The following is a 55,908-nucleotide window of genomic DNA, read 5'->3' as shown; positions in this document are numbered from 1 at the left end:
ATATCGTCCCACGAACTACGTATGTGTTGCACGGCCGTGAGGCATTAAGCAAGAAAGGGCAGACTGTTTGGGAGGGTGGTCGTCGGTATACGGAATATTACCGAGTCGCCTGGCGAGTAATGATTGATCCTAAGAGCACCGAGCGATCTCTATTTGCAGCAATAATGCCGCCAGGTCCCTCGCATGTCGATGCTGTTGGCACGCTTGCGCTGCCGGATAATCGATCTACATCGCTTACTTGCGGCCTGTGGAATTCTCTTCCGTTGGATTACCTTCTGCGAATTACTGGTAGGTCGCACCTGCGAGTCTCCGAAGTCAACGCCATGCCTGCGGCTGACCCGGAACATCCGTTGGCGTCGGCATTGCTACTTCGCACCCTTAGGCTTAATTGCCTGACAGATGCCTATGCGGACCTCTGGGCGGAGGTCTTTAATGATGCTTGGGCGACTGAAGATTGGGCTGCAAAATGGCCGTCCCTAGTTCCGCTTTCAAACGGCACTTCCTACTGGAGCAGGAGCACTCCGCTGCGTGGGGAGAGGGAGCGGCGGGCCTGCCTCGTGGAGATGGATGCATTGGTTGCGGTGTGGCTAGGCATTGGGGTCGATGAACTAATTGCCATCTTGCAATCGCGGTATCCGATCCTAACTGCTCGGGAAGAAAATATGTGGTTCGACGCTGAAGGCCGTAAGATCGCCGCTGACCCCTATGCGTTCGGCAATGGTCAGGCGAAGGTGCACTACGAGCAGTTGATGGCTTACCTTGACAATCCGGCCCGGAATCCGGTGCCTGTGGGGTATGTAGCACCGTTTTACAAGGCAGATCGAGAAAAGGAGTATCGGCAGGCTCACGCCGTCTTCAGTAAGCGATTTCAAAGTGCGCTTGACGGAGGGTTGTAGTCGTCCTAGCGCTCTAATCGATCCAGGCCAACGGTAATTAATCAAAAGTAGGCGGCGGCAGGGAGCGCTTCTCTGTGATCGGTAGAACGCGCTCGGTATGACGTCGGATGGACTCAGGTCTTGGTTATGCGGAGGAACCTTGCCCAGGCGGCGGGCGAGAAGGTGAGGGCGGGCCCCGCCGGGTCCTTGCTGTCACGTACGAAGACGACGCCGGGCAGATTGTCGGCGACCTCGATGCAGTTGCCGCCGTTGTCGCCGCTGCGGGTGCTCTTGCGCCACCGTGCGCCGGTCAGATCAGCCATGATGAACTTCTCCGATGATCTTGTTGATCAGTTGCCTTGACTGCTGCTCATCATGGGCCAAGGACGTGAGACTTGCCCATACCTCTTCGTAGACAGCGACCTCGTCCTTGCGATCGAGGTAGAGCGCCCCGGTCAGGGACTCGCTGTAGATGACCGGAGGATCGGGCTCGACCCGGTTGCGGAGCGGGAAGTCCAGCATGACGAAGGGGCCGGCCACTGCGCCGAAGTGCAGGCCAGCGGTTAGTGGGAGCACCCGGATCGACACGTTGGGAAGCCTGCCCACGTGGAGCAGGTGGCGTAGCTGCTCGGTCATGGTGGACGAGCTGCCGACGATCCGGAGGAGAACCGCCTCGGAAAGGACGGCCTCGAACTTCGGTGCGGGTGGAAGACGGCGTTCCAGGAGCGCTTGACGCTGCAACCGCACCTCGACCAGGCGCTCGCGCTCCTCGCCCGACATTCTCGATCGGTGCTGGTAGACGCCCCAGGCGTAACCTCTGGTCTGAAGCAGCCCAGGTATCAGGGTGTCCTCGTACTCCCGGAGGCGTGACGCGGCGGACTCCAGGCCGACGTACAGCTCGAACCAGTCGGGGATGGCGTCGCCGTAGGAGTGCCACCAGCCCTTGGCCTTGGTCTCGGTGGCCAGGGCGGTGAGCGCGCCGGTCAGCTCGGGCGTCGCTCCGTACAGCTCGCACAGGGCCTTGACGTCGACGCCCCGGACGGCGCCGATGCCGGTCTCGATGCGCCACAGCTTCTGCCGGCTGCACTGCACGGCCTCCGCCGCGCCGTCGAGGGTCATCCTCGCCTCGGTGCGCAGCTCGCGTAGCGCCCGCCCGAGCTGTCGCCTCGGGACCGTCGATCCCATGTCGTCGGCCATCCGCCGCCCCTCTCCGCGTTGCATTTTGTTACATCCGGAAGCCGCCATCGCAACGTTAATCCCTTGCTATGACTATTCTTCGGGAAGCGTGCCCACAAAACGAGTACCGACGTCCGACCCTACAAGGCCACGTGGCACCAGTCACGCTCGTGCAATTCCCATGCCGGGGTCGTGAAAATGATCGACTTCCGAAAACCGCGAATGCGGATCGGTATATCTTCTGACAGTCATCGCGACCGGGTGCGGTGATGATTGTCGGATGCCGAAGTGCCGTGCGCGGTGCCAGGACAACACCCTCTGCAAGAACCGCGTGCGGATTCCTGGGCTGCGCTGCCACCGGCACATCGGGTTGCCGGAGGCCGGGCCACGGCATCCGAAGGAGCGGAAGGCGCGGGGGAGGGCTCGCGCGACCCGTCGGAGGCGGCGGGTCGCCGTCATGGGCGCCGTACCCGGTGGTGTGGGTGGTGGCGCCCGGGCGCGTCGGGAGCAGGAGCGTGTCCCGAAGGCCGCCGAGTTCTGCGCCTCGGTCCTCACCGACGGGTGGGTCGAGGTCGTGTCGGACCGCGCCACGGTGTACGTGACCGAGGAGACCTGGACGCGACTCTTCCGCCGGCGACGGCGGAGGCGGTGCACGCTGCTGGCGCGGATGGCCGGGGCGATCCTGGCGGGCAAGAAGAAGCTGCACGACCTGGTCGGAGCGATCGGGGCCTGGCTCGCCTCACTCCTGGGCGGCGACCGGGTCGTGCAGTCGCTCGCCCGCGAACTCGCGTCACGCATTCCGCTGCCACCCGACGCCAAGATGGTCGCGGCGGCCCGAGGGCTTCAGGTGACCGGGGTGCTCTTGTGCCTGGTCAACGGGGACGACCTGACGAGATGCCAGTGCTTCATCGACCTCGCGCTGGAGGAGACGAAGACTCAGGTCAAGAAGATCTTCGTCGCCGCGTTGGAGGACTGGACCGGTCTGGCGCAGTTTCCGGCCAAGCCCTCGGTGGTGGAGCGAGGCGCGTACGGGACGGCGGGCGGCTGACGGCGGTGCGTACCCGCTACGGCCACGACGGCGGGGGCGGGCCGAACGCGCGGCGACCGGCCTTCACCGCCAGGGTGGCCATGGCGGCGTTGGCGCCACCGCCGATCAGCGCGCCGATCCCGAACGGCGCCACCCGGCCGAGCACGATGATGCCCTGCTTCGTCCCGTACTTCGTGATGAAGTTCCTGCCCAGGATCTTGTTGATCTGCCGCAACGTCTCCAGCGGCACCTTGGCGACCACCTGACGCCCCCAGTGCTGCCCGGTGCGCTCGGCGACCTTCGTGATGGTGGCGGAGCCAGACCCGCCGAGCATGATGCCCATGACGATGGTGCGGCGGCGCTCGATCTCGTCGATGCCGACCCCGTGGACCTCGGCGATCGACATCGCGAAGAGCGCGCTCAGTTCGAGCGAGGAGAGCACCTCGCCGGCCGACAGCGCCAGCGCGATGCCCGTGCCGACGCCTGGTGCGGCCGCGGCCCCGCCAACGGCCGCGCCCGTTCCGGTCAACGCGCTGACGTACATCCGCTCCAGGTTGCGGATCACCTCTTCGGGTGTCGCCTCCGGATTCCGCTGGCGGGCCCGGGCGATGTTCTTGCGCACCAGCGGGCTCTGGACGGCGATCGCCTTGTCCAGGAGGTCGAGGACCCGCTGCCCGGGTACGGCTGCGTCCGGAACCGGTCCGTCGAGGGCATCCGAGGTCATGCCGGGAACTCCTTGGTCGAGGCGCGTGGGGGTGGGCGGTCCGAGCCGCGTCGCGCTCGGCCGCAGTGGGTCAGGCTATGCGGGCGCACCTGGTCGCCGAAAGATCAGAAGCGTCCGTCCATTCGGTACGAAAGGTCACCGGGTGACCACGTCGTGTTCATCCGGTCCCACCGATGGGACCTTGACACCAGTGGGCGATGTAGTCGGCTTCCGTCACACCGATCGCCGCAGCGCAGCCAGCCCGCAGGAGACCAGGATCGCGGCCAGCACCAGCCCGATCCGCAGCCACGGCACGTCCCGGGCCGGTCGTACGCCGATCGACACCGCGATCCCGAGCTGCGCGGCGATGACCAGACAGATCGCGACGCTAAGGAGTCGGTAGGCAGTGCCGAACTCCGGCCACCACATCACGGTCCCGAACAACGCCGGGACGAGCATCAGCAAGCTCAACAGGATCAGGGGCACGGCGAGTTTCCAGCGGAGCCACGCGCTCATGGGCGTCCAGCCCGGGTGTCGGCGCCGCATCGATTCGGCGTGACAGTTCCGTGACTGACCTGAATGGTTGGCGTTCTCAGGAACAACGGCACGACCCGAGTGGTGAAGGCACGACGCCGCACGCGAAGCAGGCGTCGGGACGGGGAGTCCGTACGGTGCGAAGAACTGGCGGGGGCGGGCTCGGCCGCAGGGAGTGCCGAGCGGATTCCACCTGCTTCCTGGTGGCCGTAGGCCAGCCGCGTGCCCTGATCTCCTGAGTCAGTTGCTTGATGCCGATGCCGGGTTGGCTTGCCTGAACGGCGCGGACCACGTCCGCCAAGGCGTGTCGCTCGCGGCTGGATGTGCCGGTCTTCGCCGGCTTTCGGGTGGCGGCAGGGGCAGAGACCACCTTGATGGTTCCTCGGGCCTTCGTCTTCGGTGGAGGGTTGGTAGGCGGGTGGATCACCGTGATGGTTCCGCCGTCCCTCGTCCTCGTCTTCGCAGGCTTCGGGTTCGCGCTCGGCGGGGTGGTCGCCGTAGTGGTCCCGCGTGACTGCACGCTCGGCCGGGCCGGATGCGCACGCAGCGCCTTGCGGACCTGCTCTTCGGAGACGTCGAGCCAGCCGCTCTGCCGGAGGTGGCGGACGAGCGTCTTGTCCTTGATGCCGGGCATCCGGCCCCGGAGTTCGCGGGCGGCATCCGCCAGACCGCGTTGGGTGGGCACCTTGCCTCGCATGCTGCCCCGCGAGGTGAGGGCGGAAGGGCGCGCAGGAGGGACAGCAGCCGCCCGCTCCGACGGCTTCAGCCGATCGAGCCAGGTGTCGGGGGTGCGGTCGGGTCGGTCGTCGTTCTCCCAGTCGCGCCGGAAGTCGGCCGAATCGCGGCCCTCCGCGTTCGAATACCAGTCGGCGATGGTGCGCCTCATGACCAAGGTGCCCTCCGATGACGTCGGGGTGGATCACTGTACGTGAGGCAGTCGACACTATGGCGGGCGCGCAACACTTGGAAGTCACCGATCGTCCTGGCTGGACATCGAACGGCCGATCCATCGATACGGCTACCTGGCTGATCCGCTCCAGCGGGCGATCGCGGTAAACCGTCGTCAACCTTCTCTGTCCGGTCGTCGGTTGTCCTGCGCAGCTGACGCCACCCTTGCGCGCAATCGTTCTGCCCGTGGATCGGGAAACCGAGTGAGGATTCTGGTCGCCTCGTCCCAGCAACGGTGTGCCTCCTCGGCATGACCGATGCCGGCCAGTGCCGTCGCGAGGTGATCCAGCGTCACCGCGAGTGGCCAGTCGTCGCCGAGCTGCCGATGGACCGCGGCGGCCCGTCGGTGGAAGGCGATCGCATCCTCGGGTTGGCCCAGCGCCCGGTACGCCTCACCGGCCTCGTCGAGCGCCATCGCCTCACGGCTCAGGTCACCCAGCCGACGCTGGATCGTGGCCGCCCGGTGTGCCGCCTCCAGGGCCGCCGCAGGGCTGCCGAGCGCACGCTGCACGCGGGAGTACTCGACCAGCCAGTGCGCCAGCCACAGCGGGCTTCCGCTTTCGGCGACGGCGAGCGCCGCCTCAATCGCAGTGAGTGCTTCGCCGGTGCGGCCGAGTTCCCGCAGCGCCATGCTGAGGAAGAACAGCGAATTGCCCTCCTGGCCTCGATCGTCGATGTCCCGCTGGACCGCGAGCGCCTGCTCCAGCAGCGACACCGCGTCGTCGAGGTCGCCCAGCTCGTACCGTGTCTCCCCGAGGTTGCTCAGTAGCAGCGCCCGCCAGCGGCGGTCGCCGCGGCGGTTGAAGATGTCGAGGCTCTCGCCGAAGTGGGTGAGCGCGTCGTCGAGCCGGCGGTGGCGAAGCGCCAGCAGCCCCAGGGCGTTGACCGACACCGCCGTGCCGTGTTCGTCGCCGATCTCCCGCCGGATCGACAGCGCCGCCCGGTGGGAATCCTCGGCCTCGGCCAGCCGGCGGGCCTGGAAGTAGGCCTTGCCGAGGCTTTCCAATGCCTCGGCCTCGGCGCGTCGGTCGCCCAACGTCCGGGCTGCGGCCAAGCCGATCCGCGCGGTGGTGAACCACCCGTCGAAGGCGTTGCGGTGCATGAAGACGCTGCGCAACAGCACCGCCAGGAGCCACGCGATCCGTGGCAGACCCGCATCGGCCGCCGCGCGGGTAACGGCGACGAGGTTGTTCTGCTCGGCGACGAGCCAAGCGTCCGCCTCCCCGGCGTCGGTGAACGCGAGCGGTGTGACGTCGGTCGGCGGCTCCAACTGCTCGGTGCGGTAGAACGGCAAGCTGCGGCCCAGCGCGGCGTCCGCCGTGTGCAGATGCCACGCGAGGACTCGGGCCAACGCCGCCTGCCGGCTCTCCTCGCTCTCCAGGTATCTCGCCTGATCGATCGCGTACGCGCGCAGCAGGTCGTGAAGCTGGTAGCGGCCGGGTGCGCCCTGCTCCAGCAGGTGAGCGCCCACGAGCGCATCGAGAGGCTGCCGGACCTGCGTCACCGGCACACCGGCCAGCGCGGCTGCGGCCGGTGCGCTGACATCCGGCCCGGGATGCAGCCCGAGCAGACGGAAGAGACGAGCCGCCGACGGGCTGAGCGCGCGGTAGGACCAGGCGAAGACGGTACGGACGGCGTCCGCCTCCTCGCCTTCCTCCGTGGTGAGGGCGTCCCACAGCGCCGACTCGTCCCGCAGGTCCTGGATCAGTTCGGCGAGCGGCATCAACGGCCGACTCGCGGCCCGTTCGGCGGCAATGCGCAGCGCCAACGGCAGGCGCGCGCACAAACGGGCGAGTTCGGCCAGCTCTTCCGGGTCGTCGCCGGCGCGATAGCCGGCGGTCACCTCGTGCAGCAGCTTGACCGCATCGCCATCGGACAACATCGGCAGCGTCAGTCGCCGGCCGCCGTCGCGACTGACGAGGCCGGACAGCTTGCTACGGCTCGTGACGATCACCAGGCAACTGCTCGTACCCGGCAGCAGCGGCCGTACCTGCCGGACCGTGGCGGCGTTGTCCAGCAGCACCAGCACTCGGCGGTCGGCCAGCCGGGAACGGTACAGCGCCGCCCGGTCATCCAGGTCGGCGGGTACGGCGGACGGCGGGATGCCGAGCGCCCGGAGGAAACGGTCGAGCACCTCCTCCGGTCGGCTCGGCTGCCCCGGGTCGTAGCCACGCAGATTCGCGTAGAGCTGCCCGTCAGGGAACCGCTCGCGTACGGCGTGCGCCCACCGCAACGCCAGCGCGGTCTTGCCGACGCCGGCGGTGCCGCAGATGACGGAGAGGCCGACATCGACAGCTTCGCCAGCGAGAAGCCGGTTCAGCGAGCCGAGTTCCTCGACCCGGTTGACGAAGCCACGGACGTCACCGGGCAGCTCGCGCGGCGGGATGTACACGGAAGAGGTGCCGCCGGGGTGGAAGTGCACCCCGCCGTAGACGTCACGGGCCTGCACGAGATCGGCGGGACCGGACGATGTGGACCGGTTGACGTGGTCCGGTCGCCGGTCGTCCTCATCCCTGCCGGCCATCGAGCTCAGTCCAGGTGCGGAGGCTTCAGTGGCGCCACCGCCAGCGCGAAGTATTCGTCCAACGGCTCACCGTCGGCATAGAGCGACTCGATGAACTGCTGACAAGCTGCCACCACCGCAGGGTCACGCCACCGACGGGCCGCTTCCAGCACGCCGTCGGCGTCGTAGATCGCCTCGTACATGACGTCGCCGCCCAAGGTGTACAGCTCCGGCAGCGGTCCGTCCGCCTCTGCGGCGGCGACCCGTTCCGCCCCCACCACCCGGGTCAGGCCGCCGTACTCATGGCGCAGCCGCAGCACGTGCAGCTCCCATTGCAGGTACGGAGTCAGCGGCTCCTCCGCCACTCGTACCCGCCGGGTGGTGAACCCGCTGTCGGCGATGCGCCGGTAGTAGTCCGCGAATTCCGGACGCCGCGCGTCGAGGATCCGCAGCGACTCCTCCCACCGGCCGGCGGCAAACGCCTGCCAGCCCTCGTCGAAGGGTTCCCTGAACGTCTGCTGCCGCTCCAGCTTCCAGAATCCCGGCGGACCGGTCTTCCAGAACTGTTGTTCGAAGTCGGCCCAGTAATCGTCGAGGACCAGCAGTTCGCCGGGATCTCCGCCGAGGAGTTCACGCATCCGGGATGTCCACCTTCGCCGCGATCATGGTTGATCGAGGGATGATGACAAGCCGCTCGCCGGGGTCGACGGAGACGCCGTCGGGCAACCGTTCCCGGTAGGCGTCAGTGAGATCCTGGCCGATCACCGCGAGATCCCCGTTGCTCAGCTCCCAGATGTCGGGGCAGCTGCCGTCGCCGGAGGTGTTGCCGAGTTCGTGCGACGACTTTCCCCAGCGGCGACTGAGCTGGGCGGACGGGTCAGCCTCCCACCGGCGTGCCTGCATGCCGACCTCCTGGACGCGTGTCTGATCGAACACAGATAGTAACATCGATGGATGGATGATCCGTTGATGCTCGCGGCGGCGACGACGCTGGTCGGGTGGACGGCCACCAATCTTGCCGAGGGCGCCCGGTCCGCCGTGAACGAGCTGACCGACTTCCTCCGACGTCGCTTCCTAGGCGAGGCGTCAACGCGCGAGCTGGTCGATGCGGCGTTGGACCGATCGTCTTCGGACTCGATCCGTCGTCTCGCTGCGCTCCTTGACCAGGAGGTGTTGCGGGACCCGGAGTTCGACACGGAGCTCCGGGCCCGCTTCGAACGGGTGCACGCCGTCGTCGCGGCCAGCCGGGGCGACGTGACGAACGTGGTCTCCGGCGACGTCAGCGGGTCGGTGGTGCAGGCGCGCGACGTCCACGGAGGCATCTCCTTCGGCGCGGGTCGGCCCTGAACTGTGTCCAGGGCCGGACCAACAGCCGCTATGCCGACAGGGGCTCTCCCGTCTCCTCGGACAGATGGGCCTGCTCGTAGAACCACTGAAGGTGTTCGACCAGCCCATCGACGGCGCTGCCATCCGCGAGGACGGTCAGAGGGAAGCCGGGGCGCAGCGTGAGCTTCGCGGCGGCGATGTTCACACCGGGCAGTTGATTGAGCCGTTGCCGCAACTCCTCCCGCAGCGCGATGTCGTCGAACGGTGACCGGTTGGCCAGGTGTTGGAAGACCACCTCAGCCTTACCGCTCGGGTAGAGAGTGAGAGGCCAGATGTCGCCCTCGCGGTGACCACGTTCCCGAGCCATGAGGAAGCAGGAGGTTACTGCTGCGCCGCCGTACAGAAGTGTTCCGCCCGCCTCTGTCCAGCGGTCAAGCAGGTTCAAAGTGGCCGCGGCGACCGCTGGGCTTTGCAGCAATCTGAGCTGCTCCGTGAATCGGTCGGAGCGGGACTGGCCCTCTCCGGGCCGTGGCCGGGGCAGACGCCTGGGCAGTTCGTCAGGAGCCAGGCCGGTCAGTTGTGCCAGTTCATCGAGGTCGATGCGCTGGGCCTGGTCAGCCCGGCCCTGCTGATCGAACGAAACCCCTTCAGCCTTCAGAGCCTCGACTGGGTCTTCCGTGCGCCCGTCGGGCCAGCGGAAACCGCCAGCCATCGTTCCCTCGACCTGCAACACCCGATGAGCATTGGGTACCGGAACGGTGCGCAAACGGTTGCCAACTGGTTGGGGAGCAGTGCCGATGAGGGCGGCCAGGTCGCCGTACGTGGTCCAAGATCCGGTGGGTAGAGCCGCGAGCGCCTTCTCCATGAGGTCCCAGCGCACCTCGGACTGATCGACTGCCTGGCTGGTAGGGCCGGGCCAATGCTCGATGATGCGTTCGGCCAGCGCGTCGGCGCGCGCGTGGATCTGCGGGCGCCCCCATCGTTCGCAGGCGATGATGTCCTGAGTGAGGCGCAGGCCGCTCTTGGCGAGCTGGACACGCTTGACCGCGAACGGGCTGTTCCCCAGTTCGACGTTGTAACCGGTCAGCGTCAGGTTGCCCAGGGTGTGCTTCAGGGCGTCATGCACCTCGGTGACGTTCTCGTGCGGCTCAAGGTCCGCGGCGAGCATGCGCTGCCATTCCGGGCTCGTACTCTGCGGCAGCACATGCTCGATCGTCAATTTACTCAGTGTGACCGGCTCTTTGCTGCCGTACGACTCCTCCAGCCAGCGCAGCACCAGCGTCCGCTGGGATGCCCGTCCGTTGGTATAGAACGGCAGCGACCGGACCGCATGGCGGACGTCGGCGTCCGTGGCGTAATACTTGCGGCCGGCCGACAGGTAGGCATGTACCGCCTGGTCCACCGGCAGTTTCTTGTCCATCTCGGTGACGATGGACAGCAGGTTGCGATTGATGTTCGCGGTAGCGCGGCCGATCAGCAGCCGTCGGACGAGGAAGCTCTCGACGTAACGCATCGCCGACGCAACCTGCGCGCTGGTCGCGGTGCCCAGGCTGCGCCGGTCTAGCAGGTGCAGCAGGACGGGGTAGACGGTGGTAGTGCCCCAGGCGTGTAGGCGTTCCAGGCGAAGCCGTACTTCTGGGTCCTGCTCCTTGTCCGGATGCAAAATGATCTCGAGAAGGGTGCCGAGGCGGGCGAACCGGCGAACTTCCGCCTCGATCTCGTCCTCGGTGGTCAATCGGTCGAGGCGTGCCTGCTGTCGTGCGTATGTGTCGCCCTGGGTAATGCGCGCGTCACGGTGCACCAGGTCCAGCCAGAACAATGTTTCCATCTCAGTCGAGCTGAGCCGCCTTTGCAGCGGGAGCCAGTGCGCGTCGTAGACGGTCTTGCTCCGGTCGGGTAGGCGCATGAAGAGGTAGTTGCGCAGCAGGTCGGCCTGTGTGAGCTTGAGGCCTGTGTTGTTCAGCGACTCGAAAATCCGGTAGACGTTGTCGTCCGCGTGAGCGACGACGGAGACCAGCGCCAACCCGAAGATCACGGCATCTTCCAGCCGCTGCACATCTGCCGCGACCTTCGGCTCCTTCAATCGGTCGCGGAAGAACTTGTACGCCGCGCCCACCGTACCCGCGCCCACTTGTGCGGAGGAGTCCACACACGCCAGGTACGCGTCGAGGTCGGCTTGGGTGGGCACCAGCTTCAATCGTCGGGTGGGCTTGTACTTGTTGATCAGATATTGATCTGTGAGGCGATCGTGGTGATCGTTGCTTTCGCTGGCGACGCGGTGGTCGCGAATCGCGCACAGCAGGATAGAGAGAGTTGTCAAACGCTGCTGACCGTCAACAACCAAGAACTCCCCGACGCCGGCGGGCCCGTTGTCCGGGCTGGGTGCCAGCACCAGTGAGCCGATGAAGTGGGTCGTCTTGGGATTCTCGCTCCGGTCCTCGACGAGCCGGACTATGTCCTCCCAAAGGCGTTCCAGGTTATGTTCTTGCCAGGAGTATGTGCGCTGGTAAAGAGGTACCTGGTATTGCTTCGTGCCTTCGAGTAGGCCCTGCAGGGTGGTCTCTTCCGCTGCAACCATCCGGCGCTGTCACCTCATTTGCTCCGGCTTGTGATCAACAGGATCACACCGGGTAGTTCGTCTCGGATCGTGGCAGCCTAGGTGATGATCGACGTCGAGCAGTGTCGCGAATCTGACTCACGCGTGGTTCACCCCATCCGGCAGGTCAGGGGCCGGTAAGGGGTGAAGTAGCATGCGTCGGTGATCCGCTCATGAGACCGACGATCGCCGCCGACACCCTGCGTCGGACCCTCACGCAATACCTGACCACCACCTTCGGCCTGACCGAGGACGACGTACGCCAAGGTCTGGAGGGTTTCCTCTCCCACCCGGAGCAGGGCATCTTCCGCGGGCCGTACCTGCGGATCCGCACCCCCTTCCGCCCGGCGGCGGGCGACTGGCGGGCGTGCCTCGACTGGGCGCCGGCCGACTTCGCCCCCTACCTGCACCAGGCGAAGGCGTTCGCCCGGCTGTCGACGCGGGGCAAGGCGGCCCAGCCGACCCTGATCACCACCGGCACCGGTTCCGGCAAGACCGAGTCGTTCCTGATCCCGGTGCTCGACCACTGCCGCCGGGAGCGGCAGCGGGGCCGGTCCGGGGTCAAGGCGATCCTGCTCTACCCGATGAATGCCCTGGCCACCGACCAGACGCAGCGCATCAACGACCTGCTCGCCGACCCGGCGCTGGCCGACGTCACTGCCGGCCTCTACATCGGTGACGTGGCGGCCATCGAGTACCGGCACGTGATGACAAAGCGGTCGGAGATGCGCCGGACGCCACCCGACATTCTGATCACCAACTACAAGATGTTGGACCTGCTCCTGCAACGCGGCGACGACTTGCCGCTCTGGGAGGACGCGGCGCCGGCGTACGTGGTGCTGGACGAGTTCCACACCTACGACGGCGCGCAGGGCACCGACGTGGCGATGCTGCTGCGCCGGCTCGGCGCCTCGCTCGGTCTCGCCGAGCCGGACCGCCCGCTGGGCGGCATCTGCCCGGTCGCCACCTCCGCCACCCTGGGCGAGGGTGGCGGTCGCGACGGCCGGACGGCCATCCGCGAGGTCGCCGAGCAGGTCTTCGGCGTCGCCTTCGACGCAGGGTCGCTGGTCGGGGAGGACCGCTACGAGCCCGGCGAATTCATGGCCCGCCAGGACTTCAGCCTGCCGCTGCCCAGTCCGGAGCAGCTCGCCGCCGTCGACGACCGGCACCCCGAAGCCATGATGGCCGAGGTCGCCGAGCTCGTGGTCGGCCAGCGCTGCGTCGACGACCCGCAACGCCTCGGCCGGCTGTTGCGCCAGCACCCGCTGACCAAGGCGGTGCTCGACTCGCTCCAGGCCCGCCCGTGCACGCTCGACGAGATCATCGACGTGCTGCCCCGCAAGAACGCCACCGGCTGGGGCAGCGCCATGAAGACCCGACCCGAGGTGACCGCCCGCGCGCTCGCCCGGTTCGTCGGTCTGCTCTCGCTGGCGCAGAACCCCGACGCGCCCGGTCGCCCGCTGCTCAACATCGAGACGCACCTGTGGGTGCGGTCGGTGTCCCGGCTGCTGCGCGGCACCTCCCACCAGCCCGCCTTCGGCTGGTACGGCGAACCGCCCCGGCAACTCGACCCCTACGTCCCCGACGCCGACGTGGTGGTCGCCGACAACCGCCATCCACGCCTGCCAGCCGTCTACTGCCGGCACTGCGGCCGGTCGGGGTGGATGGCCCTGTCACCGGAGAAGGACCCGCAGGAGCTGGAGACCGACCCGGACAAGATCTACCGGGCCAGCGTCGGCCGGGACAAGCGCCGGATCCGCGCGCTGATCGCCGCCACCGACGACGAGATCCAGCAGCGGACCGGCGGGCTGCTGGTGCTGGAGTACGGCCGCCGGGTCCGTCCCTTCGACGAGCACCGGGACCGGGTACGGTCCGACGACGCCGTCGTCGTGCTCGGCGACATCGTCGCCATCGACGCGGCGGAGAAGGACCGCTGCCCGTCCTGCTCGATGGACCACGGCATCCGATTCCTCGGCGCCGGACTGGCCACGCTCGCGTCGGTGGCCATCACCCAACTGTTCACCGGCGGCGAGCTCGACGAGCACGAGAAGAAGACGCTGCTCTTCAACGACTCGGTGCAGGACGCCGCGCACCGCGCCGGGTTCGTGGCCAACCGGTCGTACGCCTTCTCGCTGCGCTCACTGCTCGCCAGCCGCCTGCGGCCGGGGCAGCCGATCGGGTTGGACGACCTCTTCGTGGAGATGATCGAGAAGGCCGCCGAGCCGGAGATCCTCTCCACCGTCGTCCCGCCCGACCTGCACGATCGACCGGACGTCGACAGCCTGCTCGGCGGCGAACACCAGGGCAGCCGGGAAACCTGGTCGCTGATCAGCGAGCGGCTCGTCTTCGCCACGGTGATGGAGACCGGGCTGCGCTCCCGCCAGGGCCGCACCCTGGAGTTGACCCGCAGCGTCGCCGTCGAGGTCGGCCTCGACGACCCGGCGAAGGCCGCCGCGATCTGCCGCGACGTGCACCTGACCGGCCCTGGGCTCGGCGGCACGCCGCCGGACGACGCCCGCTACCTCGCCTTCCTGCGCGGCCTGCTGGAGCGACTCCGCACCCGAGGTGCGGTCTACCACGAGTGGCTCGTGCCCTACCTGCGGCGCGGCGGCACCCGGTGGCAGGTGTGGGGTGGCCGTCCCGCCGGCATGCCCGCCTTCCCGCGCGGCGTGTCGGCACCCGCCTTCCTGCTCACCACGTCGAAGTCCCGCTCCGAGTTCGACGCGATCAACGCCCGCGGCAACTGGTACCAGGACTGGACCTCCCGCTGCCTCGGCATGGACCACGGCGAGGCCGGCGTCTACCTGTCCCGGCTGCTGCCGGCCCTGGCCGCCGCCGACGTCGTCGCCGCCGGTGACACCGAGGACAACAACACGGTGTACGGGCTGATGCCCGGCCACCTACGGGTCACGCTGCTGGACGACGACGCTGCCGTGCGGGCCGGGGTCGGCTGCGACACCTGCCACTGGCAGCAGACCGAACACCCGGACCGAGTCGGTGAGTGGACCGGTCAGCCGTGTCGGCAGTACCGCTGCCGTGGCCGACTGCGACCCGTCCACGACGACACCGCGCCGGACGACTACTACCGGCGGCTCTACCTGGAGAGCCCGGTCTTCCGGGTGGTCACCGGTGAACACACCGGCATGCTCACCCGGGTCCAGCGGGAAACCGTGGAGCAGAAGTTCCGCGGCGGCAAGCGGTACACCGACCCGAACGTGCTCTCCTGCACCCCCACCCTGGAGATGGGCATCGACATCGGCGCGCTCTCCGCGGTGGTGCTCGCGTCGCTTCCGCACGGCCCGGCGAACTACGTGCAGCGGGCCGGTCGCGCCGGTCGTAAGAGCGGCAACGCGCTCGTGCTCACCCTGGTCGGCCGTAGCGAGCGGGACCGCTACTACCTGACCGAGCCGCGCGACATGATCGCCGGGCAGATCGTGCCGCCCGGCTGCTTCCTCTCCGCGGTGGAGATCCTGCGCCGGCAGTACCTCGCCCACCTGATCGACCTGGCCGCCCGTGGCCAGTTGCCGGGCGTGCTGCCGATGCCCCGGCGCGCGCACGTGCTGTTCGGCCCGAGCGGGTGGCTGACAAACCTGGTCGACGCCGGCCGCAGCGACGGGGTCCGGCTGGTCGAGGACTTCCTGGCGCTCTTCGGCGACCGGATCCTGCCGTCCGCGGTCGAGCAACTGCGGGAGTTCGCGGTCGACGGGATCGTCAACCGGGCCAAGGAGGCGGGTGAGACCTGGGAACTCCGACTGGCGGACCTGCGACGCCGCCTGCAGGAGATCAGCCGGGCTCGCGGCACGCTCGTGCCGAGCGACCCCGACCACGCCCGCGAGATCCGGATGCTGAAGGCGGAGGAAGGCGCGGTCCGCCGCCGGCTGCGGGAGGTCAGCGCCGCCGCCGCGCACGGCACGCTGGTCGAGTTCGGGCTGCTGCCGAACTACGCGCTCATCGACAGCCGCACCGACCTCGAAGCCACCCTGACCTGGGAGGAGCAGGTCGACGGCGACCGCCGTTTCCACAGCGAGCTGCGCGAGTACGCCCGCCCCGCCCGTCCCGCCCTGGTCGAGATCGCCCCTGGCAACAGCTACTACGTACGGGGTTACAAGCACGAGATCTCCGGGCTCGACGTCGGCCCGCCCGACCGGCCCACCTACGAGCAGTGGCGGGTCTGCGCCCAGTGCGGCTACGTGCGTACCCACCTGGCCAAGGAGGACACCAGCGCGTGCCCGCGCTGCGCGGACCGGGGCATCGCCGACCACGGCCGGCTGTTCCAGGTGCTCCAGCCGACCCGCGTCTACAGCCGGGACAAGCGCGACGACGCCCGGATCCGCGACGACAGCGACGACCGGGACCGCCGCTTCTACGCCACCACCGTCGCGGTCGACATCGACCCGGCGAAGGTCGGCTCGTCCTGGCGGCACGCGCACGACACGTTCGGCGTGGACTACAGCCGACACGCCATGATCCGGCACTTCAACCTGGGCGCTCAGCGCTACGACCGGGCCGTCGAACCCTTTGCGGGCGAGGAGGTGCGGATCAACCGGTTCCACACCTGCACGTCCTGCGGCGGCACCACGGTCGACGGCAGCCCGGTGATCGGCCAGCAACTCGCGGCGCAGGCCTCCGGCGCCACCGTCATTCAGGGCGCCGAACACCACCGGCCCTGGTGCCCGTACCGCCGGTCAGCGGCGGCACCGGACACGCACGTCGACCTGATCCTGGCGCACGAGCTGGAGACGGAGGCGCTGCGGATCCTGATCCCGGCGGCGACCGCGTTGGTGCAGGAGCGACTGTTGTCCTTCGCGGCCGCGATCCAGCTCGGTATCGCCGCCCAGTACGGCGGCGAGCCGGCCCACCTTCAGGCGATCTCGGCCACCATGCCGGACGGCCAGAGCGACGGCACCCGCAACTTCGTGGTCGTCTACGACACCCAGCCGCAGGGCACCGGCTACCTCCACCGCCTCGCCGAGCCGGAGGAGTTCCGGGCCGTCCTGCGTCTGGCCCGACAGCAGATCGCGGACTGCGACTGCCGCAACGAGGCCAAGCCGGTCTGCCACCGCTGCCTCCTGCGCTACGCCCGCAACGAGCACTTCGCGCTGCTGAGTCGGGACGAGGCGCTTGGCATGCTCGACAAGCTGCTCGACAACTGGGGCGTCGAGGAGGGCACCCGTACCGACGAGATCTCCCTGATCCACCAGGTGGAGAGCGAGCTGGAGCTCCAGTTCCTCACCAAGCTGCTGAAATTCGGCGAGACGCCGGGCTCCGGGCTGCGGATCGACCGGCGCCGGGACCACGACGGCGCCCGGATCGCCGATCTGCGGTTCGTCAGCGACGGCGGGCAGAGCATCACGCACTGGCAGATGAAGTTGCAGAACACCGTCCGGGGCACCCGACCCGACGTGCACTTCACGCGCCTCGACGCGCCGTCGCCGGAGGTGGCGGTCTACCTCGACGGTTTCAAATACCACGCCTCGCCGCAATACAACCGGCTCGCCGACGACGCCGAGAAGCGGGCCCGACTGCGCGCCCACGGCTACCTGGTCTTCGCCGCCACCTGGGACGACGTGAAGACCTGGGGCAGCGCCGACGGGCTCGGGCGGTGGACCCCGTACGGCGGCGTCAGCAAGCAGACCGCCCGGGAGCGGTACCGGCAGTTCCTGCCCGGCGCCGACCCGGACGAGCTGGAGACGACGATCTGGACCAACCCGGTCGAGCAGCTGATGCGGTTCCTCGCCGACCCCGACCTCGTCCGCTGGCAGCGCCGCGCGGAGGCGACGCTCGCCGGGCTGCTGAAGCAGGCCCGGGACAACAGCGCCACCGACTCCGGCGGGGTCGCGGCGCGCCTGATGGCGGCCCTGCGCGGCGACGCTCTGCCCGGACCGGGCTCGGCACGCCACATCATGGTGGCTCGGGCCCGGGACAACGCGGACTGCCCGGTGACGGTGCTGATGGACGGCCGCAGCAAGCCGTTGCCGACCTGGTCGGCGCTGGCCGTCGTGGACGATCTGCCCGCCGCGATGACCGACGCCGGCCACAAGGACCGCTGGGCGGCGTGGCTTGCCTGGGGCAACGTCATCCAGTTCCTCGGGAACGGTGGCGGGGACGCCGGCCAGCTCGCCGTCTCCGCACTGGACACCTTCGACCCGGCGTCCCTCGCGGTCACCGAGGGCACCGGGCTGATGCTCACCCAGCGTGCGCTGCCGTTGGACGAGGAGACCGCCACCTGGCTCGGTGTCGCCCCGCAGCCGGCGCCGACCGAGCCGGACCCGGTCGACGACCAGTCGCCGTGGCGCGACGTCCTGCGGTACCTGGATCCCGAGGAGAGCCGCCTGGAGCCCCTTGTGCAACAGCTCGCGCGGCACAACCTGCCCGCACCGGTCGTCGGCTACGAGCTGGGGGACCAGGCGTGGCCGGCGGAGCTGGCGTGGCCGGACCGGCGGGTCGCCATCGTGCTCACCGGCTCGCCCGACGACCCGGAGACCGAGGACCGCGACCGGGCGTACGCCGACGCGGGCTGGCACGCGCGGACCGCGCGGGAATGGTCCGCCGAGGAGCTGGCGGCGCAGCTCGCGGCGACGAGTGGGGGAGAAGACTGAGATGAACACCGGAGCGATGCTGCGCATCCTGGACCGCGCGGACAAGGAGGTCATGAAGCTCACCCGCGCCGACATCGGCGCGGTCTACGAGTTCATGCACAAGTTCCGCGACAACCCGGCCAACCCGGGTCTCAAGCTGAAGGCGCTCAACGGCGACTCCCGGCTGATGTCCGCCCGGGTCACCCGCGACTACCGGGCGCTCCTGCTCCACATCGCCGACCGGGACTACCTGCTCGTCGCGGTCAAGCACCGCAGCGAGGTGTACGACGACCTGTCCCGGTACGCGTACCGGATCAACCGGGTCACCGGTGGCATCGAGGTCGTCGACCTGGCGCCGGTCGGTGACAGCATCATCGGCCGGGTCGTACCGCCGGATCCCGAACCGGTGCCCGCGAGCAAGCCGCTCTTCGACGCCCACACCGACGCCCAGCTCCTCGACCTCGGCGTCTCCGAGCCGCTGCTGCCGCAGATCCGGGAACTCACCACCGAGGCCGACCTGCTGGAACTGCTGGACCGGGCGCCGCAGCTCACCACCGACGTGCTGTTCGCGCTCTTCGACGGCACGCCCTACGACGAGGTGCTCCAGCAGGTCACCGATCCGGTACGCGCCGACGAGCCGGTCGATCCGGAGGACTTCGAGGCGGCTGTGGAACGCCCCGCCACCCAGGTGACGTCCGACGACGAGGCGTTGCAGGCGATCATCGGGGAGGCCTTCGAGCGCTGGCAGATCTTCCTGCACCCCACCCAGCGCAAACTGGTCGAGCGGAAGTACAACGGTCCCGCCCGCGTCGGCGGCGGCCCCGGCACCGGCAAGACCATCGTCGCGCTGCACCGGGTCGCCCACCTCGCCCGGCAGCTTCCGCCCGGTGCGGACAAACCCATCCTGCTGACCACCTTCAACCGCAACCTCGCCGCCGATCTTCGTACCCGCCTGCTGGCGCTCGGCGGTCAGGACCTGGTGGCCCGCGTCGACATCGTCAACATCGATCGGCTGGCCAGCCGGGTCGTGACCGAGGCGAAGGCCGGCGCGAACCGCGGTGTCGTCAACGACAGCCGGGTCCCCGACCTGTGGGGCGAGTTCCTCCTGGAGACCGGCGAGTCGGGCTGGGACGCGGAATTCCTCGCCGCCGAGTGGACGCAGGTGATCCTCGGCCAGGTGCTGAACTCCCGCGCTGACTACTTCAAGGCACGCCGGCCCAACCGGGGCCGCAGCCTGACCCGGATGGAGCGGGATCAGATCTGGCAGCTGACGGAACGCTTCACCTCGTGGCTCGAAGACCGCGGCGTGTGGACCTGGCGCCAGGTGGCGCAGCGGGCGGCCCGGCTGGAGATGGACCGCGCGGCGGCCCCCGGGGAATCGTCCGGGGCCCTCCGCCGCCCGCGCTACCGCCACATCGTGGTGGACGAGGCGCAGGACCTCAGCGCCGCGCACTGGAAGATGCTGCGGGCCATGGTGCCCCCGGGCCCCGACGACCTCTTCCTGACCGGCGACACCCACCAGCGCATCTACGACAACCACGTGACGCTCGGCAGCCTCGGCGTCAACATCCGCGGCCGCTCGTCGCGCCTCACGCTGAGCTACCGCACCACCCGACAGATCCTCGCCGACGCCCTCCAGATCATGACCGGCGAGGTGTACGACGACCTGGACGGCGGCGAGGAGGACCTGGCCGGCTACCGTTCGCTCCTGCGCGGTGCGCCACCGGTGTTCCGTGGCGCGTCGACGTGGACCCAGGAGCGGGAGCTCATCGCCGAACAGGTGCGCGCCTGGGACAACCCGATCGATGGCTCGGTGGCCATCTGCGTCCCGACGAAGGAGTTGGCCGCCGAGGTGCTGAGCCGGCTGGAGGCCGACGGGTTGCCGGCGGTGGAGATCGGCCCGGACGGCCCGAAGCAGCCCGACGGCATCCACGTCGGCACCATGCACCGGTTCAAGGGCCTGGAATACCAGCGCATGATCATCGCTGCGGTCGGCGACGGACTCGTCCCCCGGCAGATGATCAGCCGGTACCGGGACACCGACCCGAAGCGCTACCAGCGGGAACGCCAGAAGGACCGGTCGCTCCTATTCGTCGCCGCCACCCGGCCGCGCGACGAGCTGGTCGTGTTCTGGCACGGCACGCCCAGCCCGTTCCTGACCAGCCGCCTCGTTCAACGACAGTGACAGTGACCGTGAGAGGAGACCACAGATGCAGGCGCGGGACCGCGTCGGCGATCGGTACGAGCTGACGTATCCGATCGGGCGCGGCGGGATGGGCCAGGTCTGGGCGGGCTACGACGAGCGCCTCGACCGTCCGGTGGCGGTCAAGTTCCTTCGGACCAAGGAGGTGCCGGAGACCGAGCGCGAGGTCGCGGTCAAGCGCTTTCGGCGGGAGGCGCGGGTGACCGCCCGCCTCGACCATCCCGGCGTGCCGGTCATCCATGACCTCGGTACGCACGACGACGACCTGTACATCGTCATGCAGCTTGTCCGCGGGTGCCAGCTCGCCGACCTGGTGGCGGAGCAGGAACGACTGTCGGTGACGGAGTCGGCGTCGATCGCCGCGCAGGTCTGCTCCGTACTGACCGACGCCCATGCCGCTTCCCTTGTGCACCGCGACCTGAAGCCGCAGAACCTCATGGTCACGCCGTCGGGCGTCGTCAAGGTTCTCGACTTCGGCGTGGCCGCGCTGATCGGGCCGGCCGAGCAGTCCCGCCTGACGGCCACCGGTCACACGCTCGGCACCCCCGCCTACATCGCGCCGGAACAGGCCTCCGGCGCGGCCGTCGGACCCGCCGCCGACCTGTACGCCCTCGGGTGCATTCTCTTCGAGATGCTCACCGGACGGCCGCCCTTCGAGGCCGGCAACTCACTGGAGATGCTCCACCGGCACATGCGGTCACCCGTCCCGATCGTGGTCGAGTACCGGTCGGACGTGCCCGACGACCTGGCCCACCTTCTGTTCTGCCTGCTGGCCAAGGACCCGTCGGACCGGCCCGCGTCCGCCGCCGAGGTCGAGCAACTCCTCGGGCACTTCGCCGGTGGCGGCAGCGTCGGGGCCGTGGGCGGACGGAAGGCCGACCCGTTGGCATCGACGATGGCGGACCTCTCGCCGCCACCACACCGGTCGGCGCGAACCCTGGCCGAGCTGCGGGCACAGGTCGAGGAACTGGCCGAACAGGAACGGTACGTGCAGGCGGCGGACATGGTGGAGCGTGCGCTCGCTGCCGGTGTCGAGACGGTCAATGGCGAACTCGTTCCGTTGCGGTTCGATCTCGCCAACCTCTACCTGCTGGCCGGTGACCTCCGGCGGGCTCGACGGGCCTTCGAGGAGCTCGCGCGGGACGTGAGCCAATCGGCCGACCATCAGGAACTCGCCGAAGAGTGCCGGAGGAATGCGATCGCATGTCAGGTCGATTTGGGTGAGGCGGCGGAACCGGTGAGTGAAGCGCGGGAGCAGTAGGTTCGCCGGCCGGCCGTCGGGCCGAGCGTCAGGTCCAGGCGCGGTCGAGAGCCAGGGCGAGCCGCTTCAACCACTGCTCGCCGGTGCCTACGACGCCCGGGCACTCGTCGGTGAAGTTGGTCCAGTCGACGTCCCAGCTCAGCACTGTCTCGGCGGTGAAGGCGTCGGCGTCGGCTCCCAGCTCCGGTCGCATCAGCCGGCGGACCAGGTCCAGCTCGACGCTGGTGTGCTCGGCGAGCAGGACGGCGTCGTAGAGATCCTTGCCCTGCGGATAGCTGTCGGTGGCCAGCCACATCAGCTTCCAGGCCAGCGCGAGGCCGGCGGGCGCGGCCAGCACCGGCGTGTCCACGCCGGGAAGCGTCAGCGTCTCCGGCGGGAGTGGGAGCTGTTCGCCGAAGACGACGTCGATCTGTACGTGACCCTCGGGCGCACCGGACGCGGTGAACGGGACGACGAGGCGACGGCCGTCGGCGCGCTCGTAGGTCCAGATGGCCGACTCGATGATCCGGTCCGCCTCCAAGCCTACGCCCGCAGCCGCCCGGATGGCGGCCTTGACGGCGTCGAGCAGCTCACGGGCGTCGCCGCTGTCGCTGGTGATGGTGTGCGGGACCACGACGAAGTCGAGGTCGCCGGGCGCGCGGGCACCCTCGCCGACCTGAGCCGCCATCGCGACACTGCCCCGAAGGACCAGATGCCCGCTCCAGGCCGCCCCGACCACAGCCGTCAGGACGTGGTTCATCGCCACACGTCGGGCGGTGGCCCAACGCCGGCCGGTGGCAGCGTCGAGAAACTCGGGCTCGCCCGCCCGGTACGCGTTCGGATACTGCTTGAGCGCCGGATCGAACGCCGCCCGCTGGTGGACGGGCGCGTCGGCGGGCAGCGGCTGGTAGGTCGGCGGGTAGTCCGGGGAGGCTGCCGGTGCCGACCTCATAGCGTTCTCGCGGTCCGCCAACCACGTGCTCACCTGATCCGAGGGTGCGTCCAGCCAACCCTGGTCGAGATGCGGGCCGCTGTCGGACACGACGTACTCCTGCTCCACCGCCGGGGGCTCGTGGCCCGCGGCCCGGAGGGTGTCGACGAGTTCGTCGAGGCGCTGCCGGGCGGTGGGCAGCCCGACCCCGTGGCAGCGCTGGTTGACGAACCGCTCCTGCGTACCGTCCGGCCGTTCCCGGCGGGCGTTGCGGGACAGCCGTGCGCCGAGCGGCGCGACCAGGTCGGAGAGCGCGACCAGGTCCGCCACCGTCGTGCCGGCCAGCAGCAGCTTGACGTGATGCTCGAAGTACCGGCCGTCCGGCTCGGCCGCCGCCTGCTCGTCCGACTGCGGCACCCCGACGCACCACGGCGCCGCCTCGATCTTCGTACGGCAGGCGTGGATGCCGGCCGCACCCAGCTCGTGCAGCCAACGCTGAGCCACGGCATGCTGCTCGGTGAGCGTGCCGCGCCCGGTCAGCGTGAGCATCGGTTGGGCGGCGTACATGCCACGGTCGAGCACGATGTGCACGAACTTGACCCCGTGTCGGGCGGCGAACGCGGACAGCTGCTCCGCCTGGTGGGCGTGGGCAGTGAGGTGAATCTCGAAGTCCCCCGACAATTCCTGCACCGGCGGAGTCTAGGACACGGGCCGCAGTGGGGACGCCGCGTTTTCACGCGAACACGATTGACCCGACGCTCAGACTGTCGGCATGGAGTTCCTGTGCTACCACCGTGATCGACCCGGCTCGATGACGCTGCGCGACGAGTTGCTCGAAGCGCACTGGTCCTACATGGATCGGTACGCGACGGAGATGATCGCCCGTGGGCCGACCCTCGCCGAGGACGACACCGCCACCGGCAGCCTGCACATCGTCGACCTGCCCGATCCCACCGCCGCCCGCGCGTTCGCCTTCGACGAGCCCAACTACCAGGCCGGCGTGTACCGCGACGTCCTGGTGCGCCGGTGGCGCAACACGCTGGGACGCACCATGTGGGAGTTTCCGGGAGGTCGGGTCGGCGGCAGCCGGTACCTGGTGCTCGGCCTCGGCGCCGGCGAGCCCGCCGATCTCGCCGTGCCGGCCGACCCGGGTGAGCTGATCGCGTACGGACCGCTGCTGTCCGACGATGCCTCGACCTGGCTGGGCACCGCGGCGTTGGTGCGGGCGGCGGACCAGGACCGGGCACGCGCCGTCCTGACCTCGGGCCGATACGCCGACATCGAGGTGCACGACTGGCAATTCGGCGGACGGGCATGATCGAGAACGTGAGCGGGTGGCCTCGGCCTCCTGATCAGCGACGCTCGTCCCGCACCGGACCCTTGAGGAAGGCGGACCACGTCTGTGGGGTGAAGATGAGACCGGGCCCGTTCGGGTCCTTCGAGTCGCGGACGGCGACGAGCCCAGGGAGGTTGGTGGAGACTTCGACGCAGTCGCCGCCGTTGTCGCCGCTGCGGGTGCTCTTGCGCCAGATGGCACCGGTCAGGTCAGTCATGCCGCATCTCCCTGGCGATCCGCTTGATCATGTCCCTCGATTCTGCCTCACCGAACGCGAGAGCAACCAGACCGTTCCAGGTGCTCTCATAGGCCGCCAGTTCGTCGGGCTTGTCGAGGTACAGCGCGCCGGTCAGCGATTCGCTGTAGACCACAGACGGCTCAGGTGCAGCTCGCCCGCCCTTGGCCGCCGGGAAGTCGAGGACGACGAAGGAGCCCGCAACCGCGCCCGGATGCGGGCCTGCCGCAAGCGGCACCACACGCACCGACACGTTCGGCAGCTGTGCGGCTTCGAGTAGGTAGTTGAGCTGGTTGGTCATGACCGCGGCACCGCCGACCGGCCGACGCAACACCGCTTCCGAGAGCACAGCCTCCAGACGCGGCGGCTTGGGGAGGCGCCGAGTGAGCAGGCTCTGCCGCTGCATCCGCACCTCGACGGCACGTTCCCGTTCTTCAACGCTCAAGCGGCTGCCCGGGTGGTACAGACCGAGCGCGTACCTGCGCGTCTGAAGCAGGCCGGGGATCAGTGATTCGTCGTAGCGGCGGAGGTTGGCGGCGGCGGATTCCAGGCCGACGTACAACTCGAACCAGCTCGGCACCGCGTCCCCGTACGCGTGCCACCACCCCTTCGACTTCGTCTCGGTGGCCAGCCCCTTCATCGCGTCGGTCAGCTCGTCGGACACCCCGTACAGCTCGCACATCGCCTTGACGTCGAGCACCCGGACGGCGCCCATGCCGCACTCGATGCGCCAGATCTTCTGCCGGCTGTATTCGAGCGCCTCGGCGGCGGCGTCGAGCGTGACGCCGGCCTCGGTGCGATATTGCCGCAGCAGCCGGCCGAGCTGCCGGCGCGGCACGGTCGATCCGATGTCTTCCGCCATCCGAGCACTCCCCGGTTCCGCCGTGCAACGCTGGGTGATGATGCTCTGAAACGTTTACCGGTTGCAGTAAAGAAAGTCAATGTACGTCGGGAGAAATGCGGTGTGGAACGTTGCAGGTGGCCGGTCGCGGGTCCCATCCTGGCCACCAGGAGCCGTGTCGTCGTACCGCTGATCGGAGCTGCGGCGGCAGGGCCGGGCACGGTCCGCACGTGCGCGGGGGCGCGCGGACCGCCCATCCACCTTGAGGGCTCGACAGGGAGGCCAGCGCATGGTCGTGGGCATTCGGAGTACGACGTGGGGGAGCGCCGCCGCGTACCCCAGCCACCTGCCGTGGCAGGCGCGTGAGCGCCGCCTCGAGCCGGCCAGGTCCGGAGAAGACCGGTGAACCGGCGGTACGTCATCCACCTGCCGATCGTCGCCGCCGACCTGCCCGCGGCACAGCGCATGGCCCGGGTGGTCGGCCGCTGGCTGCTCGTGCTGCCACGCGCCGAACCGGGTGGCACCACCGTCTCGGCCGAGGACGAGCAGAACGTACGCCACTGGGTCTTCTGTGACGCGCCGATGGCGAACGGCCGGCGCTGCCTGCTCGGCGCCGACCACGACGGACCCTGCTCCCGTCGCCTCCTGCCCGCCCGATGACCGCCGCAGTCCTCGCCGGGACCTTGCTCCCGCCTGCCCCTAGCCGGCGAGCGCGCCGAGGTCCCTGCCGTCGAGCAGGTTGACCAGATCGTCGTCGCGGGTCACCTGGTAGCCACGCCCGCGCAGCTCCGCCACCAGCTCGCCTTCACGGTCGAGCGAGATCTCCAGGTAGTCGCCGTCGTGCACGGTCAGCTCGCGCCGGCCGTACTTCTCCCGCAGGTCCTGCGGCAGCGCCTCGAACGCCCGGGTGGTGACCATCCGCGGCCACCGCCCGTCCACCACCGCACCCACCTCGGTCAGGTCGAAGGGCTCGTCGTCGTCCTCGTCGCCGTCGTTGTCGGCGGGGTTGTCCAGGTGGGTCATCGGGACCTGCCGGGCCTCGCCCCAGGTGCGGGCCGCGGCGAGCGCCCGGATCTCGGTGGCCTCCCCGGCCGCGGTGTCGGCGTCGACGAAGGCGAGACAGTCGTGATGCGTGGCGTGCCCGTAGACCAGGGGGTGCGTCGTCATGACGCCATCCTGCCCCAGCGGTACGACGACCAAGATCCGCCGGGGGCGGCTCGACCGAACGGTCGACCGCTAGGCTCGCGCTTCCCGGCCTCGCCACCTGGAGTAACGCCCATGTCCGACAGCGTCTTCGCGCAGTTCACCGCCGACGACGACCAGCTCGCCGTCGCGTTGCTCGTGCAGCCGGCGATCAACGCCGCCCTGGTCCGGCACCTCACGCTGACCAACTGGGCGACGAGCCGCTGGCGGACGTGACGCTCACGCTGGAGTTGCTCGGCCCGGACGGCGCCCTCACCGACCCGTGGACGCGGACCCTCACCCGACCGCTGCGGCCCGGCGCCGGCACCGGCTGGGACGACTTCCGGGACCTCACCCCGAGCGCGCGCTGCTTCACCGCACCGACGAGGCGTTCCCCGTCGACTACCTCCTCACCAGCGGACGGATCCGTTTCGACCAGGAGCGACGCCTCACTCTCGGCTGACGTTCCCGGCTCGCCCTGAGCAGCACGCCGGAAGAAGCCTCGCCCGGCCCCCGAGCATCGGCCGGTGAAACGTCATGGGTGTCGAAACAGGCCGGATACATCCAGGGCGTTCCACTCGGTCCCGCGTACGGACGTGGCACCGCCGCCATGGCGATCATCGACGTCTATCGCTACTATCCGGTACCGATGGATTACGGCGCGTTGATGTGTGCCGTCCGCAAGCCCTGGACGTTCGCAATCCGGCGCCGCCACGAACGTGATGCCGGCCTGAGGATCACGCCGTCTCGACGAAGGGGATCCGGATGACGGAGAGCGCGCGGACCACCGAGAGCCGGACCCTTCCGCCCGCGCGGCCGTACCCGTTCAGTGTGCCCGACCGCCTCGTCGTCGATCCGACCTATGGCGAGCTGCGCGAGAACGAGCCGATGACCCGGGTGAAGCTGCCCTACGGCGAGGAGGCGTGGCTCGCCACCCGGTACGACGACGTCCGGACGATCCTCGGCGACGTGCGGTTCGGCCGCGCCCCGGCCGTGCAACGCGACGAGCCCAGGCTCACCGCGCGCCAGCAGTCCAGCGGCATGCTGACCATGGACCCGCCCGATCACACCCGGCTGCGCCGGTTGGTGGCGAAGGCGTTCACGGCACGTCGGGTAGAGGCGCTGCGACCCCGAACCCAGGAGATCGCCGACTCGCTGGTCGACGCCATGGTCCGGCTCGGTCCGCCGGCCGACCTGGTGGAGCACGTCGCCACGCCGCTGCCGATCCAGGTGATCTGCGAGCTGCTCGGAGTCCCGTACGCCGACCGCGACCGCTTCCACACCTGGTCCGAGGCGATCGTCTCGACCACCTCCCTGCCGGTGGAAACGATCCAGGAGTACCTGAACAGTCTCTGGGGCTACATCGGTGACCTGGTCGCCGAGCGTCGCCGTGACCCGGGGATCGACGACCTGCTCGGCGCGTTGGTGCGGGCCCGCGACGAGAATCAGGATCGGCTCAGCGAGACCGAGCTGGTGGAGCTGGCCGGAGGGCTGCTCGCGGCCGGCCACGAGACCACGGTGACCCAGATCCCCAACTTCGTCTACGTCCTGCTGCACAATCCGGACCAGCTCGCTCGGCTGCGGGCCGACCCGTCGCTGGTGCCGGCCGCGGTCGAGGAACTGTTGCGGTACGTGCCGCTCGGCGTCGGATCCTCCTTCGCCCGGTACGCCAAGGAGGACGTCGAGGTCGGCGGGGTGCTGGTCCGGGCCGGCGAGCCGGTCCTCGGCTCACTGTCGTCGGCGAATCGGGACGGTACCGTCTTCGCCGACCCGGATCGGCTGGATCTCGACCGCGAGCAGAACCCGCACCTGGGCTTCGGGCACGGCGTGCACCACTGCGTCGGCGCGCAGCTGGCCCGGATGGAGTTGCAGGTCGCCGTCGCCACCCTCGTGACTCGCCTGCCCGGACTGCGGCTCGCCGTACCGGAAGCCGAGCTGGAGTGGAAGCGGGGCATGTTGGTGCGGGGCCTGCTCGGCATGCCGGTGGCCTGGTGAGTGCCGCCTGGCGGGTCGGGGTGGACTCGCGCCGCTGCATCGGCACGAGCATCTGCGCCGGTACCGCGCCCGAGCACTTCCGTCTGGTCGGCGGCCTGTCCACGCCGCTGGCCGACGTCGTCGCTCCGGCCGAGGTCATCCTCGACGCCGCCGACTCGTGCCCGGTGGAGGCGATCACCATCCGCGACGCCACCGACGGCCGGCTGATCGCGCCGCAGGAGTGACCCGGGATCGAGCCCGGCCGCGAACGTGTGTGGTCAGGGCGTTAGAGCACACGGCGCCGTAACCGCCACACCACCACACCGATCAGGACCGCCGCGACGGCGACGAACAGGGCCGCCTCGATGAGCTGGAACGTCCAGAACCGGTCGGCCGGGTGGTAGACCCCGAACTGCTGGATGCCCCGCGCGTGCAGGAACTGGTTGAGGTTGGTGCCGGCCCGGTCGGCGGCGTCCTCCAGCTCGTAGTACTCGGTCGAGCTCAGCCTGCGCCCGGTGGCGTCCGCGTAGCCGTGTTCGATCATCCAGTCGGCGACGCCGGGCACGGTCCGGTGCCCCGCCTGGTCCTTCGAGCCGCCGACCGGGACCGGCTCCATGGTGGTGAGCGGCGTGGCGTACGCGGGACGGGCCAGCAGCGCCACCGACATCCGGGCGGCGAGGAACGCCCCGAACGCGACGCCGAACGCGGGCAGGCTGCGCCGCAGGATCGCCCCGGCGGCGGTGGCGACGCCGAACGCGAACAGCGCGTACGCCACCGGAACGACTCCCTCCAGGTCGAAGGCGTCGTACTGGAACCGCCCTTCCCACGCGTCGAACGGCTGACGGAACCAGGTGAGGACCGCGGTGAACATCCCGGTGAGCGTGACGGTGACGCCGGCCAGTGCCGCGAGCTTGGCCGCCAGCCAGCGCATCCGCGGCACGGCCTGCGTCCAGGCGAGCTGCCAGGTGCCGTCCTCCAGTTCGCGCGCGAGCAGTGGCGCACCGAGGAACGCGCCGATGACGGCGGGGACCAGATAGAAGGCCGCCAGGAGGTTCTCGACGTACCCGTACTCCTCGTCGAGCCGGCGGAAGGCGGCCGCGCACGCCTCGTCGACACCGGCCTCTCCCGCGCACCGGGCGGGACCGCCGGGGAACAGGTCGTGGGCCTGCGTCCCGAGCACGAGCAGGGCGACGCCGAACACGCCGACGAGCAGACCCAGGACGCAGACCTCGGTCCGGTGCTGGCGCCAGATCACCCACGTCATGCCGCCACCCCCGACGGGACCGTGGCACTCGGCTCGGACGGCCGGCGCAGGTACGCCAGCACCAGGTCCTCCAGCCCGACCGGCCGGGCCTGCCAGCCGGGCGCGGCCGGGATCCCGCCGTCGCGTACCAGCAGGGTCGTGTGCCGGTCGCTGTGGACGGCCTCCACGACGGCGCCGGAGCGGTCGAGGTCGGTGGCCGTGCGCGGGCCGACGAGCAGCCGGTGCTCGGCGAGGAGGGTGTCGATGTCACCGGTGAGCGTGACCCGGCCCTGGTTGAGCACGACCAGGTGGTCGCAGACGCGCTCCAGCTCGTGTACGACGTGGGAGGAGAACAGGACGGTCACCCCGCCCTCGGCCACCGCGCCCATGAGGACCTGCAGGAACTCGCGCCGGGCCAGCGGGTCGAGGCTGGCCACCGGCTCGTCGAGGACGAGCAGGTCCGGCCGCTTCGCCAGGGCCAGCGCCAACGCGACCTGGGCCTGCTGCCCGCCGGAGAGCGTACCGGCCCTGCGGTCGAGCGGGATGCCCAGCTTCGCCAGCCGGCGCTCGGCCAGCCCCTGGTCGAACCGCAGGTTGCAGGCTCGGCCGAAGCGGAGCATCTCGGCGACGGTGAAGCGCTTGTACAGCGGGTGGTCCTGGGCCAGGAACCCGATCCGGGACAGCGTCTGCGGGGTGCTCGCGGTGACGTCGTGGCCGAGGACCTCCACCGTGCCGGTGCTCGGTGCCAGCAACCCGACGACCAGGCGCAGCAGCGTGGTCTTGCCCGCGCCGTTCGGCCCGACCAGGGCGATCACGGCGCCCGCCGGCAGGGCCAGGGTGCAGTCGCGCAGCGCCCAGCCCTTCCGGTACCGCTTGCCCACGCCGTCGGTGCGCAGCGCGATCTCGGTCCCTGTCACGCCACGTCCTCGTTCCTCGTCTGCTGGTGGACGGAGGTGAAGAGCGCATCGACCGCCTGTTCGTCGAGGCCGGCCGCGTAGGCGCGGCGCAGCCAGGTCGCCAGGCCGCGGCGAAGCGACGTGTACGTCGACGGCGACATCGCGGCCGACTGCTGTTCGTTGACGAACGTGCCCTGGCCGGGCCGGCCGGTGACCAGGTTCTCCTGCTCCATCTGCCGGTACGCCTTGGCGACGGTGTTCGGATTGATCGCCAGGTCCTCGACCACCTCGCGGATGAGCGGGAGGCGGTCGCCCGGTTGGAGGAAGCCCAGCAGCACCGCCTGGCGGACCTGCTGGACGAGTTGCAGGTACGGCGGCACGCCGGAGTGGGTGTCGAGCCGGAAGATGAACACGGTAGCCCCTCACTGCTTTACTAGGGTCATAGTAAAGCAGTGAGTTGGCGCGTCACCGCGGGGGCGGCAGCGCAGGCACGCGCCACGTAGGCTGGTGTCGGCCATCTCCCTGCCACCGGAGCGCGCCTTGACCCTCACGTACTACCTCTACCTGTCGCACCTCAAGCTCGGGCTCCTCGCGGCGCAGGTCGCCCCCTCCGCGCAGCACGAGACCGAACTGGCCGTGGATCTGAAGGTGGTCCGCTACAGCCGCAAGGCGGTCCGGCCGGAGCGCCACGACCTCGACAAGCTGGAGAAGGTGATCCGGCACCTCCAGGACGCCGACCAGATCGGCACCGCGTTCGAGCCGGGCCCCTACTTCCAGGCCTGCCTGCCGATGCGCTGGCAGGTGTTCCCCACCGCCGGCATCGTGGTCTTCGCGGGGACCCTCGACGACCAGGTCATCGTGCTGGGCGGCTCGGCGTCGCACGTGATCGGCGGCGGCGACGCCGAACCGCTCGGATCGGTCCCGCCGTACCTGTTCCGCAAGCTTCAGGAACTGCGCCCGGAGCCGGGCGAGTTCGACGACGAGCGCCTTCACGAGGCTCTGGCGCAGATCGGGGACGCGCTCCCGGGGCCGACGCAACCGGTCGAGTTCGTCGCCAAGCGGCTGGCCGAGAAGTCGGGACCGAACGGCGCGTTGCTGGGCAGCCCGATCTACGTGGCGCTCGCCGACTAGGGCCTCGGGGTGGACGCGGGGGACGTGATCCGGTGGCGGCCGGGGGAGACCGTCCTCGACACGTTCCGCATCGAGGAGGTGGTCGAGACCGGCGGCATGGGTTTCGTGTACCGCGCCCGTCACCTCGGGTGGCACGTCGACCTCGCCGTGAAGACGCCGCGACCCGACCTGGCCGCCGCGTCCGGCATCCTCGACCTGCTCGCCCAGGAGGCACAGGCCTGGACCGATCTCGACCCTCACCCGAACGTGGTCGGCTGCGCCTACGTGCGACGCGTCGGCGCGTACCCGGTGATCTTCTCCGAATGGGTCGCCGGCGGCGACCTGACCGCGGCGGTGCGGGAGGGTCGCTGCCGCGACCTCCCGGCGGCGCTCGACGTCGCGATCCAGACGCTGCGCGGCATCGGGCACGCCCACGCCGCGGGCCTGGTGCATCAGGACATCAAGCCCTCGAACATCATGTACGACGGCGAGACGGCCCGGGTGACCGACTTCGGCACGGCCAAGGCGAAGGCGCACGCCCCGCAGGATCCGCAGGGATCCGCCGAGACCGCGTACGCGACGCTTGGCGGATTCACGCCGCAGTACTGCTCTCCCGAGCAGGTCGATCCGGACGGCCGGATCGGTCGGGCCAGCGACCTGTGGTCCTGGGCGCTGACGGTGATCGAGGTGCTGCACGGGCGTCGGCTCTGGGAGTGGGGCCACGACGGCGCGGACGCGCTGGCGGCGCTGCGCGCCGATCTCCCGGCGGCGCTGCGTGACCTGCTGGCGGGCTGCCTCGCGCGTGATCCCCGGTCGCGGATCAACGACACCGCCGAGGCGGAGGCCGTCCTCACCGCCGTGTACGCGGACCGCACGGGCGGCCCCTACCCGCGCTCCCACCAGGTCCCCCCGTCGCTGAAGGCCGACGGCCTGTCCAACAAGGCGTTGTCGCTGTGGGACCTCGGCGAGCAACGCCGGGCGATCGAGTTGTTCGAGCAGGCGAAGGCGATCGATCCGCACAACGTCCGGGCGGTCTACAACCACGGGCTGACCAGGTGGGCCGACGGGCTCGTCACCGACGAGACCCTGCTGTCGGAGCTGCGCGCCACCGGCGACTCGTGGGAGGCCGACCACCTCGCCGCGATGGTCCACCTGGAACGCGGCGACGGCGTCCTCGCGGAAAGGCACCTGGCCGAGGCGGACCGGAAGCATCCGGACTCACCCGAGATCACCGCTGCCCGCGAGCGCTGTGCCCGGCTGGCGCCGAGGGGCACGCTCGAGACGTTCGGGCAGTTCTCCGGCGAGGTCGTGGCGATGGCCTGCGACCACGACGCGACGCACGTGGTGGTGGCCGAGGCGTCCGGCCGGGTGCGGATCTGGGACGCCTTCGCCGGCCGGGTGGTCGGCGAGCTCGCCGATTCGGGTCGGACCCCCGTCGACGTCGCGATCGACCACGCCCGGGCGCGGGTCCTCGTCTGCTACCAGGACACCGGGGTCGAGCGGTGGCGCCTCACCGACGGCACCGCCGAACTCGAAGGCCGGCTGGACGGCGGAACAGCCGTGGCGCTCAGCCCGGAGGGCGGCTTCGCGGCCGTGGGCACGACCGACGGTCGCGTCCTCGTCGTCCGCACCGACACGTGGGAGTCGGTCGCCGACATCCAACCCCACGAGGGTCGGGTCACCCGGGTGATCCTCGCCCGGGACGCCGAGGTGTGCGTCTCCGCCTCACTGGGCCGCCGCCCCGACGTCGATCGCCGGGTGGAGCAGTGGTGGCCCCTGCGGCGTACGCGGATGCGCGGCCTGCAGATGCCGTCCGACGGAATGGACGATGACGACCGGAGGATCGCCCTGGCGGCGGACGGGTCGATCGTCCTGCGGCTCGGCTTCCGGTCCATGATGACGGTGGACCTGCGGGTCTGGGACGAGCCGCGTCGGTGGGAGGTTCCCTGGCTCCTCGGATACGACCTGCTCGGCGTCTCGGGCCGGGCCGGCTGGGCCCTGCTCGACCCCGGGACCGGCGACCTCCAGGTCCTGGAGCTGGCCATCCGCCGCTGCGTCCGCACCTTCCCGAAGGACTGGAAGCGCGGGTCGCATCGTGACGCGACCGTGTTCAGCGGCGACTGCGGATACGCCGTCATCGCCGAACGCGACGGCTACCGTGGCCGGACCTCGCTGTCGCGCCTCCCGATGCCGCTGCCCGGACATCTCGCCCCCTGGGCGTACGCGCCGCCTCGCCCGGTCGGCACCCTCGCCTCCGAGGAGCGCGCGTTCGACCAGGTCATGGCGCGCATCGAAGGGATGATCGCGGCCGGAGAGAGCGCGCGCGCGACCGACGCGATCCGCGAGGCCAGGACCATTCCCGGCTTCGCGCGCCATCCGCGGCTGCGGCGGGCCTCCCGGGACGCGGGCCGCGGCCGGCGACGCACCGGACTGGCCGGCATCTGGGTGGAGCAGGAACTGTCCGACGTGATGCTCGCCCACGGGGCCTTCGACGTCAGCGACAACGGGCGACTGTTCGCCTTTCCCGCGAACGTCGACGAGGTGGAGATCTTCGACCTGGAGACGCTGGAGAAGGCGGGCTCGGTGGTCGCGAGGCGGAACCCCGCCCGCGGCCTGCACTTCGCCCGGGCCGGGCGCGACCTGGTCATCCGCTACGCGGACGGGTCGGTCGCGTGCCACGACACCGCGACGTTCGAGCCGCGTCTCAAGATCGCCGGCGCCCTGCCCCGCGACGAGGGGGAGACGACATTCGACATCTCCGGCGACCTGCTGACGGTCGGGTTCGGACACGGGCTGGCGACGGTGTGGTCGCTGGAGGATGCGGCCTGCGTCGCGAAGATCCGCACCGGTGCCGGGACGATCCATGGCGTCACGGCGGACGAGAGGTCCCGCTCGATCGCGGTGCACCTGGCGACGGGCGACACGACAGGCGTGGAGGTCCGGTCGATCGACACCGGGAAGGTGGTGCGGACCTTCCCCGACGTCCACTCGCACACGGAGATCCGCTTCGCCTCCGGCGTGCTGCTGCTGGCCGAGATGACCCGCCTCACCGCGTGGCGGCCGGAGCGCCGGCGCCCGCTGTACCGCCTCGACGGGGTCAAGCACAGCTCGTCGGCGGACCTGGCCTTCGCCGACTCGCGTCGCCTCGCCGTCCTCGCCGGGATGGCGGGCTTCGTGGTCTGGCACACCGCGACCGGAGAGGTGGCGTTCGACGGGCGGGCCCTCGCGGAGCCCGATCTCCGCCCCGGAACCGAGGAGGTGGCGGTCTCCTCCGACGGTCGATACGCCGTGGCGGGAGACGGCGGGGACGAGACCGTCGACGTCTGGGACCTCCGCGCCCGGCGCCGGATCCGATCGCTGCGCGGTCACCCCGTCCGGGTGAACGCGATCCGCGCCGACGCCTCGTTCCGCACCATCGTCACCGGGGACCACCAGGGCAACGTCCGGGTCTGGGGCCTCGACTGGGACCACGGGAGTGATCGATGACATCCAAGTCCGACCTGCGGGCGAAGTTCCTGGCCAACCGGGAGCAGGTACGGTCCTGGCTGGATGCCTGGGAGATCCCGGAGATCGTGTGGACCGACGAATTCAACGAGATCCCGGCGCCCTGGGTCGTGCATGAGCGGGACGGGAGCGGTTGGCTCAAGAACCACGCACCCTTCCTGGACGCGTACCACTGGATGTTCGTCGGCCGGCCGCTCACCCCCGGGGTTCGCAAGGTGCAGGCCCGGTGGCACTTCGGGGCGGGACACCGGTTCGAGAAACTCGAACTGACGATCACCAGCGTCTGCGATCCCGGATACCTGGCCGAGAAGCTGGCGCTGGCGGTTCACCACGGCAGGTTGAAGGGGTGGCGGCAGGAGGACGCGCAACCTCTCTACCAGTGGCTGGTCGAAGGCGTGAACACCAGGCCCCTCGACGACGCCGTACGGGGCAACAAACGGTTGGGATTCATCCTGCTGAGCTTCACCCGCTTCCCGACCGGCGACGGCGACGTGGCCGTGTCGCTGACCGCCGTCGAGACCGATCGCGCGCTGGACGGCTCGCTACTCGACGACAACGGGGTCTCCATTCCCCCCGCACCCTGATCCACTCGTATTCCGACGAGGTGCGCGGCCGCAGGTAGGGCCCGCCCAACGCCATCAACCGTTCCACGTGGCCGGTCCACTCCGGTCGTAACGGGCTGACGATCATCGCGCCTCCTCGTTCGAGCGACGTGTCGTCGCCCACCGGTCGTCGTGGCCACCAACTCGCGCGCAGGGTGAGGAGCCGCGTTCCTGACCGAAACGTTGATCCACTTCGAGCGTCTGGTTGGCTGGCCGGACCACGCCCGGGACCACAGGAGCAAACCGGAGGAGCTGAGCATGGTGCTGACGATTGCGGAGCGCATCATCCAGGAGTTGATCCGCACCCGGGCGCCGCTCGACGACGACGAACTCGCGCGACGGCTGGGCGTGCGGCCCCGGCAGACGATCAACCAGGCATGTCGCAGGTTGGAGCAGGACCGCCGACTGCGCCGGTACACCGGCACCAGCGGCAAGATCGTGAACGAGATCCGGACCGAGCCGGCGGACGCGATCGTCGCGCAGGAGATTCTGCCCGAGCCGGCGGCGGGGGACAGCGCCACGCAGCGGCGGGCCGAGGGAGTCATGCTCGCCCTGCTGGGTGAACGTCTGGGAAAGGCCCTGCGGCCCCGCAGGTTCCTTCTGCCCGACGGCGCGCGGGTCGAGGTCGACGGCGCCGACGAGGGCCTCACCGTCCTTGTCGAGGCATGGGCGCATCAGGGGCCACCCAAGCCCGCGCAGAAGAACAAGGTTCTCGCCGACGCGATGCGACTGCTGTTCGTCGCCTCGACGCTTCCCGCGCGGCCCCGGATGGTGCTCTGCCTGTCCGACGAGGAAGCGGCTCGGCACTTCACCACCGCCCGATCCTGGGCTGCCGGCGCACTCCGAACCTTCCACATCCAGGTCGAGGTGGTCGAACTGCCACCCGAGATGCGAAGCGAGATCCTGGCCGCCCAGCGGCGTCAGTACCGCTGAACCCCTCGGACGTCCGCTGTAGGTATGCGCTGCGTCCACATGCCCTGAGCAGAATGGCTCGCCCGATGCCGCCGGCGGCGGGCAGGCTTCCGTCATGACCAGGGGCTTTAGCGGTGAGGTGGCTACCTACTACGCCCGGCATCGGCGCGGCTATCCGCCCCAGGTGCTCGACGCGCTCGCCGCGGCGTTCCACCTCGACGCCGAGGACACCGTGATCGATCTCGGCTGCGGTACCGGCCAGCTGAGCATCCCGCTCGCCGCCCGGGTGGGCGCGGTCGTCGGCGTGGATCCGGAGCCGGACATGCTGGCCCTCGCCCGACGCGCCGGCGTGGACGCCGGGACGACGAACGCCGCCTGGGTCCTCGGCGGTGACCGCGACCTACCCGCTCTGTCCCGGCTGCTCGGCGCCCGAACGGTCGGCGCGTTGACCGTCGCCGTCGCCATCCACTTCATGGACCGCGACACCCTGTTCGAGGCCGTGCGGCCGTCGCTGCGTCCCGGTGGCGGCATCGCCGTGGTCACCAACGGTGCGCCGCTGTGGCTGCAGGAAACCGCATGGTCGGCGGCCCTGCGAGGATGCCTGGAACGGCTGTTCGGCCATCCCGTCAGGGCGAGCTGCCAGACCGACGAGGCGGGCCGGCGTCGCAACCAGGAGGCGCTGGTCCGGGCCGGCTACCGGTACGCGGAGACATCGGTGGCGTACGACGCCCCGCTCACCGTCGACGGCATGGTCGGGGGCGTCTTCTCCGCCATGTCGGCGGACCGGCTGCCCTCCGTGCGGCGGCGGGCCGAGTTCGCCGCGGAGGTTCGTGAGGCTCTCGGCGGGAGCGACGAGGTCACGGAACGGGTCCGGGTCTGGCTGCAGTACGGCGTCCGTGACGCGTAGCCGCGCACATCCCGGGTCGGACCTCCACTCCGGAGCAGGTGGTATCCGCCAAGGCCCCAAGAGGTGGCGGGTGGAACGTCATGGGTGTCAAAAAGGGCCGCAGACACCCATGGCGTTCCACTCACTCGGTTTCTGCGGTTGTGCGATCTTCGGGTCAGCTCGCGAAGAGCATTCTCTGCGGAAAGTCGCCAGCACTGCGCCACGAGTTGACGATCTTGGCGGTGATGGCGCTGGCGGCGGCATTGAAGTCGCCGTCCTCGACAGTCGCCTCCAGGGTCTGTCGATCGATGACGAGGATGCGATCGAACCTGTCCTCGAACCCGAACTCGTATCGCACCTTGTGGGCCGGAGCTTCAACCCGACGTGCGGCCACCATCATGCCCATGTGGCTATTCTCCGTACCTTGAGTAGTCCTCGAACGTCGGGCCGGGAATCGCATCCTCCCAGTTCGAGACCTGATTCGCGGCGAGGTGAGCTTCTCGGTAGTCCGCGTCCGGGTGGGTCCGGTAGTACCTGGACTCCGCCAGCTCGTGCTCCAACAGCTTGAAGTCCTCCGGTAGGGGATCACCTCGGCGCAGACGCAACCAAGCTTCGGCCATCGGCGCGCTCGGATCGTACCGTTGACGGAGGATCCCACCGGCGTAGTCGTCCATCGGATGCTCCTCGAAGAAGATATGTCGCCGAATCTGCTCGACCTCCGCTGGTGAGAAGCCTCGAGATCCATCCAGTCGGGGAACGTCAGTGAGGTTGGCTGCGATCGTTGCAGCATCGTCCTGCTGCCGAATCGCCGCATAGGCGTCCCTGGCCCAGCCCTCCTGACGTTCATAGTCGGACAGGTTGCGTGGGCGGCTCGTATGCCCGCCATGGCTCCCGTCGACCGGGTTGTGTGGAGTTCCGGGCGAGGAAGTGGTGAGGCGGCTCAGTGCCTGCTTCAGCTTCTCGATCAGGTCGCCGAGCCGCCGTACCTCCGGCATCAGCCGCCGCAGGCTCGCCAACAACCCCCGCAACATCCGCGCGATCCGCGCTGCCCACGACGCCACCGTCGTGGTGACCTGCTCCACCACCACCGGCGTGGCCAGCCCGGCGCTGGCGACCAGTTCCGCCGCGTACACGATCAGGCGGGAGACGCAGGCGGCGATGGCGTCGCGGACCAGCAGCCGGACGGCGGCGATCAGGCCGGCGGCGCCCTCGGTGATCGCGGCCATCGCCTCGGCGCCCTGCGCCAGTCCGGTGACGGCCTGCTGCTGCTCGTTGGCCCAGTTCCGGTATCCGGTGCCGGCGGCGCCGGTCCAGCCGGCGACCTCGGTGCGGACCGCGTGGGCCAGGTCGGCGGCGTCCTCGCGCAGCGACGCGGCGACGTTGCGCCAGGTCTGTGCGTGCGCGGTGATCTCGGCGGGGTGGCCGGCGAGCCAGTCGAGGGCCTCGCTGAGCGGTTCGACGTGCTCGACGAGCCAGGCGATGCCGTATTGCAGGAGGGCGCTGACCGGGTCGGACACGATGGCGAGCGCGTCCAGGCCGGCGCTGACCACGCCGAGGCCGCCGTCGATCCAGCTGCCGGTGCGGACGCCCTGGGCGATGAGTTCGATGTCCTCGCAGATCCAGATGCCCGCCCAGGCACTGGGCCCGGTGTCCGCCGCGCCGGCGACCAGGGGGTTGGCGGTCACCGCCGGTGCCGCACCTGGTCGAGCAGGTGCGCGGCGTGGGTGTCGGAGGCGCGGTAGCGCTCGGCGCCGGTGCGGACCTTGCCGGCGGTGTCCCGGATCGACGTGGCCGCGCTGCCGAGGCCGTCGACCAGGGTGCGCTGGAGGCCGTCGAGCAGCACCGGCACGATCTGGCAGAGCTGCCCGTACGCGTCGGCGCCTAGTCGGACGTGCTGGCCGGCCTGGCGGGCGGTGTCGATGCTGTCGGCGCGGCGGTCGAGGTGGGCGGCGTGGGCGGTCAGGTCGTCCGGGTCGACCCGGATGATCTCACCGGCCGGCATCCGGCGGGCTCTGGTCGGGGTCGAGCCGCCGGCGGTGGGCCTCGACGATCGCCCGGGCGGCCGGGTCGTCCGCGCCGAGCGTCTCGGCGGTCGCCTCGGTGAGCCGGCGCAGCAGGTCGGCGCGGGCGGCCCGGGTGGTGGTCAGGACCTGCCGGGCGGTGTGTGCGGCGGAGTGCTGCCGGGTGCGTTCGTCGAGCCGCAGGTCGGCCAGCAGGCCGGACGCGTCGACGGTCACCTCGACCAGGCCGTCGTCACTGCGTGCGGCGCCGGTCAGCGCCTGCGTGCGCGCGGACAGGGCCTTGGCCCGCGTGGCCTGCTCGGCGAGGCCCGACTCCCACTCGTCGAGCCGGCGTGCCGCCGCGTCCAGCGCGGCCTCGTCCGCCCACATGGCCACCCTCCCCTGAGGACATCGGTGACCCTGACGATATCAACCGGTCGCGCTGCGTACCGCCCCTCAGGTGGCGCCTGACGCGAGCCGGGTGATCGCCGCCACCGACCGGTCCACGTCCACCTCCGTCGTGGTCGCGTTCGACACCGAGATCCGCATCAGTCGCCGCCCACGCCACGTCGTGCCGCCCACCCAGCACGTCCCGTCGGCCTGGGCCGCGGCCACCACCCGGTCGGTGTCCGCGTCGTCGCCGAAGCCGACCAGCACCTGGTTGAGGACCACGTCGTTGACCACCTCGAACCCGGCCGCGGCCAACCCGTCGGCGAACCGGCGGGCCAGCGCGCAGCAGCGCTCGACCAGCGCGGCGACGCCGTCGCGGCCCAGCTCCCGCAGGCCGGCCCAGGCCGCGAAGCCACGGGCGCGGCGCGAGGACTCCGCGGTCAGGTCCGCGCCCGCCGGCACCCCACCGGAACCCACGAGGTACGCGGCCGCGTACGACATGGCCGCCGCGTGCGTGTCCGGCCGGGCGCAGAACGCGAACGCGGTGTCGTACGGCAGGTTCAGCCACTTGTGGCCGTCGCAGGCCCACGAGTCGGCCGCCTCGATGCCGTCCACCAGGTGTCGGGTGGTCGGGGCGGCGGCGGCCCACAGCCCGAACGCGCCGTCCACGTGCACCCAGCCGCCGTGCCGGTGCACCAGGTCGCACGCCGTACGCAGCTCGTCGGACGCGCCGGTGTTCACGTTGCCGGCCTGAAGGCAGACGATGGTCGGGCCGGGGCCGCGCTCGCGCAGCGCCGCCGCCAGCGCGGCCGGGTCGACCGCGCCCTGCGGGCCGGCGGGCACCTCCCGGACCGCGTCCGTGCCGAGGCCGAGCAGGCGCAGCGACCGGTCCACGGTGGCGTGCCGTTCGGCGCCGGCGAGCACCCGCACCGGCGGCGCGCCGAGCAGGCCGCGTCGTTCCACGTCCCAGCCGGCGTCGGCGAGCACCTGGTGCCGGGCCGCGGCGAGCCCGGCCGTGTTGGCCGCCTGGCCGCCGGTGACGAACCCGACCGACGCCGACGGCGGGATGCCGAGCAGCTCCTTGAGCCAGGTGCCGGCGGCCGCCCCGGCGGCCACCGCGGCCGGCGAGGTGACCGCGTTGAACGCGATCTGGTCCCAGCCGGCGGCGAGCATGTCGGCGGCGGTGGCAGCCGGCGAGGCGCCACCGACCACGAAGCCGAAGTAGCGCGGCCCCGCGGTGGCGACCAACCCCGGCCCGGCGGCGGCCACCAGCTCGGCGACCTGCTCGGGCGGGGTGGGCGCGGCCGGCAGCGGGACGGCGAACGCCCGGTTCAGCGCGGCCTGGTCGACCGGCACCCCGACCGGCCGTTCCGGCAGCGACCGCCGGTAGTCGGCCGCGTGGTCGGCGGCCTGGCGGAACAGCTCCCGCAGCTCGTCCATCGCCGCACCCTAGCCCGGCCGCGGCTGATCCGCGCGTCCCGGGACGCTGCGGGCCACGGGCGGGGTGCCGTCGGGCAACCGCGCGTCGGTGCCGGTCGCCGGGACGCAGGTCGGTGCTGGGTCGTGTGCCGTCCGCGCAAGGTGGAGCGCCGCGGTGTCGGGCCGCCGGTCACGCCGCTCCGAGCGCGGCGTCGAGCCGGTCGAGGTGCGCGGCGACCGGGCCGGCGGTGAGCATGCCGCTGCCGGCGCCGGCCAGCTCGCGCGCCGCCGGGGCGAGCGCGGACCGGGCCCGCCGCATCGCGGCCCGATCGCCGAGCGCCATCGCGGCCCGGCCGGTGAGCGTCCACAACGCCTCCAGCAGCAGGTCGCGCGGCGGCGTCGGGGTCCGGCGCAGCGCGGCGGCGGCGTCGGCGCGGCGGTCGGCGGCGAGCAGCACGAGCGGCCGGGCCCAGGGCGCGTACGGGCCCCAGTCGGTGTCGTCGGGGAAGTCGGCCGGGAGGTCGTGCCACACCCGCAGGCAGAGCAGCGCCAGCGGGAGCAGGCCCCGCTCGACGCCGGGCATGCCGCAGCCGGCCAGGCGGGTGGCGGCGGCCCGGTAGGCGGCCTCCGCCGTCGGGTAGGGCGCGCCGGTCGCCGCGGTGCGCATGGCCCGGTACCAGGTGGTGAACACGCCGGTGAGCGGGGACTCGTGCCGGGTGGCGAGCCGGTCCGCGGCGTCGGCGTGCGCGTCGGCGGCGGCGAGGTCGGCGAGCGCGCCGCGGGCCTGCATCCGGATCAGGCGGCCGAGGATCTCGACCGGGGCCAGGCCGTGCCGGGCGGCCAGGGTGACCAGCTCCGCGCCGGTCGCGTCCCGCTCGGCGGCCAGCCCGGCGCGGTGGAACGTCTGCATGAACACGCCGTTGAGCGCCTGGGCCAGCAGCGCCGGGTCGGCGAGGCGGCGGGCGATCGCCTCGGCCTGCCGGGCCGCCTCGGGTCCGCGTGCCGACGGCAGTCCGCGGGACTCGACCGCGACGGTGGCGAGCAGCCGGGCCCGGGTCGCCTCCGGCGCGTCCGGGCCCAGCCGGGCCAGCGCCCGCTCCGCCGCCGCCACCACTCGGGTCGCCTGCTCCGGGTCGTCCGACCGGGCCCAGATCGCGGGCACGTCGTACCCGCCGATCACCCGGGCGGTGAGGTCCGGGTCGCCGAGCTGCTCGGCCGCGTCGATGGCGGCGACCCGCTGGTCGCGGGCCGCCTCCAGGCCGTCCGGTCCGGTCACCGCGAGGCTGCGCAACAGCCCGACGGTGGACTCCAGCCGGGCCCGCGCCCCGGGCACCACGCTGCGTTCGTACGCGGCGGCGGCCTCCGCCCACACCCGCGCAGGCCCGGCCGGCTCCGGGTCGGCCTGGCATCTCAGGTCGGTTTCCAACCGGCGCAGCCGCGGGCCGGGGTCCAGGCCGAGCTGGTCGCGCAGCCGCTCGCGGGCCCGGCGCAGCACGGCCAGCGCGTCGGCCTGCCGCCCGGCGCGGTAGAGGGCCAGCGCCAGCAGCCGCCAGCCGTCCTCCCGCCACGGATGGTCCGCCACGTGGGCGTCCAGGTCGGGTACGGCGTCGGCGGCCCGCCCGAGCGCGAGCAGCGCCTCGGCGCGCCGTTCCACCGCGGTCAGCCGCAGCTGGTCGAGGCGGGCGCGTTCGGCGCGCGCCCACGGCTGGTCGAAGCCGGCGTAGCCGGGTCCGCGCCACCAGCCCAGCGCGGCGTCGAGACGGTCGAGCGTCGAGCGGGGGAGCGCGTCGGCGGTGGTGGTGACGGCGTCGGCGAACCGCCAGGCGTCGACCGCGTCCGGGGCGGCGCGCAGCGCGTACCCCGGTCCGTCGGTGACCAGCAGCCGGGCCGGCTCGCGCGGCGCGCGTTGCGGTTCCAGGCGGCGGCGCAGCGCCGCCACGAACGTGCGGACCGCGCCGACCGCGCCCGCCGGCGGGTCCTCCCACAGGTCGTCGACGAGGTGGTCGACCGGCACCACCCGGCCCCGGGCCACGATCAGCCGGGCCAGCACGGCACGGTGCCGGGGACCCTTCAGGTCGACCGCTGCGCCGGCGCCGTCCCAGGCCGTCACCGGGCCGAGCACACCGAAGCTGACAGGCACCGACCCCTCCTTGACCGGGGCCACCGTATCGCGCTCATCGGTTGCTCATCCGGCGCCGCCACGCTTGGCCGGTACGACGAGGCAGAGAGGCACCGAGATGACCATTGGCATCACCGGATTCGACTACCAGCGGGTCACCGTCGCCGACGGCGTGGCGCTGAACGTGGCGCTGGGCGGCTCCGGCCGCCCGATCATGCTGCTGCACGGCTTCCCGCAGACCCACCTGATGTGGCGGCACGTCGCCGCCGACCTGGCCGCCGACCACACCGTGATCTGCCCGGACCTGCGCGGGTACGGCGCCAGCGACAAGCCGCCCGCGCACGGCGAGGACACGTACGCGAAGCGGACCATGGCCGCCGACGTGGTGGCGCTGGCCCGGGCGCTCGGCCACGCGCGGTTCGCGCTGGCCGGGCACGACCGGGGCGCGCTGGTCGCGGTGCGCGCCGGCCTGGACCATCCGGACGTGGTCACCCACCTGGCGTCGCTGGACGTGCTGCCCACCCTCGACATGTGGGACGTGCTGCACGGGGCGTCGGCGGCGGTGGCGTTCCACCTGTACCTGATGGCGCAGCCGCCCGGTCTGCCCGAGCGGATGATCTCCGCCAGCGCGGACGCGTTCTTCGGTCACTTCCTCGACGCGTGGGGCACCGACCCGGCGGCCATCGGAGCGGACGTGCGCGCCGAGTACCTGCGGGCCTCCCGGGAGGCGGTCGACTCGATCGTCGCCGACTACCGGGCGTCGGCCGGGATCGACGTGGCGCACGACCGGGCGGACCGGGACGCGGGCCGCCGGCTGGCCATGCCGGTGACCGTGGTCCAGCAGGACTGGGGCGCGGCGCTCGGCTACGACGCGGAGGCGATCTGGCGGGCCTGGGCGCCGGACCTGGAGCACCGCACCACCACCGCCGGGCACTTCATGGCCGAGGAGGCGCCGGCGGAGATCAGCGCGGCGCTGCGGGCGCTCCTGAAGCGGTAGCGTGTGCTCTACCGTACGTTGTACGGTAAAGCGACGACACCACGGAGGAGGCGACCCGGTGGAACACGCGATCATCGCGGAAGGGCTGCGCAAGCGGTACGGGGACACGGCCGCGCTGGACGGATTCGACCTGCGGGTGCCACCCGGCACGGTCTGCGGGCTGCTCGGCCCCAACGGAGCCGGCAAGACCACGGCGGTACGGATCCTGGCCACGCTGCTGCGGTTCGACGCCGGCCGGGCCGAGGTGGCCGGCCTCGACGTGGCCCGCCAGGCCGAGCGGGTGCGCTACCGCATCGGCCTGGTCGGCCAGCGTCCGGCCGTCGACGAGGCGCTCAGCGGCCGGGAGAACCTGGTGATCTTCGGTCGCCTGTTCCACCTCGGCCGGGCGCAGTCCCGGCGGCGCGCCGCCGAGCTGCTGGAGCGGTTCGGGCTGGCCGACGCCGGCGGCGCGCCGGTGCGGACGTACTCGGGCGGGATGCGCCGCCGGCTCGACCTGGCCGCCGGCATGATCCGCACGCCGTCCGTGCTCTTCCTCGACGAGCCCACCACGGCACTGGACCCGCGCGGGCGCAACGAGGTGTGGGAGTCGGTCCGGGACCTGGTCCGGGCCGGCACCACCGTGCTGCTCACCACGCAGTACCTGGACGAGGCCGACCAGCTCGCCGACCGCGTCTGCGTGCTCGACGCCGGCCGGGTCATCGCCGAGGGCACCCCGGACGCGCTCAAGTCTCGCCTCGGCGGCGACCGGATCGACCTGGTCGTCCGCGACGCCGGCGACCTCGCCACGGCAGCCGACCGGCTGCGCCGGGTGGCCACCGCCGACCCGGTCGTCGACAGGGACCGCCGCGCGGTCAGCGCCCAGGTCGACGACCGGGCCGGCGCGCTGACCGAGGTGCTGCGCGCGTTCGACGCCGACGGGGTGACCGTGGCGGACGTGGCGCTGCGCCGCCCCACCCTCGACGAGGTGTTCCTCCGGCTCACCGGCCGGCCCGGCCCGGCCGCCGAGCGCGCCGACGACACCGTGCAGGCGCCCGCGTGAGCGCCGCCACGGCCGCGCCGGCGCCCGGACGCCCGTCCCTGGCCGGCGACAGCCTCACCCTCACCTGTCGGGCGCTCGCGCACTGGCGTCGCGACCCCGGCCCGCTCGCCGGGGCGCTGGCCTTCGACATCCTGATCGTGCTGATGTTCGCCTACCTGTTCGGCGGTGCGCTCCAGGTGCCCGGCGGCGGCAGCTACCGGGAGTTCCTGATGCCCGGCATGTTCGCCATGACCATGCTCTTCGGCATCAGCCAGACCACAATGGCGGTCTCCGGCGACGCCGAACGCGGCGTCACCGACCGGCTCCGGTCGATGCCGGTGTCCCGGCTCGCCCCGCTGCTCGGCCGGGCGCTGGCCGACATGCTGTTCGCGGTGGTGACGCTCGCGGTCATGCTGCTCGCCGGCCTGGCCGTGGGCTGGCGGGCCCACGGCGGCCCGGGGGACACGCTCGCCGCGCTCGGACTGATCCTGCTGCTGCGCTTCGCGCTGACCTGGGTGGGCATCTACCTCGGCCTGGTGACCAACGGCGCGGGCGCGGTGACCGCCGTGCAGACGCTGGAGTTCCCGCTCGGCTTCCTGTCCAGCGCGTTCGTGGCGCCGTCGACCATGCCGGCCTGGCTCGGCGCGGTCGCCGAGTGGAACCCGCTGTCGGCGACCGTCGGCGCCACCAGGGAACTGTTCGGCAACCCGGGCTGGGGCGGCGAGGGCTGGGTGGCCGCGCACCACCCGCTGCTTGCCGTGCTCTGGCCGCTGGCCCTGGTCGCCGTGTTCGTGCCGCTGTCGCTGCGCCGCTACCGCGCGCTGGGCGGCTGAACCCCGCCGGCGGGGGCGGCCCCACCGCCCCCGCCGGCGAGGACGACCAACTGTCGGGTGGCCCGGGTCATCGCGACGTAGCGGTCCACCGCCCCGGAGATCCCGTCGCCGAACGCCTCCGGTTCGACCAGCACCACCAGGTCGAACTCCAGCCCTTTGGCCAGCTCCGGGGTCAACGACCGGACCCGGGCCGACGCCGGGAACGTGGGCTCGCCGATGACGCACGCGACCCCCTCGGCGTGCTCGGCGAGCCAGCTCCGCACCACCTCGTGCAGCTCCGCGCGGGCGCCGTGGCGCACCGGCAGGTCCCCGGTGCGGATGGACGTCGGCACGTTGGCGTCCGGCAGCACCGCCCGGATGACCGGCTCGGCCTCCGCCATCACCTGCGCCGGCGTGCGGTAGTTGACGGTCAGCGAGGCCAGCTCGATCCGGTCGAACCCGACCCGCTCCAGGCGCTGCCGCCACGACTCGGTGAACCCGTGCCGGGCCTGCGCCCGGTCGCCGACCACGGTGAAGCTGCGCGACGGGCAGCGCAGCAGCAGCATCTGCCACTCGGCGTCGGTCAGCTCCTGCGCCTCGTCCACCACCACGTGCGCGAACGGCCCGGCCAGCAGGTCCGCCTCGGCGACCGCCAGCACGCTTTCGTCGATCAGGCTGGTGCGCATGTCCTCGCCGTACAGCATGGTCATCAGCCCCTCGCCGTCGTCGTAGGCGTGCGACGCGATCAGCGCGTCCACGACGGTGTCCATCCGCTCCCGCTGCGCGGCGAGGGCCGCCGCGTCGCGGCGGCGCCGCCGGGACGCCTCCGGGTCGCCGACCCGCCGGCGCGCCGCGTCCAGCAGCGGCAGGTCGGCCACCGTCCAGGCCCGGGCGTCGGCCCGTCGCAGCGTACGAATCTCGTCGACGCTCAGCCACGGGGCGCACCGGCGCAGATAGGCCGGCACGGACCACAGGTCCGCGACCACGTCGGCCGGGTCGAGCAGCGGCCACGCCCGACCGAACGCGCCCACCAGCTCGCGGTTGCCCGCCAGCGACCGGCGCACCGCGTGCTCCGGCTCATCGCCGTCGTAGCGTTCCAGCAGGATGGTGAGCAGCTCCTCCCAGACGTCGTCGCGGGCCTCGTTGTGCGCGGCGCCGGGGCCGGCCGCCGCGAACGCCTCCGCCCAGTCGCCGGCGGTCAGCCGCAGGTCGGCGTCCTCCACCGCGATCGTCATCGCCGCCGCGGGCGGCTCCTCGTAGAACCGCACCGCCGCCTCGACCGCGCCGACCAGCCCGGCGGACGCCTTCAGCCGGGCCACCTCCGGGTCCGTCTCGGCCGTCGCCGCCGCCCCCTCGGGTACCAGGTCACGCAGCGTGCAGATCTGCACCTCCTCCTCGCCGAGGCTGGGCAGGACGTCGGAGACATAGCTCAGGTAGGGCTGGTGCGGGCCGACGAACAGCACCCCGCCCCGGCGCTCGCCCAGACGCGGGTCGGCGTGCAGCAGGTACGCGGTGCGGTGCAGCGCGACGACCGTCTTGCCGGTGCCCGGCCCGCCGTCGACCACCAGCACGCCCCGGGAGCCGGCCCGGATGATGGCGTCCTGGTCGGCCTGGATGGTGCCGAGCACGTCGCGCATCCGGGCCGACCGGGTGCCGCCGAGGCTGGCGACGAACGCGGACTGGTCGTCGAGGGCGGCGTGCCCGACGAGCCCGTCGGCGGTGAACACCTCGTCCCAGTAGTCGGTGATCCGGCCACCGGTCCAGCGGTAGCGGCGGCGGCTCGTCAGGCCCATCGGGTTGGCGTGGGTGGCGCCGAAGAACGGCTCGGCGGCGGGGGAGCGCCAGTCCAGCAGCAGCCGTCCGCCCGCGCCGTCGGTGAGACCGAGCCGCCCCACGTACACCGGCTCGGCGCCGTCCGCGCCGACCATCCGACCGAGACACAGGTCCAGGCCGTAACGGCGCAGGGTACGCAGCCGTGCGCTCAACCGGCGTACCTCCTGGTCCCGGTCGACGGCCTGCCGGCCCCTGCCGCCGGCGGCCCGGCGCTCGGCGTCGAGCCGGTCGGACAGCTCGGCGATCGACCGCCGCAGGCTCTCCGCGATGACCGCGAAGTGCCGCTCGTCCTCGGCGATCAGGTTCGGATCGGTTTTCGCCGTGAGGCGCTCGGGGAGATCGAAGACGCTGGTGGTGGACGGATTCACGTGCTCGGCTCCGATCTGCGGACAGGCGTGGGCCTCCGCTCTTCGCGGCTCTTTTCCGGTGCGAGGAATGGGCTTCGGCCGGCAATTCTGCGTCACCACCCGGGGCTTGCCGCAAGACCGGGGGTGCGCTATATGTTGGTAGTGGCGGGAGAACCCGCCATTCTTCTTGCGCTCGTCCCGTCAACCGCGTGTGGATTTCCGCGGCCGGTAGGATGACGGCACCATGTCGACCGACCGCAGGCGCAAGGCCGACCCCGCCCGCAGCCTGGCCATCCTCTGGCGCACCCGGGAGCCGGCGAGCCGTGGCGCCGGGCCCGGCCTGAGCGTCGACCGGATCGTGCGGACGGCCGTCGAGATCGCCGACGCCGAGGGCATCGACGCGCTCACCATGCGCCGGGTCAGCGAGGCGCTCGGGGTCGGCACCATGTCCGTCTACACCTACGTGCCGGGCAAGGCCGAGCTGCTCGACGTCATGGTCGACGCCGTCCTCGGCGACCTGCCCCGCCCGGCCGACGTGCCGGGCGGCTGGCGCGGGCGGCTGGAACGCATCGCCCGGGACAACCTGGCGCTCTACCGGGCCCACCCGTGGCTGCTGCGCGCCGAGACCACCCGGCCGGTGCTCGGCCCCAACGTGCTCGCCAAGTACGACCACGAGCTGCACGCCGTGGCCGACATCGGGCTCGACGACGTGGAGATGGACGCCGTGCTCACCCTCGTGCTCGGGCACGCCAAGAGCGCGGCCCGCGCCGCCCTCGACGTGGTCGAGCTGGAGCGGGAGACCGGGATGACCGACGACCAGTGGTGGCAGACGCACGCCCCCTGGCTGGAGAAGTTCATGACCACCGGCAGCTACCCGTTGGCCGCCCGGGTCGGCACCGCCGCCGGCATGGCGCACGGCGCGGCGTACGGACCGGACCACGCGTTCGAGTTCGGCCTCCAGCGGGTGCTCGACGGCATCTCGGTGGTGGTCGCCGAGCGCGCGGCGGGCGGCTGACGCGCCGCTATGGTGATCGCATGATCACCTGCGTGGTGCACTACACCATCGATCCCGGGCAGATCGAGGCGTTCGAACGTTTCGCCCGCGCCTGGATGCGGCTGGTGCGGCGGCGCGGCGGCGTGCACCACGGCTACTTCCTGCCGGCCGAGGGCGCCAGCGACCGGGCCGAGGCGCTGTTCACAGGGGGTGGGGGGTGGGCGGCGGCGGTGTAGCGGCGGGCCAGGTGGGCGAAGGCGGCACGCAGCTCGGGCGGGCCGACCACCTCGATGTCGGCGTCGTAGCGGCCGAGTACGGCGGCCAGGCCCGGCCAGGACCAGGCGCCCAGCACCAGCCGGCAGCGATCCGGGCCGAGTTCCTCGACGACGCCGTCGCGGGTCCACGTGGAGACCGTCCGGGCGGGCAGGTCGAGGATCACCTCGCCCCGGCACGGCCAGTCGCCGGGGCCGGTCGCGCCGGTGAACCGGCCGGCGACGAACGCGGCCACGTCCCCGCCGGGCAGCTCGCGGGGGGTGAACCGAGGGCCGGTGGGCGTACGCGGGGTGATCCGGTCGACGCGGAACGTGCGCCAGTCGGCGCGGTCCAGGTCCCACGCCACCAGGTACCAGCGCCCGCCCCAGGTGACCAGGTGGTGCGGCTGCACCCGCCGTGGCGGCGGCATCCCGTCGGCCGGGGCGGCGGTCGGCGCCGACGGATAGTCGAAGCGCAGTTCCTCGCGGGCGTGCACGGCGGCGCTGAGCGTCATCAGCAGGGCGGGCTCGACGCGGGGTTTCGTGGCGGCGCCGGCCCGTTGCACGGCGACGACCCGCAGGGCGTCGACGCGGTGGCGCAGCCGTGCCGGCATCACCTGCCGCACCGTGGTCAGCGCCCGCGCGGCGGCCTCCTCGATGCCGGTGACGGTGGTGGCGGCGGTCTGCAACGCCACCGTGAGCGCGACGGCCTGCTCGTCGTCGAAGAGCAGCGGCGGCAGCGCCGAGCCGGCGCCCAACCGGTAGCCCCCGTCCGGGCCCTTGGCGCTCGCGATCGGGTAGCCCAGCTCGCGCAGCCGGTCGACGTCGCGGCGCACGGTGCGCGGGCTGACCCCGAGCCGGTCGGCCAGCACCGCGCCCGGCCAGTCGCGGCGGGCCTGCAACAGGGACAGCAGGGAGAGCAGTCGCGCGGAGGTGGTCGGCATGGCACGCATTCTGCCGGCAGAAGCGGACACAACCTGACCGCTACGGCTGCGAGCGTGTGCCCGTACCCGAAAATGGACCGGAAGGAACCGATGACCATGACCGTCCCCACCGCCGCCACCCTCACCCGCGACGAGCGCGCCGACCTGCTCGCGGCGCTCGCCGGCGCCCGGGCCGCGCTGACCGCCACGGTGCGCGACCTCACCGACGCCCAGGCCGGCGAGCGGCCCACCGCCAGCGCGCTCTGCCTGGGCGGCGTGCTCAAGCACGTGGCGTCCGGCGAGGAGTCCTGGCTGCGGTTCGTGGTCGAGGGCCCGGCGGTGATGACGTTCACGCTGCCCGACGGGGTCACCTGGGCCGACATCATGGCCGGCACGGCGCGCGAGCTGCCACCGTGGTTGATCGACCGGGAGCGGACCTTCCAGATGCTGCCCGAGGACACGCTGCCCGCCATCCTCGACCGGTACGCCCGGGTGGCCGCCCGTACCGAGGAGATCGTGGCCGCCGTCGACGACCTGTCGGCGGCGCAGCCGGTGCCGGAGGCGCCCTGGAACGAACCCGGCACGGTGCTGAGCGTCCGCGCGGTGCTGATGCACGTCATCGCCGAGACCCGCCAGCACACCGGCCACGCGGAGATCCTGCGCGAGACGCTCGACCGGCGGACCACCACCTGACCCGGCCGGCGCCGGCGCACGGGACGGACCACCCGACGCCCACCGCGACGTCCGTGCCGTCGGTGGGTGTCGGCGTCTCCTCAGGTTGCGCGCGAGCGTGTCGCCCGGCCCATCCGGGTCACCGCCTCGGTCAGCACGGCGGGCGAGGTGGCGAAGTTGAGGCGCACGAACCCGGCGCCGCCCGCGCCGAAGACGTGCCCGGAGCTGAGCGCCACCCGGGCGTCGTCGAGGAACATCCGCGCCGGGCCGGCCAGGTCGCTGGCCACCCCCGGCCCGTCACCGGCCGACTCGGTGGGCACGCCGAGGCGGGTGCAGTCCAGCCAGGCGAGGTACGTCCCCTCGGGCCGGCGCCAGGAGACCTCGGGCAGGTGCTCGGCGAGCAGCGTCGCGAGCAACGCGCGGTTGTCGTCGAGGCCGTCGAGCAGCAGGTCCAGCCAGGGCCCCCCGTCGCGGAACGCGGCGGTGTGCGCGAGCACCCCGAGGTGGCTGGGGCCGTGGCTGACCTCCTCCGGCATCCGGGCCAGGTCGGCGGCGGCCGCCGGCCCGGCGACCGCCAGCGCCGCCTTCAGACCGGCGAGGTTCCACGCCTTCGACGCCGACAGCAGGGCGAACGCGTCCTCGGCGCCGGGAACCGTCAGATACGGGGTGAACCGCGCGCCGGCCAGCGCCAGCGGGGCGTGGATCTCGTCGGCGACCACCCGTACGCCGTGCCGCGCGGCCAACTCGGCGACGGCCGCCAGCTCGTCCGCGCGGTGCACCACTCCGGTCGGGTTGTGCGGGTTGCAGAGCAGGAACGCGGGCCGGTCGCCGACCGTGCGCGCCCGGCGGAACGCCTCGTCCAGCGCGGCGAGGTCCAGCCGCAGGTCCGGCCCGAGCGGGGCTTCGACCACCCGCCGGTCGGCGTGCGTGACGAACGCGTAGAACGGCGGGTAGACGGGAGGACAGACCACCACCGCGTCCCCCGGGCCGGTGACCAGCCGCAGCACCTCGACCACGCCCAACATCACGTCGGGCACCAGCGTGCTGCGCCCGACCGGGAAGTCGGCCCAGCCCCAGCGCCCCGCGGCGAACCCGCCGAGCGCCTCCGCGTACGCCGTCCCGAACGCGTAGCCGGTGTCGCCCAGGTCGACCGCGCGGCGCAGCGCGTCAGCCACCGGCGGCGCCAGCGGCACGTCCTGCTCGGCCACCCACAGCGGCAGCACGTCCGGCGGGTGCAGCCGCCACTTGACGCTGGTGCGCCGGCGGAGCTGGTCGAGCGTGAGCCGGGTGAGCGGATTGCGATCGTCGGCGGAAACGCTCATGGGGTCCACCCTAGGTGGACCTAGGATCGCCCGGTGGCCCACCCGAGCTACCCGCTGCGCACGCCCCGGCTGCTCCTGCGGCCGGTCACCCCCGACGACCTCGACGACGTGCACGCCTGGCAACGCCGCCCCGACGTGGTCCGCTGGATGCTCGGCGCCGAGCCGCGTACCCGGGAACAGTCCCGGGCGTCGGTGGCCGCGATGGCCGGCGAGACCTCGCTGCGCGCGGAGGGCGACTGCCTGACGCTGGCCGTGGTGGCCGGGGCCCGGGTGATCGGCGCGGTCGAGCTGGTCTGGCGCAGCCGGGCCGACCGCACCGCCGAACTCGGTTACGTGTTCCACAGCGAGCACGGCGGCCGTGGCCTGGCCACCGAGGCGGCCACGGCGGTGCTGGACTGGGGGTTCGGGGAGTTCGGGCTGCACCGGGTGACGGTCCGGTGCCACGCCGGCAACGAGGCGTCCGCGCGGCTGGCGACCCGGCTCGGCATGCGGCGGGAGGCCCGGCACGTACGCAGCTACCGGTTCCGCGGCGAGTGGGCCGACCAACTCGTCTTCGCCGTCCTGGCCGAGGAGTGGCGGTCCCGCCGCGACGCGGCGCCGGGGTGAGCGGGCGCGGTCCGACGCGTCCGGCGGCGCGCGACGTGTGCGAGCCGGCCGCCGTCAGCCGGCGACGACCGGGTCGCCGACCCGGATCTCGCCGGTGGTCACCGGGATCAGCCGGACGCCGAACCACGTCTTCCCGTCCTGCCGCCGGTGTCGCGCCAACGTGCGGATCGGCTCCTTGCCGCGGGTGAGCGTCACCGGGTCGATCAGCGTGAGGGCGCAGCGGTCGCAACGTTCGGCGACCCGGAAGCCGACCGCGCCGATCCGCACCCGGCCCCAGCCGTCCTCGGCGAACGGCTCGACCGGCCCGTCGAGCACCACGGTGGGGCGGAACCGCGCCATCGGCAGCGGGTCCGGCGCCGGCTCGCCCCGCTCCAGCGCGCCCTCGACGATCCAGTCGCGCAGTCGGCGCAGCGACGGCAGCGTGGCGACCAGCAGCGGGCCGGCGTCGGAGAGGTTCAGCGGGTCGCCGGGTCGCCCGCCGTGCGCGGCCGAGACCGGCCGGCGTCGCGGGTCGTCCAGCCAGCCCAGCCGCACCCGCTGGCCCAGCCGGTCGGAGAGCCAGTCGTGCGCCTCGACGGCGGCCAGCCGCAGGGTGTCCAGCCGGGACAGGGTGGTGGTCGCCGGCGGCCCGTCCACCGGCTCGGCGACCGTCAACGACGCGCCGGCGGAGTCGCGGAGGGTGATCGACCCGGGGCCGGGCGCCGCGGTCAGGCCGAGCATCCGGGGCTCGTCGCGGGCGGTCAGCACGTCGCCGTCGGGTCGCAGGAGCAGCCAGCGCCGGTCGTGGCGCACCCCCCACGGCTCGACCGTGACCCGGTCGACGTCCACCCCGGAGAGGGACTTCACCGGGTGGACGTGCGTCGAGACGAGCCGCACGGTCAGCCGACCTTCGGGGTGGCCCGGTCGATGATCGCGGCCAGGTCGACCCCGCCGGGCAGCGTGCCGTACGCCTGGCCGTGGTCGCCGCCCAGACGGGAGGCGCAGAACGCGTCGGCGACGGCGGGATGGCCGTGGCGCACCAGCAGCGCGCCCTGCAGCACAAGCGCGAGACGCTCCACCACGCGCCGGGCCCGCAACTCCAGGTCGGTGTGGTCGGCCAGCTCGTCGCGCACCCGCCGGACCGCGGCGTCGAGACGTGGGTCCGCGCCGGCCGCGGCGGCCACCTCCGCCTCGTACGCGGCCAGCACCTGCGGCTCGCGGGTGAGCGCGCGCAGCACGTCCAGCGCGGCGACGTTGCCGGAGCCCTCCCAGATCGAGTTCAACGGCGACTCGCGGAACAGCCGTGGCATACCGGACTCCTCGACGTAGCCGTTGCCGCCCAGGCACTCCAGGGCCTCGGCGGCGTGCCCCGGCCAACGCTTGCAGACCCAGTACTTGCCGACGGCCAGCGCGAGGCGCTTGAACGCGGTCTCGCCGGCGTCACCGCGCGCCGACCGGTCGGTCGCGCCGGCCAGCCGCATCATCAGCACGGTGGCAGCCTCGGACTCCACCGCCAGGTCGGCCAGCACGTTGCGCATCAGCGGCTGGTCGGCCAGGTAGCGGCCGAACGCCGCCCGGTGGGTGGTGTGGTGCACGGCCGTGGTGACGCCCTGACGCATGCCGGCCGCCGCGCCGATCACGCAGTCCAGCCGGGTCAGGTTGACCATGTCGATGATGGTGCGGACGCCCCGGCCCTCGTCGCCGACGCGCCACGCCACCGCGTGCTCGTACTCGACCTCGGCGGAGGCGTTGGAGCGGTTGCCGAGCTTGTCCTTGAGCCGCATCAGCCGCATCGGGTTGCGGGCGCCGTCGGGCAGGACGCGGGGGACCAGGAAGCAGGTGAGGCCGCCCGGCGCCTGGGCGAGGGTGAGGAACAGGTCGCACATCGGCGCCGAGGTGAACCACTTGTGCCCGACCAGCCGGTAGCTGCCGTCGGGGTCGGGCCGGGCGGTGGTGGTGTTGGCGCGTACGTCCGAGCCGCCCTGCTTCTCGGTCATCGACATGCCGGCCAGCAGGCCGCGCTTGCCGGTCGGCGGGCGCAGCCCGAAGTCGTACTCGGTGCTGGTGAGCAGCGGCTCGTAGCGCGCGGCCAGCTCCGGGTCGTGCCGCAGCGCGGGCACCGCCGCGTAGGTCATCGAGATCGGGCAGCCGTGGCCGGCGTCGGGCCGCCAGACGTAGAAGCCGGCGGCGCGGGCCACGTGCGCGCCCGGGCGGTCGTCGGCCCACGGCGCGGCGTGCAGGCCGTGCCCGACCGCGGTGCGCATCAGCTCGTGCCAGGACGGGTGGAACTCCACCTCGTCGACGCGGTGGCCGAACCGGTCGTGGGTGCGCAGCACCGGCGGGTGCTCGTTGGCCAGCCGGCCGTGCTCGGCGGCCGACTCGCCGCCGGCCAGCCGGCCCAGGTCGTGCAGCCCGGCGGCGGCCCAGCCGGCGCCCTCGCGGGACAGACCGTCGAGCAGCGCCGCGTCGTCGGCGGTGTCGTGGCCGACCAGCGGGGGAACCTGGTTGACGACCTCGTGTGTGGTCACGGCGGCACTCCCTGCGCGCGGTGGCGGAAGGTGGATTGAACCACCGTTCAGTCCCGGCCGGCAACCGCCCCGCGACCAGTCAATTTGGCTGGATTCGTTTGACATCATCCCGTCGCGACCGGCCCGCCGGAGCGGATCTACCGGCGGCCGGCTCACCCCTACACGGCGGCGTTGCTGTCGGCGGTGCCGGTGGCCGATCCTCGGGTCGAGCGGGCACGCCGCCGCACGGTGCTCTCCGGCGACATCCCCAGCCTGGTGGACCCGCCCAGCGGCTGCCGGTTCCGGACCCGCTGCCCGCAGGCCCGCGCCGAGTGCGCCGAGACCGATCCGGCGCTGG

Annotated in this window: 51 protein-coding genes and 1 pseudogene (2 of these 52 cut by a window edge); 25 read left to right on the top strand and 27 right to left on the bottom strand. The window is 71.7% G+C overall.

Annotation, left to right across the window (positions count from 1 at the left end; genetic code table 11):
- Positions 1–896, top strand: partial view of a class I SAM-dependent DNA methyltransferase gene (locus ACGFI2_RS10560; RefSeq protein ID WP_393513883.1) — the 3' portion only. It extends 4,012 nt beyond the left edge of the window; the window shows 896 of its 4,908 coding nt (coding positions 4,013–4,908); the start codon falls outside the window, past its left edge; its stop codon occupies positions 894–896.
- A gap of 113 nt (positions 897–1,009) precedes the next feature.
- On the opposite strand, the gene ACGFI2_RS10555 is transcribed toward ACGFI2_RS10560, so the two are convergent.
- Complete coding sequence (locus tag ACGFI2_RS10555) at positions 1,010–1,198, bottom strand: DUF397 domain-containing protein (RefSeq protein ID WP_393513880.1); 189 nt, start codon at positions 1,196–1,198, stop codon at positions 1,010–1,012.
- The gene (locus ACGFI2_RS10550; RefSeq protein ID WP_393513877.1) at positions 1,191–2,072 is read right to left on the bottom strand and encodes a helix-turn-helix domain-containing protein; all 882 of its coding nucleotides are present in this window, start codon (positions 2,070–2,072) and stop codon (positions 1,191–1,193) included. Before ACGFI2_RS10550 ends, ACGFI2_RS10555 begins: the two co-directional genes overlap by 8 nt.
- A gap of 436 nt (positions 2,073–2,508) precedes the next feature.
- Here ACGFI2_RS10550 and ACGFI2_RS10545 point away from each other — a divergent pair, with 436 nt between their 5' ends.
- On the top strand, positions 2,509–3,099 hold the full coding sequence (locus ACGFI2_RS10545; RefSeq protein WP_393513875.1) for a hypothetical protein: 591 nt from the start codon (positions 2,509–2,511) through the stop codon (positions 3,097–3,099).
- Positions 3,100–3,115: 16 nt separating this feature from the next.
- Here the strand turns inward: ACGFI2_RS10545 and ACGFI2_RS10540 are convergent, their stop codons facing one another.
- The 6 genes from ACGFI2_RS10540 to ACGFI2_RS10515 form a co-directional block, all read right to left on the bottom strand.
- On the bottom strand, positions 3,116–3,802 hold the full coding sequence (locus tag ACGFI2_RS10540) for a hypothetical protein (protein ID WP_393513872.1): 687 nt from the start codon (positions 3,800–3,802) through the stop codon (positions 3,116–3,118).
- Positions 3,803–4,015: 213 nt separating this feature from the next.
- Positions 4,016–4,297: a hypothetical protein gene (locus ACGFI2_RS10535; protein ID WP_393513869.1), complete on the bottom strand. Its 282-nt coding sequence runs from the start codon at positions 4,295–4,297 to the stop codon at positions 4,016–4,018.
- Positions 4,298–4,373: 76 nt separating this feature from the next.
- Positions 4,374–5,201: a hypothetical protein gene (locus ACGFI2_RS10530; RefSeq protein ID WP_393513866.1), complete on the bottom strand. Its 828-nt coding sequence runs from the start codon at positions 5,199–5,201 to the stop codon at positions 4,374–4,376.
- 177 nt (positions 5,202–5,378) lie between these two features.
- Positions 5,379–7,787, bottom strand: coding sequence for an ATP-binding protein (locus tag ACGFI2_RS10525; RefSeq protein ID WP_393513863.1), 2,409 nt, complete (start codon positions 7,785–7,787; stop codon positions 5,379–5,381).
- 5 nt (positions 7,788–7,792) lie between these two features.
- Positions 7,793–8,404, bottom strand: a complete 612-nt coding sequence (locus tag ACGFI2_RS10520; protein WP_393513860.1) for a DUF6879 family protein — start codon at positions 8,402–8,404, stop codon at positions 7,793–7,795.
- Positions 8,397–8,669, bottom strand: coding sequence for a hypothetical protein (locus tag ACGFI2_RS10515; RefSeq protein ID WP_393513858.1), 273 nt, complete (start codon positions 8,667–8,669; stop codon positions 8,397–8,399). The genes ACGFI2_RS10520 and ACGFI2_RS10515 overlap by 8 nt, the downstream gene beginning before the upstream one ends.
- A 51-nt stretch (positions 8,670–8,720) precedes the next feature.
- Between ACGFI2_RS10515 and ACGFI2_RS10510 the strand changes: the two genes are divergently transcribed.
- Complete coding sequence (locus tag ACGFI2_RS10510) at positions 8,721–9,113, top strand: hypothetical protein (RefSeq protein WP_393513855.1); 393 nt, start codon at positions 8,721–8,723, stop codon at positions 9,111–9,113.
- A 28-nt stretch (positions 9,114–9,141) separates the two neighbouring features.
- Here the strand turns inward: ACGFI2_RS10510 and ACGFI2_RS10505 are convergent, their stop codons facing one another.
- On the bottom strand, positions 9,142–11,670 hold the full coding sequence (locus ACGFI2_RS10505; RefSeq protein WP_393513852.1) for a DUF262 domain-containing protein: 2,529 nt from the start codon (positions 11,668–11,670) through the stop codon (positions 9,142–9,144).
- Between the two features lie 191 nt (positions 11,671–11,861).
- On the opposite strand from ACGFI2_RS10505, the gene ACGFI2_RS10500 reads away from it, so the two are divergent.
- From ACGFI2_RS10500 to ACGFI2_RS10490, 3 genes are read left to right on the top strand one after another with little or no spacing between them, the layout of a single operon-like run.
- On the top strand, positions 11,862–18,287 hold the full coding sequence (locus ACGFI2_RS10500) for a DEAD/DEAH box helicase (RefSeq protein WP_393513849.1): 6,426 nt from the start codon (positions 11,862–11,864) through the stop codon (positions 18,285–18,287).
- 1 nt (position 18,288) lies between these two features.
- Positions 18,289–20,451, top strand: a complete 2,163-nt coding sequence (locus ACGFI2_RS10495) for a UvrD-helicase domain-containing protein (protein WP_393513846.1) — start codon at positions 18,289–18,291, stop codon at positions 20,449–20,451.
- A gap of 25 nt (positions 20,452–20,476) precedes the next feature.
- Entirely contained in the window at positions 20,477–21,730 is a 1,254-nt protein-coding gene (locus ACGFI2_RS10490) for a serine/threonine-protein kinase (RefSeq protein WP_393513843.1), read from the top strand.
- A gap of 28 nt (positions 21,731–21,758) precedes the next feature.
- Here ACGFI2_RS10490 and ACGFI2_RS10485 read toward each other — a convergent pair whose 3' ends face one another.
- Complete coding sequence (locus ACGFI2_RS10485) at positions 21,759–23,330, bottom strand: nucleotidyl transferase AbiEii/AbiGii toxin family protein (protein WP_393513840.1); 1,572 nt, start codon at positions 23,328–23,330, stop codon at positions 21,759–21,761.
- A gap of 82 nt (positions 23,331–23,412) precedes the next feature.
- Here ACGFI2_RS10485 and ACGFI2_RS10480 point away from each other — a divergent pair, with 82 nt between their 5' ends.
- Complete coding sequence (locus tag ACGFI2_RS10480) at positions 23,413–23,958, top strand: YciI family protein (RefSeq protein WP_393513837.1); 546 nt, start codon at positions 23,413–23,415, stop codon at positions 23,956–23,958.
- Positions 23,959–23,992: 34 nt separating this feature from the next.
- Here the strand turns inward: ACGFI2_RS10480 and ACGFI2_RS10475 are convergent, their stop codons facing one another.
- Together ACGFI2_RS10475 and ACGFI2_RS10470 are read right to left on the bottom strand one after the other, a co-directional pair.
- Positions 23,993–24,193, bottom strand: a complete 201-nt coding sequence (locus tag ACGFI2_RS10475) for a DUF397 domain-containing protein (RefSeq protein ID WP_393513835.1) — start codon at positions 24,191–24,193, stop codon at positions 23,993–23,995.
- A complete protein-coding gene (locus tag ACGFI2_RS10470) occupies positions 24,186–25,073 on the bottom strand; it encodes a helix-turn-helix domain-containing protein (protein WP_393513832.1) in 888 nt (295 codons plus the stop codon). Before ACGFI2_RS10470 ends, ACGFI2_RS10475 begins: the two co-directional genes overlap by 8 nt.
- 381 nt (positions 25,074–25,454) lie before the next feature.
- On the opposite strand from ACGFI2_RS10470, the gene ACGFI2_RS10465 reads away from it, so the two are divergent.
- A complete protein-coding gene (locus tag ACGFI2_RS10465) occupies positions 25,455–25,712 on the top strand; it encodes a hypothetical protein (RefSeq protein WP_393513829.1) in 258 nt (85 codons plus the stop codon).
- Between the two features lie 39 nt (positions 25,713–25,751).
- Here ACGFI2_RS10465 and ACGFI2_RS10460 read toward each other — a convergent pair whose 3' ends face one another.
- Positions 25,752–26,219, bottom strand: coding sequence for a hypothetical protein (locus ACGFI2_RS10460; RefSeq protein WP_393513826.1), 468 nt, complete (start codon positions 26,217–26,219; stop codon positions 25,752–25,754).
- Positions 26,220–26,330: 111 nt separating this feature from the next.
- Here ACGFI2_RS10460 and ACGFI2_RS10455 point away from each other — a divergent pair, with 111 nt between their 5' ends.
- The 4 genes from ACGFI2_RS10455 to ACGFI2_RS10440 all read left to right on the top strand — a co-directional run bounded on the left by ACGFI2_RS10455 (position 26,331) and on the right by ACGFI2_RS10440 (position 28,453).
- Positions 26,331–26,471, top strand: coding sequence for a hypothetical protein (locus ACGFI2_RS10455; RefSeq protein ID WP_393513823.1), 141 nt, complete (start codon positions 26,331–26,333; stop codon positions 26,469–26,471).
- 373 nt (positions 26,472–26,844) lie between these two features.
- Entirely contained in the window at positions 26,845–27,003 is a 159-nt protein-coding gene (locus ACGFI2_RS10450; RefSeq protein WP_393513820.1) for a hypothetical protein, read from the top strand.
- Positions 27,000–28,229: a cytochrome P450 gene (locus ACGFI2_RS10445; protein WP_393513817.1), complete on the top strand. Its 1,230-nt coding sequence runs from the start codon at positions 27,000–27,002 to the stop codon at positions 28,227–28,229. Before ACGFI2_RS10450 ends, ACGFI2_RS10445 begins: the two co-directional genes overlap by 4 nt.
- Positions 28,226–28,453, top strand: coding sequence for a ferredoxin (locus tag ACGFI2_RS10440; protein ID WP_393513814.1), 228 nt, complete (start codon positions 28,226–28,228; stop codon positions 28,451–28,453). The genes ACGFI2_RS10445 and ACGFI2_RS10440 overlap by 4 nt, the downstream gene beginning before the upstream one ends.
- A gap of 41 nt (positions 28,454–28,494) precedes the next feature.
- Here ACGFI2_RS10440 and ACGFI2_RS10435 read toward each other — a convergent pair whose 3' ends face one another.
- From ACGFI2_RS10435 to ACGFI2_RS10425, 3 genes are read right to left on the bottom strand one after another with little or no spacing between them, the layout of a single operon-like run.
- On the bottom strand, positions 28,495–29,472 hold the full coding sequence (locus tag ACGFI2_RS10435) for an ABC transporter permease subunit (protein WP_393513811.1): 978 nt from the start codon (positions 29,470–29,472) through the stop codon (positions 28,495–28,497).
- On the bottom strand, positions 29,469–30,368 hold the full coding sequence (locus tag ACGFI2_RS10430; RefSeq protein ID WP_393513808.1) for an ABC transporter ATP-binding protein: 900 nt from the start codon (positions 30,366–30,368) through the stop codon (positions 29,469–29,471). The genes ACGFI2_RS10435 and ACGFI2_RS10430 overlap by 4 nt, the downstream gene beginning before the upstream one ends.
- Positions 30,365–30,760, bottom strand: a complete 396-nt coding sequence (locus ACGFI2_RS10425; protein WP_393513805.1) for a GntR family transcriptional regulator — start codon at positions 30,758–30,760, stop codon at positions 30,365–30,367. The genes ACGFI2_RS10430 and ACGFI2_RS10425 overlap by 4 nt, the downstream gene beginning before the upstream one ends.
- 127 nt (positions 30,761–30,887) lie before the next feature.
- Between ACGFI2_RS10425 and ACGFI2_RS10420 the strand changes: the two genes are divergently transcribed.
- The 5 genes from ACGFI2_RS10420 (at position 30,888) to ACGFI2_RS10400 (ending at position 37,382) form a co-directional block, all read left to right on the top strand.
- Positions 30,888–31,478: a DUF7019 family protein gene (locus ACGFI2_RS10420; protein WP_393513802.1), complete on the top strand. Its 591-nt coding sequence runs from the start codon at positions 30,888–30,890 to the stop codon at positions 31,476–31,478.
- A gap of 9 nt (positions 31,479–31,487) precedes the next feature.
- Positions 31,488–34,943 (top strand): protein kinase, encoded by a 3,456-nt coding sequence (locus ACGFI2_RS10415; RefSeq protein ID WP_393513799.1) that lies wholly within the window; start codon positions 31,488–31,490, stop codon positions 34,941–34,943.
- Positions 34,940–35,545, top strand: coding sequence for a hypothetical protein (locus ACGFI2_RS10410; protein ID WP_393513796.1), 606 nt, complete (start codon positions 34,940–34,942; stop codon positions 35,543–35,545). Before ACGFI2_RS10415 ends, ACGFI2_RS10410 begins: the two co-directional genes overlap by 4 nt.
- Positions 35,546–35,746: 201 nt before the next feature.
- Positions 35,747–36,496, top strand: a complete 750-nt coding sequence (locus ACGFI2_RS10405) for a hypothetical protein (protein WP_393513793.1) — start codon at positions 35,747–35,749, stop codon at positions 36,494–36,496.
- A gap of 94 nt (positions 36,497–36,590) precedes the next feature.
- A complete protein-coding gene (locus ACGFI2_RS10400; RefSeq protein ID WP_393513790.1) occupies positions 36,591–37,382 on the top strand; it encodes a class I SAM-dependent methyltransferase in 792 nt (263 codons plus the stop codon).
- A gap of 154 nt (positions 37,383–37,536) precedes the next feature.
- Here the strand turns inward: ACGFI2_RS10400 and ACGFI2_RS10395 are convergent, their stop codons facing one another.
- The 6 genes from ACGFI2_RS10395 to ACGFI2_RS10370 all read right to left on the bottom strand — a co-directional run bounded on the left by ACGFI2_RS10395 (position 37,537) and on the right by ACGFI2_RS10370 (position 43,310).
- Positions 37,537–37,767 (bottom strand): hypothetical protein, encoded by a 231-nt coding sequence (locus tag ACGFI2_RS10395; RefSeq protein ID WP_393513787.1) that lies wholly within the window; start codon positions 37,765–37,767, stop codon positions 37,537–37,539.
- 4 nt (positions 37,768–37,771) lie between these two features.
- A complete protein-coding gene (locus ACGFI2_RS10390; RefSeq protein WP_393513784.1) occupies positions 37,772–39,046 on the bottom strand; it encodes a WXG100 family type VII secretion target in 1,275 nt (424 codons plus the stop codon).
- On the bottom strand, positions 39,043–39,363 hold the full coding sequence (locus ACGFI2_RS10385) for a type VII secretion target (RefSeq protein WP_393513781.1): 321 nt from the start codon (positions 39,361–39,363) through the stop codon (positions 39,043–39,045). Before ACGFI2_RS10385 ends, ACGFI2_RS10390 begins: the two co-directional genes overlap by 4 nt.
- The gene (locus ACGFI2_RS10380) at positions 39,350–39,751 is read right to left on the bottom strand and encodes a YbaB/EbfC family nucleoid-associated protein (RefSeq protein WP_393513778.1); all 402 of its coding nucleotides are present in this window, start codon (positions 39,749–39,751) and stop codon (positions 39,350–39,352) included. Before ACGFI2_RS10380 ends, ACGFI2_RS10385 begins: the two co-directional genes overlap by 14 nt.
- Before the next feature lie 66 nt (positions 39,752–39,817).
- On the bottom strand, positions 39,818–41,191 hold the full coding sequence (locus tag ACGFI2_RS10375; protein WP_393513775.1) for a pyridoxal phosphate-dependent decarboxylase family protein: 1,374 nt from the start codon (positions 41,189–41,191) through the stop codon (positions 39,818–39,820).
- 169 nt (positions 41,192–41,360) lie between these two features.
- Positions 41,361–43,310, bottom strand: coding sequence for a BTAD domain-containing putative transcriptional regulator (locus ACGFI2_RS10370; RefSeq protein ID WP_393513772.1), 1,950 nt, complete (start codon positions 43,308–43,310; stop codon positions 41,361–41,363).
- Positions 43,311–43,407: 97 nt separating this feature from the next.
- Between ACGFI2_RS10370 and ACGFI2_RS10365 the strand changes: the two genes are divergently transcribed.
- From ACGFI2_RS10365 to ACGFI2_RS10355, 3 genes are read left to right on the top strand one after another with little or no spacing between them, the layout of a single operon-like run.
- The gene (locus tag ACGFI2_RS10365) at positions 43,408–44,286 is read left to right on the top strand and encodes an alpha/beta fold hydrolase (RefSeq protein WP_393513769.1); all 879 of its coding nucleotides are present in this window, start codon (positions 43,408–43,410) and stop codon (positions 44,284–44,286) included.
- A 58-nt stretch (positions 44,287–44,344) separates the two neighbouring features.
- Positions 44,345–45,325, top strand: a complete 981-nt coding sequence (locus ACGFI2_RS10360) for an ATP-binding cassette domain-containing protein (RefSeq protein WP_393513766.1) — start codon at positions 44,345–44,347, stop codon at positions 45,323–45,325.
- Entirely contained in the window at positions 45,322–46,137 is an 816-nt protein-coding gene (locus ACGFI2_RS10355; protein WP_393513763.1) for an ABC transporter permease, read from the top strand. Before ACGFI2_RS10360 ends, ACGFI2_RS10355 begins: the two co-directional genes overlap by 4 nt.
- Here ACGFI2_RS10355 and helR read toward each other — a convergent pair.
- Positions 46,116–48,317 carry an RNA polymerase recycling motor ATPase HelR gene (gene helR, locus ACGFI2_RS10350; protein ID WP_393513761.1) on the bottom strand — a complete coding sequence of 734 codons (2,202 nt, stop codon included), beginning with the start codon at positions 48,315–48,317 and terminating at the stop codon, positions 46,116–46,118. The two genes, ACGFI2_RS10355 and helR, sit on opposite strands and share 22 nt — an antisense overlap.
- 223 nt (positions 48,318–48,540) lie before the next feature.
- Here helR and ACGFI2_RS10345 point away from each other — a divergent pair, with 223 nt between their 5' ends.
- The gene (locus ACGFI2_RS10345) at positions 48,541–49,311 is read left to right on the top strand and encodes a TetR/AcrR family transcriptional regulator (RefSeq protein ID WP_393513758.1); all 771 of its coding nucleotides are present in this window, start codon (positions 48,541–48,543) and stop codon (positions 49,309–49,311) included.
- Between the two features lie 20 nt (positions 49,312–49,331).
- Complete coding sequence (locus tag ACGFI2_RS10340; protein ID WP_393513755.1) at positions 49,332–49,526, top strand: NIPSNAP family protein; 195 nt, start codon at positions 49,332–49,334, stop codon at positions 49,524–49,526.
- On the opposite strand, the gene ACGFI2_RS10335 is transcribed toward ACGFI2_RS10340, so the two are convergent.
- On the bottom strand, positions 49,445–50,485 hold the full coding sequence (locus tag ACGFI2_RS10335; protein WP_393513753.1) for a helix-turn-helix transcriptional regulator: 1,041 nt from the start codon (positions 50,483–50,485) through the stop codon (positions 49,445–49,447). The two genes, ACGFI2_RS10340 and ACGFI2_RS10335, sit on opposite strands and share 82 nt — an antisense overlap.
- A gap of 96 nt (positions 50,486–50,581) precedes the next feature.
- Between ACGFI2_RS10335 and ACGFI2_RS10330 the strand changes: the two genes are divergently transcribed.
- Positions 50,582–51,157, top strand: coding sequence for a DinB family protein (locus ACGFI2_RS10330; protein ID WP_393513750.1), 576 nt, complete (start codon positions 50,582–50,584; stop codon positions 51,155–51,157).
- 80 nt (positions 51,158–51,237) lie between these two features.
- Here the strand turns inward: ACGFI2_RS10330 and ACGFI2_RS10325 are convergent, their stop codons facing one another.
- Entirely contained in the window at positions 51,238–52,458 is a 1,221-nt protein-coding gene (locus ACGFI2_RS10325; RefSeq protein ID WP_393513747.1) for a MalY/PatB family protein, read from the bottom strand.
- Between the two features lie 33 nt (positions 52,459–52,491).
- Here ACGFI2_RS10325 and ACGFI2_RS10320 point away from each other — a divergent pair, with 33 nt between their 5' ends.
- Positions 52,492–53,064 carry a GNAT family N-acetyltransferase gene (locus ACGFI2_RS10320; RefSeq protein WP_393513744.1) on the top strand — a complete coding sequence of 191 codons (573 nt, stop codon included), beginning with the start codon at positions 52,492–52,494 and terminating at the stop codon, positions 53,062–53,064.
- Between the two features lie 54 nt (positions 53,065–53,118).
- On the opposite strand, the gene ACGFI2_RS10315 is transcribed toward ACGFI2_RS10320, so the two are convergent.
- Positions 53,119–53,940 (bottom strand): MOSC domain-containing protein, encoded by an 822-nt coding sequence (locus tag ACGFI2_RS10315; RefSeq protein WP_393513742.1) that lies wholly within the window; start codon positions 53,938–53,940, stop codon positions 53,119–53,121.
- 2 nt (positions 53,941–53,942) lie between these two features.
- Positions 53,943–55,571 (bottom strand): acyl-CoA dehydrogenase family protein, encoded by a 1,629-nt coding sequence (locus tag ACGFI2_RS10310; protein WP_393513739.1) that lies wholly within the window; start codon positions 55,569–55,571, stop codon positions 53,943–53,945.
- A 111-nt stretch (positions 55,572–55,682) separates the two neighbouring features.
- Between ACGFI2_RS10310 and ACGFI2_RS10305 the strand changes: the two are divergent.
- Positions 55,683–55,908, top strand: a pseudogene (locus ACGFI2_RS10305) (oligopeptide/dipeptide ABC transporter ATP-binding protein) (its annotated part continues 71 nt past the right edge of the window); the annotation flags it as partial.

The sequence above is a fragment of the Micromonospora sp. NPDC049282 genome, assembly GCF_043197045.1.
Classification (GTDB): domain Bacteria; phylum Actinomycetota; class Actinomycetes; order Mycobacteriales; family Micromonosporaceae; genus Micromonospora.
Note: the sequence above shows the minus strand (reverse complement) of the source record. Positions and strands in the feature narration are given on the sequence as shown.

What these genes read in the sequence shown, in the direction of transcription:
- ACGFI2_RS10555 (WP_393513880.1), bottom strand. Translation starts at nt 1,198, where the DNA reads ATGGCTGATCTGACCGGCGCACGGTGGCGCAAGAGCACCCGCAGCGGC.
- ACGFI2_RS10550 (WP_393513877.1), bottom strand. Translation starts at nt 2,072, where the DNA reads ATGGCCGACGACATGGGATCGACGGTCCCGAGGCGACAGCTCGGGCGG.
- ACGFI2_RS10545 (WP_393513875.1), top strand. Translation starts at nt 2,509, where the DNA reads ATGGGCGCCGTACCCGGTGGTGTGGGTGGTGGCGCCCGGGCGCGTCGG.
- ACGFI2_RS10540 (WP_393513872.1), bottom strand. Translation starts at nt 3,802, where the DNA reads ATGACCTCGGATGCCCTCGACGGACCGGTTCCGGACGCAGCCGTACCC.
- ACGFI2_RS10535 (WP_393513869.1), bottom strand. Translation starts at nt 4,297, where the DNA reads ATGAGCGCGTGGCTCCGCTGGAAACTCGCCGTGCCCCTGATCCTGTTG.
- ACGFI2_RS10530 (WP_393513866.1), bottom strand. Translation starts at nt 5,201, where the DNA reads ATGAGGCGCACCATCGCCGACTGGTATTCGAACGCGGAGGGCCGCGAT.
- ACGFI2_RS10525 (WP_393513863.1), bottom strand. Translation starts at nt 7,787, where the DNA reads ATGGCCGGCAGGGATGAGGACGACCGGCGACCGGACCACGTCAACCGG.
- ACGFI2_RS10520 (WP_393513860.1), bottom strand. Translation starts at nt 8,404, where the DNA reads ATGCGTGAACTCCTCGGCGGAGATCCCGGCGAACTGCTGGTCCTCGAC.
- ACGFI2_RS10515 (WP_393513858.1), bottom strand. Translation starts at nt 8,669, where the DNA reads ATGCAGGCACGCCGGTGGGAGGCTGACCCGTCCGCCCAGCTCAGTCGC.
- ACGFI2_RS10510 (WP_393513855.1), top strand. Translation starts at nt 8,721, where the DNA reads ATGGATGATCCGTTGATGCTCGCGGCGGCGACGACGCTGGTCGGGTGG.
- ACGFI2_RS10505 (WP_393513852.1), bottom strand. Translation starts at nt 11,670, where the DNA reads ATGGTTGCAGCGGAAGAGACCACCCTGCAGGGCCTACTCGAAGGCACG.
- ACGFI2_RS10500 (WP_393513849.1), top strand. Translation starts at nt 11,862, where the DNA reads ATGAGACCGACGATCGCCGCCGACACCCTGCGTCGGACCCTCACGCAA.
- ACGFI2_RS10495 (WP_393513846.1), top strand. Translation starts at nt 18,289, where the DNA reads ATGAACACCGGAGCGATGCTGCGCATCCTGGACCGCGCGGACAAGGAG.
- ACGFI2_RS10490 (WP_393513843.1), top strand. Translation starts at nt 20,477, where the DNA reads ATGCAGGCGCGGGACCGCGTCGGCGATCGGTACGAGCTGACGTATCCG.
- ACGFI2_RS10480 (WP_393513837.1), top strand. Translation starts at nt 23,413, where the DNA reads ATGGAGTTCCTGTGCTACCACCGTGATCGACCCGGCTCGATGACGCTG.
- ACGFI2_RS10475 (WP_393513835.1), bottom strand. Translation starts at nt 24,193, where the DNA reads ATGACTGACCTGACCGGTGCCATCTGGCGCAAGAGCACCCGCAGCGGC.
- ACGFI2_RS10470 (WP_393513832.1), bottom strand. Translation starts at nt 25,073, where the DNA reads ATGGCGGAAGACATCGGATCGACCGTGCCGCGCCGGCAGCTCGGCCGG.
- ACGFI2_RS10460 (WP_393513826.1), bottom strand. Translation starts at nt 26,219, where the DNA reads ATGACGACGCACCCCCTGGTCTACGGGCACGCCACGCATCACGACTGT.
- ACGFI2_RS10455 (WP_393513823.1), top strand. Translation starts at nt 26,331, where the DNA reads ATGTCCGACAGCGTCTTCGCGCAGTTCACCGCCGACGACGACCAGCTC.
- ACGFI2_RS10450 (WP_393513820.1), top strand. Translation starts at nt 26,845, where the DNA reads ATGGCGATCATCGACGTCTATCGCTACTATCCGGTACCGATGGATTAC.
- ACGFI2_RS10445 (WP_393513817.1), top strand. Translation starts at nt 27,000, where the DNA reads ATGACGGAGAGCGCGCGGACCACCGAGAGCCGGACCCTTCCGCCCGCG.
- ACGFI2_RS10435 (WP_393513811.1), bottom strand. Translation starts at nt 29,472, where the DNA reads ATGACGTGGGTGATCTGGCGCCAGCACCGGACCGAGGTCTGCGTCCTG.
- ACGFI2_RS10410 (WP_393513796.1), top strand. Translation starts at nt 34,940, where the DNA reads ATGACATCCAAGTCCGACCTGCGGGCGAAGTTCCTGGCCAACCGGGAG.
- ACGFI2_RS10400 (WP_393513790.1), top strand. Translation starts at nt 36,591, where the DNA reads ATGACCAGGGGCTTTAGCGGTGAGGTGGCTACCTACTACGCCCGGCAT.
- ACGFI2_RS10395 (WP_393513787.1), bottom strand. Translation starts at nt 37,767, where the DNA reads ATGGGCATGATGGTGGCCGCACGTCGGGTTGAAGCTCCGGCCCACAAG.
- ACGFI2_RS10385 (WP_393513781.1), bottom strand. Translation starts at nt 39,363, where the DNA reads ATGCCGGCCGGTGAGATCATCCGGGTCGACCCGGACGACCTGACCGCC.
- ACGFI2_RS10380 (WP_393513778.1), bottom strand. Translation starts at nt 39,751, where the DNA reads ATGTGGGCGGACGAGGCCGCGCTGGACGCGGCGGCACGCCGGCTCGAC.
- ACGFI2_RS10375 (WP_393513775.1), bottom strand. Translation starts at nt 41,191, where the DNA reads ATGGACGAGCTGCGGGAGCTGTTCCGCCAGGCCGCCGACCACGCGGCC.
- ACGFI2_RS10365 (WP_393513769.1), top strand. Translation starts at nt 43,408, where the DNA reads ATGACCATTGGCATCACCGGATTCGACTACCAGCGGGTCACCGTCGCC.
- ACGFI2_RS10345 (WP_393513758.1), top strand. Translation starts at nt 48,541, where the DNA reads ATGTCGACCGACCGCAGGCGCAAGGCCGACCCCGCCCGCAGCCTGGCC.
- ACGFI2_RS10340 (WP_393513755.1), top strand. Translation starts at nt 49,332, where the DNA reads ATGATCACCTGCGTGGTGCACTACACCATCGATCCCGGGCAGATCGAG.
- ACGFI2_RS10335 (WP_393513753.1), bottom strand. Translation starts at nt 50,485, where the DNA reads ATGCCGACCACCTCCGCGCGACTGCTCTCCCTGCTGTCCCTGTTGCAG.
- ACGFI2_RS10330 (WP_393513750.1), top strand. Translation starts at nt 50,582, where the DNA reads ATGACCGTCCCCACCGCCGCCACCCTCACCCGCGACGAGCGCGCCGAC.
- ACGFI2_RS10325 (WP_393513747.1), bottom strand. Translation starts at nt 52,458, where the DNA reads ATGAGCGTTTCCGCCGACGATCGCAATCCGCTCACCCGGCTCACGCTC.